The sequence below is a fragment of the Kribbella caucasensis genome (assembly GCF_004361855.1).
GTDB classification, from domain to species: Bacteria; Actinomycetota; Actinomycetes; order Propionibacteriales; family Kribbellaceae; genus Kribbella; species Kribbella caucasensis.
Map to the genome: position 1 here is coordinate 337204 of NZ_SNWQ01000005.1, position 57437 is coordinate 394640.

53 protein-coding genes and 2 riboswitches (2 of these 55 only partly in view) are annotated in these 57437 nt (G+C 69.3%); of the genes, 45 read left to right on the plus strand and 8 right to left on the minus strand.

Features of this window, described 5'->3' with window-relative positions; genetic code table 11:
- From EV643_RS13325 to EV643_RS13360, 8 genes are all read left to right on the plus strand, one after another.
- A protein-coding gene (locus tag EV643_RS13325) for a PrsW family glutamic-type intramembrane protease (protein ID WP_133800336.1) crosses the window boundary here: on the plus strand, positions 1–778 show its 3' portion. The gene continues 431 nt to the left of window position 1, outside the view; 778 of the gene's 1209 nt are visible here — the last part of the coding sequence; the start codon falls outside the window, past its left edge; the stop codon is at positions 776–778.
- Positions 775–1833, plus strand: coding sequence for a hypothetical protein (locus tag EV643_RS13330; protein WP_133800337.1), 1059 nt, complete (start codon positions 775–777; stop codon positions 1831–1833). Before EV643_RS13325 ends, EV643_RS13330 begins: the two co-directional genes overlap by 4 nt.
- Positions 1830–2810, plus strand: coding sequence for a hypothetical protein (locus EV643_RS13335; RefSeq protein WP_133800338.1), 981 nt, complete (start codon positions 1830–1832; stop codon positions 2808–2810). Before EV643_RS13330 ends, EV643_RS13335 begins: the two co-directional genes overlap by 4 nt.
- A gap of 42 nt (positions 2811–2852) precedes the next feature.
- On the plus strand, positions 2853–3620 hold the full coding sequence (locus EV643_RS13340; protein WP_133800339.1) for a hypothetical protein: 768 nt from the start codon (positions 2853–2855) through the stop codon (positions 3618–3620).
- 125 nt (positions 3621–3745) lie between these two features.
- Positions 3746–5851: an excinuclease ABC subunit UvrB gene (uvrB, locus tag EV643_RS13345; RefSeq protein ID WP_133800340.1), complete on the plus strand. Its 2106-nt coding sequence runs from the start codon at positions 3746–3748 to the stop codon at positions 5849–5851.
- A 34-nt stretch (positions 5852–5885) separates the two neighbouring features.
- The gene (locus EV643_RS13350) at positions 5886–6251 is read left to right on the plus strand and encodes a VOC family protein (RefSeq protein WP_133800341.1); all 366 of its coding nucleotides are present in this window, start codon (positions 5886–5888) and stop codon (positions 6249–6251) included.
- 42 nt (positions 6252–6293) lie between these two features.
- Positions 6294–6641 (plus strand): MmcQ/YjbR family DNA-binding protein, encoded by a 348-nt coding sequence (locus EV643_RS13355; RefSeq protein WP_202869538.1) that lies wholly within the window; start codon positions 6294–6296, stop codon positions 6639–6641.
- 289 nt (positions 6642–6930) lie between these two features.
- Positions 6931–8061, plus strand: a complete 1131-nt coding sequence (locus tag EV643_RS13360) for a TerC family protein (RefSeq protein WP_133800342.1) — start codon at positions 6931–6933, stop codon at positions 8059–8061.
- 63 nt (positions 8062–8124) lie between these two features.
- Here EV643_RS13360 and EV643_RS13365 read toward each other — a convergent pair whose 3' ends face one another.
- The 4 genes from EV643_RS13365 to EV643_RS13380 all read right to left on the minus strand — a co-directional run bounded on the left by EV643_RS13365 (position 8125) and on the right by EV643_RS13380 (position 13256).
- On the minus strand, positions 8125–10227 hold the full coding sequence (locus EV643_RS13365; RefSeq protein WP_133800343.1) for a hypothetical protein: 2103 nt from the start codon (positions 10225–10227) through the stop codon (positions 8125–8127).
- Between the two features lie 289 nt (positions 10228–10516).
- Positions 10517–11383, minus strand: coding sequence for a C40 family peptidase (locus tag EV643_RS13370; RefSeq protein WP_133800344.1), 867 nt, complete (start codon positions 11381–11383; stop codon positions 10517–10519).
- Complete coding sequence (locus EV643_RS13375) at positions 11380–12447, minus strand: mandelate racemase/muconate lactonizing enzyme family protein (RefSeq protein ID WP_133800345.1); 1068 nt, start codon at positions 12445–12447, stop codon at positions 11380–11382. Before EV643_RS13375 ends, EV643_RS13370 begins: the two co-directional genes overlap by 4 nt.
- The gene (locus EV643_RS13380; RefSeq protein WP_133800346.1) at positions 12444–13256 is read right to left on the minus strand and encodes a serine hydrolase; all 813 of its coding nucleotides are present in this window, start codon (positions 13254–13256) and stop codon (positions 12444–12446) included. The genes EV643_RS13375 and EV643_RS13380 overlap by 4 nt, the downstream gene beginning before the upstream one ends.
- 603 nt (positions 13257–13859) lie before the next feature.
- On the opposite strand from EV643_RS13380, the gene EV643_RS13385 reads away from it, so the two are divergent.
- The 22 genes from EV643_RS13385 (at position 13860) to EV643_RS13485 (ending at position 40000) form a co-directional block, all read left to right on the plus strand.
- Positions 13860–14831 (plus strand): cobalamin biosynthesis protein, encoded by a 972-nt coding sequence (locus EV643_RS13385; protein ID WP_133800347.1) that lies wholly within the window; start codon positions 13860–13862, stop codon positions 14829–14831.
- Positions 14828–15508, plus strand: a complete 681-nt coding sequence (locus EV643_RS13390) for a histidine phosphatase family protein (RefSeq protein WP_133800348.1) — start codon at positions 14828–14830, stop codon at positions 15506–15508. The genes EV643_RS13385 and EV643_RS13390 overlap by 4 nt, the downstream gene beginning before the upstream one ends.
- A gap of 22 nt (positions 15509–15530) precedes the next feature.
- Positions 15531–18266 (plus strand): helix-turn-helix transcriptional regulator, encoded by a 2736-nt coding sequence (locus EV643_RS13395; RefSeq protein ID WP_166665432.1) that lies wholly within the window; start codon positions 15531–15533, stop codon positions 18264–18266.
- Positions 18267–18358: 92 nt separating this feature from the next.
- A complete protein-coding gene (locus EV643_RS13400) occupies positions 18359–18685 on the plus strand; it encodes a hypothetical protein (protein ID WP_133800350.1) in 327 nt (108 codons plus the stop codon).
- A gap of 151 nt (positions 18686–18836) precedes the next feature.
- A complete protein-coding gene (locus tag EV643_RS44130; RefSeq protein WP_166665433.1) occupies positions 18837–19244 on the plus strand; it encodes a hypothetical protein in 408 nt (135 codons plus the stop codon).
- A 46-nt stretch (positions 19245–19290) separates the two neighbouring features.
- Positions 19291–19635 (plus strand): formylglycine-generating enzyme family protein, encoded by a 345-nt coding sequence (locus tag EV643_RS44135; protein WP_166665434.1) that lies wholly within the window; start codon positions 19291–19293, stop codon positions 19633–19635.
- 60 nt (positions 19636–19695) lie between these two features.
- Positions 19696–20670, plus strand: a complete 975-nt coding sequence (locus tag EV643_RS13410) for a DUF3500 domain-containing protein (protein ID WP_133800352.1) — start codon at positions 19696–19698, stop codon at positions 20668–20670.
- A gap of 377 nt (positions 20671–21047) precedes the next feature.
- Complete coding sequence (locus EV643_RS13415) at positions 21048–21662, plus strand: hypothetical protein (protein ID WP_133800353.1); 615 nt, start codon at positions 21048–21050, stop codon at positions 21660–21662.
- A gap of 183 nt (positions 21663–21845) precedes the next feature.
- Positions 21846–22283, plus strand: a complete 438-nt coding sequence (locus tag EV643_RS13420; protein ID WP_133800354.1) for a hypothetical protein — start codon at positions 21846–21848, stop codon at positions 22281–22283.
- Between the two features lie 92 nt (positions 22284–22375).
- Positions 22376–23839, plus strand: a complete 1464-nt coding sequence (locus EV643_RS13425) for a vanadium-dependent haloperoxidase (RefSeq protein WP_133800355.1) — start codon at positions 22376–22378, stop codon at positions 23837–23839.
- A gap of 53 nt (positions 23840–23892) precedes the next feature.
- A riboswitch (cobalamin riboswitch) is annotated at positions 23893–24021 on the plus strand.
- A 38-nt stretch (positions 24022–24059) separates the two neighbouring features.
- Positions 24060–27794, plus strand: coding sequence for a cobaltochelatase subunit CobN (cobN, locus tag EV643_RS13430; protein WP_133800356.1), 3735 nt, complete (start codon positions 24060–24062; stop codon positions 27792–27794).
- 108 nt (positions 27795–27902) lie between these two features.
- A complete protein-coding gene (locus EV643_RS13435; RefSeq protein ID WP_133800357.1) occupies positions 27903–28307 on the plus strand; it encodes a hypothetical protein in 405 nt (134 codons plus the stop codon).
- Between the two features lie 63 nt (positions 28308–28370).
- On the plus strand, positions 28371–29138 hold the full coding sequence (gene surE / locus EV643_RS13440) for a 5'/3'-nucleotidase SurE (protein WP_133800358.1): 768 nt from the start codon (positions 28371–28373) through the stop codon (positions 29136–29138).
- A 282-nt stretch (positions 29139–29420) separates the two neighbouring features.
- Positions 29421–29549, plus strand: a riboswitch (cobalamin riboswitch).
- 73 nt (positions 29550–29622) lie between these two features.
- Complete coding sequence (locus EV643_RS13445) at positions 29623–31659, plus strand: putative cobaltochelatase (RefSeq protein WP_133800359.1); 2037 nt, start codon at positions 29623–29625, stop codon at positions 31657–31659.
- Complete coding sequence (gene cobO / locus EV643_RS13450) at positions 31659–32273, plus strand: cob(I)yrinic acid a,c-diamide adenosyltransferase (protein WP_133800360.1); 615 nt, start codon at positions 31659–31661, stop codon at positions 32271–32273. The genes EV643_RS13445 and cobO overlap by 1 nt, the downstream gene beginning before the upstream one ends.
- A gap of 40 nt (positions 32274–32313) precedes the next feature.
- Positions 32314–33690: a cobyrinic acid a,c-diamide synthase CobB gene (locus EV643_RS13455; protein WP_133800361.1), complete on the plus strand. Its 1377-nt coding sequence runs from the start codon at positions 32314–32316 to the stop codon at positions 33688–33690.
- Positions 33690–35129, plus strand: a complete 1440-nt coding sequence (bluB, locus tag EV643_RS13460; protein ID WP_133800430.1) for a 5,6-dimethylbenzimidazole synthase — start codon at positions 33690–33692, stop codon at positions 35127–35129. The genes EV643_RS13455 and bluB overlap by 1 nt, the downstream gene beginning before the upstream one ends.
- 13 nt (positions 35130–35142) lie before the next feature.
- On the plus strand, positions 35143–35757 hold the full coding sequence (locus EV643_RS13465; protein ID WP_238165558.1) for an LURP-one-related family protein: 615 nt from the start codon (positions 35143–35145) through the stop codon (positions 35755–35757).
- A gap of 203 nt (positions 35758–35960) precedes the next feature.
- Positions 35961–37022, plus strand: coding sequence for a LolA family protein (locus EV643_RS13470; RefSeq protein WP_238165559.1), 1062 nt, complete (start codon positions 35961–35963; stop codon positions 37020–37022).
- Positions 37023–37281: 259 nt separating this feature from the next.
- Positions 37282–38202 carry an ABC transporter ATP-binding protein gene (locus EV643_RS13475; RefSeq protein ID WP_238165560.1) on the plus strand — a complete coding sequence of 307 codons (921 nt, stop codon included), beginning with the start codon at positions 37282–37284 and terminating at the stop codon, positions 38200–38202.
- Between the two features lie 11 nt (positions 38203–38213).
- Entirely contained in the window at positions 38214–39086 is an 873-nt protein-coding gene (locus EV643_RS13480; protein WP_238165561.1) for an ABC transporter permease, read from the plus strand.
- Positions 39087–39142: 56 nt separating this feature from the next.
- Positions 39143–40000 (plus strand): putative RNA methyltransferase, encoded by an 858-nt coding sequence (locus EV643_RS13485; protein WP_133800363.1) that lies wholly within the window; start codon positions 39143–39145, stop codon positions 39998–40000.
- Positions 40001–40110: 110 nt separating this feature from the next.
- Here the strand turns inward: EV643_RS13485 and EV643_RS13490 are convergent, their stop codons facing one another.
- Positions 40111–40776, minus strand: a complete 666-nt coding sequence (locus EV643_RS13490) for an FMN-dependent NADH-azoreductase (protein WP_133800364.1) — start codon at positions 40774–40776, stop codon at positions 40111–40113.
- Positions 40777–40900: 124 nt separating this feature from the next.
- Here EV643_RS13490 and EV643_RS13495 point away from each other — a divergent pair, with 124 nt between their 5' ends.
- Positions 40901–41419, plus strand: a complete 519-nt coding sequence (locus EV643_RS13495; protein ID WP_238165562.1) for a MarR family winged helix-turn-helix transcriptional regulator — start codon at positions 40901–40903, stop codon at positions 41417–41419.
- A gap of 10 nt (positions 41420–41429) precedes the next feature.
- Here the strand turns inward: EV643_RS13495 and EV643_RS13500 are convergent, their stop codons facing one another.
- A complete protein-coding gene (locus tag EV643_RS13500; protein ID WP_133800366.1) occupies positions 41430–42104 on the minus strand; it encodes a response regulator transcription factor in 675 nt (224 codons plus the stop codon).
- A 2-nt stretch (positions 42105–42106) separates the two neighbouring features.
- Positions 42107–43405 (minus strand): sensor histidine kinase, encoded by a 1299-nt coding sequence (locus EV643_RS13505; protein WP_133800367.1) that lies wholly within the window; start codon positions 43403–43405, stop codon positions 42107–42109.
- A 503-nt stretch (positions 43406–43908) separates the two neighbouring features.
- Between EV643_RS13505 and EV643_RS13510 the strand changes: the two genes are divergently transcribed.
- From EV643_RS13510 to EV643_RS13565, 12 genes are all read left to right on the plus strand, one after another.
- Positions 43909–44928, plus strand: a complete 1020-nt coding sequence (locus EV643_RS13510; protein ID WP_133800368.1) for an ABC transporter substrate-binding protein — start codon at positions 43909–43911, stop codon at positions 44926–44928.
- A 2-nt stretch (positions 44929–44930) separates the two neighbouring features.
- Complete coding sequence (locus tag EV643_RS13515; RefSeq protein WP_133800369.1) at positions 44931–45719, plus strand: ABC transporter ATP-binding protein; 789 nt, start codon at positions 44931–44933, stop codon at positions 45717–45719.
- Positions 45716–46495: an ABC transporter permease gene (locus EV643_RS13520; RefSeq protein ID WP_133800370.1), complete on the plus strand. Its 780-nt coding sequence runs from the start codon at positions 45716–45718 to the stop codon at positions 46493–46495. Before EV643_RS13515 ends, EV643_RS13520 begins: the two co-directional genes overlap by 4 nt.
- Complete coding sequence (locus EV643_RS13525; RefSeq protein ID WP_133800371.1) at positions 46492–47580, plus strand: Ldh family oxidoreductase; 1089 nt, start codon at positions 46492–46494, stop codon at positions 47578–47580. Before EV643_RS13520 ends, EV643_RS13525 begins: the two co-directional genes overlap by 4 nt.
- The gene (locus EV643_RS13530) at positions 47580–47975 is read left to right on the plus strand and encodes a RidA family protein (protein WP_133800372.1); all 396 of its coding nucleotides are present in this window, start codon (positions 47580–47582) and stop codon (positions 47973–47975) included. Before EV643_RS13525 ends, EV643_RS13530 begins: the two co-directional genes overlap by 1 nt.
- A 27-nt stretch (positions 47976–48002) precedes the next feature.
- Entirely contained in the window at positions 48003–48704 is a 702-nt protein-coding gene (locus tag EV643_RS13535) for a GntR family transcriptional regulator (RefSeq protein WP_133800373.1), read from the plus strand.
- Positions 48701–49429 carry an SDR family NAD(P)-dependent oxidoreductase gene (locus tag EV643_RS13540; protein ID WP_133800374.1) on the plus strand — a complete coding sequence of 243 codons (729 nt, stop codon included), beginning with the start codon at positions 48701–48703 and terminating at the stop codon, positions 49427–49429. Before EV643_RS13535 ends, EV643_RS13540 begins: the two co-directional genes overlap by 4 nt.
- A gap of 3 nt (positions 49430–49432) precedes the next feature.
- On the plus strand, positions 49433–51022 hold the full coding sequence (locus EV643_RS13545) for an FAD-dependent monooxygenase (RefSeq protein WP_133800375.1): 1590 nt from the start codon (positions 49433–49435) through the stop codon (positions 51020–51022).
- On the plus strand, positions 51022–51414 hold the full coding sequence (locus EV643_RS13550; protein WP_133800376.1) for a cupin domain-containing protein: 393 nt from the start codon (positions 51022–51024) through the stop codon (positions 51412–51414). Before EV643_RS13545 ends, EV643_RS13550 begins: the two co-directional genes overlap by 1 nt.
- Entirely contained in the window at positions 51414–52307 is an 894-nt protein-coding gene (locus EV643_RS13555; RefSeq protein ID WP_133800377.1) for an amidohydrolase family protein, read from the plus strand. The genes EV643_RS13550 and EV643_RS13555 overlap by 1 nt, the downstream gene beginning before the upstream one ends.
- 90 nt (positions 52308–52397) lie before the next feature.
- Positions 52398–53363: a quinone oxidoreductase family protein gene (locus EV643_RS13560; protein WP_133800378.1), complete on the plus strand. Its 966-nt coding sequence runs from the start codon at positions 52398–52400 to the stop codon at positions 53361–53363.
- A 120-nt stretch (positions 53364–53483) separates the two neighbouring features.
- Positions 53484–54176: a GntR family transcriptional regulator gene (locus tag EV643_RS13565; protein ID WP_133800379.1), complete on the plus strand. Its 693-nt coding sequence runs from the start codon at positions 53484–53486 to the stop codon at positions 54174–54176.
- A gap of 217 nt (positions 54177–54393) precedes the next feature.
- On the opposite strand, the gene EV643_RS13570 is transcribed toward EV643_RS13565, so the two are convergent.
- Positions 54394–54858, minus strand: a complete 465-nt coding sequence (locus EV643_RS13570) for a PPOX class F420-dependent oxidoreductase (protein WP_133800380.1) — start codon at positions 54856–54858, stop codon at positions 54394–54396.
- Between the two features lie 144 nt (positions 54859–55002).
- On the opposite strand from EV643_RS13570, the gene imuA' reads away from it, so the two are divergent.
- A complete protein-coding gene (gene imuA' / locus EV643_RS13575) occupies positions 55003–55923 on the plus strand; it encodes a DnaE2-dependent mutagenesis accessory factor ImuA' (RefSeq protein WP_238165563.1) in 921 nt (306 codons plus the stop codon).
- Positions 55923–57437 carry the 5' portion of a DNA polymerase Y family protein gene (locus EV643_RS13580; protein WP_133800381.1) on the plus strand. The gene runs 177 nt beyond the window's last position, so the window shows 1515 of its 1692 coding nt (coding positions 1–1515); the start codon lies at positions 55923–55925; the stop codon falls past the right edge of the window. Before imuA' ends, EV643_RS13580 begins: the two co-directional genes overlap by 1 nt.

Sequence of the window (57437 nt, forward strand, 5' to 3'; positions counted from 1 at the left end):
CACGATCGGTGGCAACGAGGCCGGCCCGTCCGGCCGCGACCTGCTGATCCTGGTGCTGCTGGTCCCGGTGGTGTCGGAGCTGATCCGGCAGGTCGGCCCGCTGTACCTCGCCTCCCGCGCACGGTACGACGACCTGATGGACGGGTTCACCTTCGGCGTGGTGGCCGGAGTCGGGTTCGCCTGCTTCGAGACGCTGGTACTGCACTGGGGCTGGATCAGCGGCGGGTTCGCCGGTCCGGGCAGCAGCGCGGGCACCTGGATCTCGGTGGTCGTGCTGCACGGATTCCTGAAGCCGCTGATCTACGGATCGGCAACCGGTCTCGCGGTCGCGGAGTTCTCCGGCCTGGGTGAGAAGTACGACGGATTCACGCCCCGCTGGGCGGCCGGCCTGCTCCAGGCGATGCTGGTGAACGCGCTGTTCCACGGCGGCGTCTACCTGCTCGGCTTCGTCGGCGGTCACGGCTCGACGGTCGGCGCGATCCTTGGCGTGGCCTGGGGCCTGGTGTTGCTCGGCGGGCTGATCGTCCTGGTCCGGACCGTGTTGCACAAAGGTCTGCTGGAGGCGGCGCTGGAGTCTGCCGCCCGCGGCGGGTCCAACCACGCGTCCGGTGAGCTGGCGTTCTGCTCGCGCTGCGAGATGCCGTTGCTCCCGCACTCGGACTTCTGCTCCGCCTGCGGCAACTCGGTGCGATCCGTGCCGAAGTCCGACCGTGGTGTGGCTGTGCAAGGGAGCGCGCCGGCAGCAGGCTACGAGGGAACTGGGGAGATGCAGGCATGAGCAACCAGCAACCGCCGTACGGTCCGGGTGGACAGCCGCCGTACCAGGGCCAGCCGCCCCAGCAAGCGCCGTACCAGGGGCAACCGCAGCAGGGGCAGCCGTCGTATCAGGGGCAGCCCCAGCAGGGTCAGCCTGGGTACGGCCGTCCGCCGCAGCAGCCGCCGTACCAGGGGCAACCGCCCCAACAGCCGCCGTACCAGGGGCAGCCACCGCAGCAACCGCCATATCAGGGGCAACCGCAGCAGGGGCAGCCGCCGTACCAGGGCCAGCCCCAGCAGCCGCAGTACCAGCAAGGGCAGCAGTACCCGGGACAGCAGCAGCCCGGTTACCCGACGCAGCAGCAGACCTTCCCGGGGCAGCAGCAGTACCCCGGACAGCAGCCGCCGCCGTGGGGTCCGCAGGGACAGCAGCAGTTCGACCGGCAGCGCGGCAAGGGCAACAACAAGATCCTGTTGCTCGCCGGTGGTGCGCTGGCCGTCGTGGTGGTGATCGGCATCGTGCTCGCGCTGATCTTCGGCCGCGGTGACGACAACAACGTCGAGCCGAACCCGACGCCGACCAGCGAGCCGACCGGGCAGCCCACGGCAGACGTGGACGAGGGCATCGAGGTCGCCGAGGGCGTCTACGTGAAGCCGGCCGCGGGCTACATCCGCAAGACCATGGACAAGTTCACCGGTGTGTTCCTGCTCAAGCAGGGCGAGGCGTACTTCATGGTGAACGCGATCAAGGCAGAGGGCCAAAACACGCAGACGGTCCTGCCGCAGCTGCTCGAGATCGAGAAGAAGGCGACGCCGGGCGGGTTCAAGGCGAAGGAGCCGCGCGAGCTCAAGCCGGGCGCCGACGACAAGACCGAGGTCAAGCTGGTCACCACGCAGGCCTTCGAGGCGACCGCGACCAGCCAGAGCGGCAGCTTCCCGGTGATCGGGTTCGTCGGCGTGATCGAGCGCAACGACGGCGTGATCACGATCATCCGGGTGTTCGGCCGCAAGGACAAGGCGAGTACGATCCAGCCCGACTCGACGGCGATGATGAAGTCGGTGATTGCGAGCCAGTGAACAACAAGCGCGACAAGGGCCAGCCCGCGAACCCATGGGTGAAGCAGACCGGGCCGACCGAGGAGGAGACGGCAGCAGCCGAACCGGAGCTGCCGCCGTCCCCCTGGTCGCTCGAGGTTCCGCCACGCCCATCTCCGTGGACCGAAGGCGGTTCAGCAGGCGCCGGTGACGCATGGGGCAACACCGGTACTGCGGACGCGGGCGCTGCCTGGGGCGACACCGGTACTGCGGGTTCGGGCAGTGGTGGCTGGGGTGACACCGGTGGCAGCGGAGGACCGGCGCCTGGTCCTGCGACGGAGACCAGTTCGGCGTGGGGCACCAACGTGGGGCCGCCGTCCTTGCGACGGCCCGAGCCGGTCAAGAAGAAGAAGTCGGGGCTCCCACCGCTGCTCATCCCGATCGTCGCCGGGGTCGCCGTCGTCGCACTGGTTGCTCTCGGGCTGGTCGTTCTGACCAGGGGTGGCGACAAGGCCACACCGCAGCCCAGTCCGACGGCGATCGTGACCACGCCCTCTCCGTCGACGTACAGTCCGCCGCCCAACGCGATCGCTGTGGAGCACGGCGTGTACGTCGTACCGGTGAACGGCTGGAGTGTGCTGGCCAGTGAGACGAAGGGCAAGCAACTCGTCACGTATGCGCCGAACCGCGAGCCGCGGGCGTTCCTGTGGGTCCGGCAGAAGCAGAACACGACCGCCCGGACGTTCCTGCTCGGCATCGTCGAGGGGGAGACCGAGAACGAGATCGCTCAGCTCGGCAACATCCGGAACCTGGCCTGCCCGAAGGACGTCTTGGTGGAGTGCGTCGCGATCACCTACACGTCCACGTCCAAGGGCATCAAGGTCCAGGGTTTCGTGGAGGCGTACCGGCGCAAGGACGGGGTCGTCACGGCGCTGGACTTCCGGACCCGGTCGGACTACGCGGCGAAGGCCGAGGCCGACGCGGCGCCGATGAAGCAGTCCGTGATCGACAGTCTCTGACCCCACACCGCTCAACCAGTTCAGTCATCGCGAGAGGCGCAGATGAGTCAGCAGTACGGACCTCCCCAGGGACCGCCCGGGCAGGGTGGCTGGGGTTCCCCGCCGCAGCAGTTCCGCAGTCCGCAGCGGTCCGGCAAGACGCAGTGGATCGTGATGGGTGGTGCGGTGCTGGCAGTGCTGCTGATCGCGACCGGCACGGTGCTGCTGGTGACCAGCGGCGGCAAGAAGGACGAGCCGGCCGCTGCGGCGCCGACGGAGACGGTGACACCGGAGCCGGTGGGGACGCTGTACACGCCGCCCACGCCGGCGCCGACTCAGCCGGTGATCACCAGGGGGCCGTACGACAAGGGTGTCGAGGTCGGCGGCGGGGTCTGGTTCACCCCGGCCAAGGGCTGGATCAAGGACCCGGACACGTCCCGCTCGGGGGTCAGCTACCTGCTGCCCGAGCCCGGCCGGCCGGGGGCGATCGACGGGTACTTCTGGATCCGGCAGACCAGGCTGATGGGCGCGAAGGCGTTCGCGGAACACCTGGTCGACGTGGAGTCGAACAACCTGCAGCACGTGGTGATCGGCAAGGGCAGCTTCCGGAAGTGCCCGAACAAGACGCTGAAGGTGTGCTACGCGACCAACTACTCGGCCGTCGTGCCTGTCAAGGGCAAGAAGCCGGTGGTGTTCTCCGGGTTCGTGCAGGCGTTCGAGGACCACAACGGGCAGACGACGGCGACGGATTCGGCGCTGCAGCGTGAGGTCTGGGCCAAGCGCAAACAGGAGATCCTGAACATGAACGGGACCCTGGTCCGCTCCTTCTGACCCCCTGTACTCCGGCAGCCTGACCCCCTGTACTCCGTCCGCCTGAGCCCCCGTACTCCGTCCGTGGCGGGCGCCGATGGGCTCGTATTCGAAAACTGTCGGCGGCTGGCCGTACGGTGGGGGGCATGAGACAGGTCTCGGATCTCCAGCGGATGGTCGCGCCGCTCAAGGTCGTGTCCGACTTCGACCCGGCGGGTGACCAGCCCGCCGCGATCGACGAGCTCGAGCGCAGGATCAACGCGGGCGAGCAGGACGTCGTGCTGCTCGGCGCGACCGGTACCGGCAAGACCGCGACGATGGCCTGGCTGGCCGAGCGGATCCAGCGGCCGATGCTCATCCTGCAGCCGAACAAGACCCTCGCCGCCCAGTTCGCGAACGAGTTGCGCCAGTTCTTCCCCGCCAACGCGGTCGAGTACTTCGTCTCGTACTACGACTACTACCAGCCAGAGGCGTACGTCCCACAGACGGACACCTACATCGAGAAGGACTCCTCGATCAACGAGGAGGTCGAGCGGCTCCGGCACTCGGCGACCTGGTCCCTGCTCACCCGGCGCGACGTGGTCGTGGTCGCGACGGTGTCGTGCATCTACGGCCTGGGGTCCGCCGACGAGTACCTGAACCGGATGATCCACGTCAAGGTCGGCACCGAGATGGACCGGGACGGCCTGCTCCGGAAGCTGGTCGGGGTGCAGTACGCCCGCAACGACCTGGCCGGGACGCGGGGCACCTTCCGGGTCCGGGGCGACACGCTCGAGGTGTTCCCGGTGTACCAGGAGCTCGCCGTCCGGGTGGAGTTCTTCGGCGACGAGATCGAGCGGGTGATGACGCTGCACCCGCTGACCGGCGAGGTGCTGAGCGAGGAGGACGAGGTCTACATCGGCGCCGCGACGCACTACGTGACCGCGCCCGAGCGGATGGAGCGCGCGATCACCTCGATCGAGGCCGAGCTGGAGGAGCGGCTGGCCGAGCTCGAGCGTGGTGGCCAGTTGCTGGAGGCCCAGCGGCTGCGGATGCGGACGACGTACGACATCGAGATGATGCGGCAGATCGGCACCTGCTCGGGGATCGAGAACTACTCCCGGCACACCGACGGCCGCGAGCCGGGGACGGCGCCGCACTGCCTGCTGGACTACTTCCCCGAGGACTTCCTGCTGGTGATCGACGAGTCGCACGTCACCGTGCCGCAGATCGGCGGGATGTACGAGGGCGACATGTCGCGCAAGCGGACGCTGGTGGAGCACGGGTTCCGGTTGCCGTCGGCGATGGACAACCGGCCGCTGCGCTGGGAGGAGTTCCTGGAGCGGATCGGGCAGACCGTCTACCTGTCCGCCACCCCGGGGCAGTACGAGCAGGACAAGTCCGACGGGTTCGTCGAGCAGCTGATCCGGCCGACCGGGCTGATCGATCCCGAGGTGCTCGTCAAGCCGACCAAGGGCCAGATCGACGACCTGATCCACGAGATCCGGATCCGGGTCGAGAAGGACGAGCGGATCCTGGTCACCACGCTGACGAAGAAGATGTCCGAGGACCTGACCGACTACCTGCTGGAGATGGGGATCCGGACCAGGTACCTGCACAGCGAGGTGGACACGCTCCGCCGGGTCGAGCTGCTCCGCGAGCTCCGGATGGGCGAGTACGACGTACTGGTCGGGATCAACCTGCTCCGCGAGGGGCTGGACCTGCCCGAGGTGTCGCTGGTCGCGATCCTGGACGCCGACAAGGAGGGCTTCCTGCGGTCGGGCCGGTCCCTGATCCAGACCATCGGCCGGGCCGCGCGAAACGTGTCCGGCCAGGTGTTCATGTACGCCGACAAGATCACCCCGTCGATGGAACAGGCGATCGACGAGACCAACCGCCGCCGGGCCAAGCAGGTCGCGTACAACGAGGCGAACGGTGTCGACCCGCAGCCGCTGCGGAAGAAGATCGCCGACATCACCGACATGCTGGCCCGCGAGGACGCCGACACCGCCGAACTGCTCGGCTCCGGCCGGACCCAGTCGCGCGGGAAGGCCCCGGTCCCGGGCGGCGGGAAGCAGAAGGCCGGCGAGAAGGCGAGGGAGCTGGCCGGTGGTCTGCCGTCCTCCGACCTGGCCGACCTGATCCAGCAGCTGACCGACCAGATGCACAACGCCGCCGCCGAGCTCCAGTTCGAGGTCGCCGCCCGCTACCGCGACGAGATCTCCGAACTCAAGAAAGAACTCCGCCAAATGGTCAACGCCGGCGCCAAGTAGTCAGAGGCCTGGCGTACGAAGGGGAGGGGGAGACATGCTCGACCACGTGTCGGTGCAGTGTGATGATCTGGCGGCGAGCAGGGCGTTCTACGAGCGCCTGCTCGCGCCGCTCGGTGTCACGGTCGCGATGGATTACGGCGACGCGCTAGGGCTGGCCGGACCGGACGGTTTTCCGCGATTCTGGCTCGGGAAGGCGCAGGGCGGCGTGCAGCGGGAGATCCACGTCGCGTTCGTGGCGCCGGATCGGGCCGCGGTGGACAAGGTCTTCGAGGCAGCCCAGGAGCTGGGGACCGAGATTCTGCACGAGCCGCGTGAGTGGCCGGAGTACCACCCGGGGTACTACGGCGTGTTCGTCCGCGACCCGGACGGCAACAACGTCGAGGCCGTCACCCACAGCTGACCTGGGGAGTTGTCCGGCGTGACGGGTGATAGGGAGTGACGGATGAGACTGGACGGGGCTGAGCTGCTGGAGCACTGCCTGACGAAGCCGGGGGCGTGGCAGGACGAGCCGTGGGAGGGGGACGTCGTCGCGAAGGTGGGGGACAAGATCTTCGCGTTCCTCGGCGGCGGCGACTCGGTCGGGATCAAGTGCGGCGCGAACCGGGATGAGGCCGACGAGCTGGTCGCGACCTATCCCGGTGATGTCGCCAAGTTGGCCTACATCGGCCGGTCCGGCTGGAACTCGGTCAAGCTCGGCGGCGCCGTACCGGACGACGAGATCCTCGAGCTGGTGGATACGTCGTACGAGATCATCGTGGCGAAGCTGCCGAGGAGCCGGCGGCCGTCGTAGGACAGCCGGCAGAGCCTTGACGGAGTACAACCCGATCACTCAGTGAGATTATTCCGCTGACGCGACGTGATCATTCCGACAGCTGGTACGCCCGTCCCCGATTTGGATACTCGGTCACCGACCCGACAGAATAGGGGTGGTTGAAGGGGAGTATTCCTTCGCGGCGGTATCGTCATCACGGTAGGGAGCTCGTCTCCGCGCCCGGTGCCGCCGGCCAGGCTGAGATTCGAGCCAGGCGGAAGAGACCTTCGGAGTCCGTCTTTCACGTCTGAGCTCCGGAGGTTTGCCTGTGCACGTTCACGACTACGTCTGGTACATCACGGTCGGGCTGATGCTCGCCGTGCTGGCATTCGATGTCTTCATCATCGGTCGGCGCCCGCACGAGCCGTCCACCCGGGAATCCGCGACCGCGATCGCGGTCTACGTTGGTCTCGCGATCGTCTTCGGGCTCGGGATCTGGGCCTTCTCCGGCGGGCAGTACGCGGGGGAGTTCTTCGCCGGCTGGCTGACCGAGTACAGCCTCAGTGTGGACAACCTGTTCATCTTCCTGATCATCATGTCCAGGTTCCAGGTGCCGAGGAAGTACCAGCAGACCGCACTGCTGATCGGCATCATCCTGGCGCTCGTCTTCCGCGGTATCTTCATCGCCGTCGGCGCGGCCGCGATCAACCAGTTCTCCTGGGTCTTCTACCTGTTCGGCGCTTTCCTGGTCTACACCGCGATCCACCTCGCGATGCAGGGTGAGAACGACGACGAGGACTACAAGGAGAACGCGGTCATCCGGTTCGCCAGAAGGCACCTGAACGCCTCCGACGAGTACAACGGCGTCAAACTGACCGTGATCAAGAACGGCAAGCGCCTCGTCACCCCGATGGCGATCGTGATCGTCGCACTCGGTACGACGGACCTGCTGTTCGCGCTCGACTCGATCCCGGCGATCTACGGGCTGACCCAGGAGCCGTTCCTGGTCTTCACCGCGAACGTGTTCGCGCTGATGGGTCTGCGCCAGCTGTACTTCCTGCTCGGTGACCTGCTGCGGCGGCTGATCTACCTGTCGCTCGGCCTGTCGGTTGTGCTCGCGTTCATCGGCGTCAAGCTGGTGCTGCACGCGATGCACGAGAACGAGCTGCCCTTCATCAACGGCGGTCACCACATCGAGTGGGCGCCGGAGATCCCGATCTGGGTGTCGCTCACCTTCATCATCATCACGCTGGGCATCACGACGGTCGCGAGCCTCTACAAGTCCCGCAACTTAGCCGCGGCCGAGGCGAAGGCGAACGGCCAGGAGTCGGCCGCCGCGGCCGCCGGCGGCGGCGAGCTGGACGAGGCCACCCCGATCGAGCTCGACCCGGCCACCCGCGCGGAGCTCGAAGATCTCCAAGAGCCCCAGCCCGAGCAGACGGACTCCAAGAAGGCCTGACGTAAGAAGACTGGCTCCTCATCGGTCAGGGTCGATGAGGAGCCAGTTGCCTTTTGCGAGGTACTACGGAGTGCCGCCGAAGCGGGCGAAGCCGGGTTGGGTCTTGCCGCCGACCTTGAGGAAGTCGCCGCCGATGGTGACCGTGGAACCGGTGACGCTGATGGCCCAGACGCCCATGATTCCGTCCGGCCCCGGATCCCAGGCCGTCGCCGTACCGGTGCTGACCGAGAAGGCGGCGGCGTGCATCCGGGCAAGGTGTTCGACCGGCAGGTTGGTGAAGTGGCCGCCGACGTAGATCTCCGTCGCCGAGGCGCCGATCGCCTGGACGTCGCCGCCGGTACGGATCGTGTGCACCGGGTTGTTCGGCGTAGCTCCGGCCGGGTCGTAGGCGTACGTGCGGTTGGACGTCGTACTGAAGTAGAAGCGCGAACCGTCGGGCGTCAGCGCCGCCGCGATCCCGGCGCCGCCGGCGCTCGGGGCGAACGACGTGAGGGCACCGGTGGCCGCGTCGAGCTGGGCGGCACCCGGTCGACTCGATGCACCGACCGCGTTGAACCCGCCCACGGCGTACAGCTTGGTGCCGTCGGGTGAGGTCAGGAGCGCCTTGACGGTGTTGTTCGGAGCCGCCGCCGTGAAGCCGGGCACTGGTGTGCCGTTGGCGACCGTGAGGGCTGCGATCCGGATGGCGTCACCGCCGCCGGCCCGGGTGAAGGAGCCGCCGGCGTAGACGACCTGTCCGGACACGGCCAGCGCGCGGACCGTGTTGTTCGCGGCCTTCGTCCAGTTCGGGTCGGTGGCTCCGGTGACGGCGTCGACGGCTGCGATGTACGTGCGAGCCGACGGGCCGACCGAGGTGAACGTGCCGCCAAGGAAGACGCGGGTGCCGTCGGCCGTCGCGGCCACGGCGTACACGGTGTTGTTCGGCGACGGGTTCCAGGACGGGTCTACGCTGCCGTCGCCACGGATGGCGGCGGCGTTGGTGCGCGGGTAGCCGTTCAGCATGCTGAAGTTGCCGCCGACCATCACCGCTCCGCCGGACAGCGCGACCGTGGTGACGGTCGCCTCGGCGCGCGGATCCCAGCCGGTCAGTGCACCAGCCGACGTGAAGGCCGCGGCCCGCAACCGGGTCTGCCCGGCAGCGGAAGTGAAGGTGCCACCCGCGTACACGGTGGTGGCGGTCGAGTTGACCGTCAACGAGGTGACCGAACCGTCCACCCCGCCAGCGAAGGACGTCACGGAGCCGGTGGCCATGTCCAGCGCGCCGAGGTTGGATCGCGCGAGCCCGCCTACCAGGCTGAACTGTCCGCCCAGGTAGAGGGTCGTCGAGGTGTTGGCGAGAGCGTTGACCGGTCCGTCGGTGTCGGCGCTCCACGGGAGCGCAGTACCGGCGGCGTCCAAGCCGGCCAGGTTCGTACGGGCCGCACCGCCGGCGCTGGTGAACGAACCACCTGCGTAGACAGCACTGCCCTGGACGGCCAGCGCGTTGACCGGACCGTTGACGCCCGGCGCCCAGGAGCTGACTGTGCCATCGGTGCCCACGGCACCGAGGTTGGCCCGGGACTGCCCACCCAGACCGCTGAACGATCCGCCGACGTACACGGTGGTGCCGTCAGCGCTGACCGCCAACGCGGAGACTGTTCCGGAGACGCCTGGGTTCCAGGGGAGTAGCGCGCCGGTGACCCGGTCGACCGCGGCCAGACCGCTCCTCGACGTACCGTCCATCGCGGTGAAGGACCCGCCGAGGTAGACGACGTTGCCCACGCTCGCGATGGCGCGGATCTGGCCGGTCGGCTGCGGGTTCCAGGACGTCACCACGCCCGCGGAGGTCACCCGGGCAGCGCCGTTGCGGACGAAACCGCCGGCGAACTCGAAGACCCCGCCCACATACCAGCCGCCGGACCCGTCGCGGGCGGCGGCATTTACCGTACCGTTCACCCGAGGCATCGAGGTCCGGACGCCGGTAGTGCCGTCGACCGGTACTGCGCCCGCGGTGGACGGTCCCGCCCACGTGAAGGAACCACCGATGATCGTGCGATCGCCGATATGGGTGCTGGCGTAGACGACGCCGTTCACCCCGTCCGTGACGGTCGCCGTCGAGCTCGCCGAAGCGGAGGCCGACGACATGGACACCGACACAGTCGCGACCGCCAAGGCCGGCGCCGCCACGGCTACGATCAGGCGCTTCCGGGCGCGACTCCGTCGCCCCGCGCGCGACTCACTGATTGACACCACAAACCTCCAGTTGGCCATGACTCGGCAACTGGGCAAGGCCGGTTTCGCTCTGGCTCCCCACCGCGTCAGCGACCAATTACGCAGGTGGATCGATGCCCCCCTCCCCAGCGCACCCCCCCGGGCGCTGGCCAGACGGTAGCAGTATTGCGCCGCTCACAACAGAGCGTGAGTCAAGAAACGGACGGTGATCACTGAGTGAAAGTCGCCCGTGTCTGAAGCGTGGTCAGAGCCGGGCGGCGGCGACCAGGGTGGCCCGGCGTTCGGGGGTGAGGGCCTCGTTCTCGAGGCGCTTGCCGGTCTCGGAGGCGTGCAGCATGCCCTGCGCCGAGACGAAGCCGACGTGGTGGATCTTCTGGTCCGGGCGGGCGAAGAAGTAGAGGTCACCGGGCTGCACCTCGTCCACTGGCAGCTGCTCCAGCGCGGCCGCCTGGTCGTGCGCGTCGCGCGGGATCCGCTGACCGAGCACGCGGCTGACGGCGTGGATCAACCCCGAGCAGTCCAGCCCGTACGCCGACGTACCGCCCCAGAGGTACTCGAGTCCCAGGAACAGCGATCCCAGCTGGATCCGGTCCTCGGCCTTGGCGGGCTCCTGGACCGCGCGGGTCGCGTCATCGTCCAGCCAGCCGAATCCGCCGTCGGGCAGTGCCACCTTGGTGAACCCATCCGCATGGTCGACCGACGCGAGGACGGTGCCGAAGGAGAGCTCGGCCACCGCGCCGGCACCGGGCTCGGCCATCAGCGCCGCGGTCGGAACGCGCACGGCGATCGGGTCGGTCGCGGCGACCGGGAGTTCGCCCAGGTGGGCCGACGGCACCCAGCCCGGGTAGCCGAGCTCATCGGCTGAAGACGGTTGCCACGGTGCGAGGATCTCGGACCAGCCGTCCCGTTCGGCGCGAACCATCACCGGTTCGCCGAGCAGCAACTGGGTCAGGGTCCGGCCGTGCAGGCCGAGGCGAGTCTCGGTGTCCATGGACTTGGCCCACGCGGCGACATCGGGCGCGGCGGCGACCGCGGGAGCATCGAGGTCACGGGGAGCGTCGGGCGAGGTCCAAACGGTGCTGACCGGGACCTTGGCGGCGGCTAGCTTCATACGGTCAAGCCTGTCACGCCGAGTCCAGGATCGGACGGCAAGTGGATGTCGGGCCCGTCGTACCGGATCCCGCCGGTGACCGGTGCCTCCTTCAGCCACCAGGCCGCGTCCAGGTCGTTCACCGCGGAAGTCGGGTACGCCGAGACGAGTGCGGCCGCCGCTCCGACTCCGACGTGGCTCTCCATCATCGAACCGACCATGGTGCCGAGTCCGTGTTCGCGGGCGAGGTCCAGCAGGGTCCGGGCCGGTCCCAGTCCGCCACACTTGGCCAGCTTGACGTTGACGAGATCGGCCGCGCCCAACCGGATCACGGCAACCAGATCTCGTACGCCGTACACGGACTCGTCGGCGAGGATCGGCGTACTGACTCGATCGGTGATCCAGGCCATGCCTTCCAGATCGGCGGCCGCGACCGGCTGCTCGACCAGTTCGACATCGCAGCCGGCGTCCTCCAGCGCGCGGATCGCGGTGACGGCGTCGCGCCGGGTCCAGCCCTGATTGGCGTCCAACCGCAGCCGCGGTGCCGGGCCGACCGCCTCGCGGATCCGGCGGATGCGCTCGAAGTCCGCGGTCGCGTCACCCGTTCCGACCTTGACCTTCAGTACGTCGAACCCGTCGCTCACCCGGTCGATCGCGGCCTGCGCCAACGCCGACGGATCGCCTGCGGACAAGGTCACGTCGGTCCGGATCACATCGACCGTCGATCCCAGGAATCCGTGCAGCGTCTTCCCGCAACGACGAGCCGCGAGATCATGCAGAGCGACGTCGACGGCGGCCTTCGCGCCGTGGTTGCCCTGGACCGCCCCTTGAACCCGGCGCAACGCCTCGGTCAGATCGTCGGGTCCCAAACCGTCCAAGGCGGAGGCGATCGGCCCCTCGACACACGCCTGCGCACCGGCCAGCGACTCGCCAGTCACCTTCCACACCTGAGGCGCTTCGCCCCAACCCGTCTGGTCGCCGTCGCTGATCGAGACCAGCAACGAATCGGCGTGGGTGGCGGTCCGCAGCGCGGTCACGAACGGCGTGTGCAGGGGAGCCGAGACGAGCTGGGTGCTGATCTTCATCGGATCGCCTCCAGGTTGTTCCGGTGGTTCCACGCCCCGGTCGCGATCGACGCGATCAGCCGTTGCGCCTCCGCGTCGGGCAGCTCCGACGTCGTACACACCGTCAGCACGAACGGTTCCGCGTCCGGCGGGTAGACGATGCCGCCGTCGTGCCGGATCCGCGTGTCCCAGCCGTTCTTGTGCTCGACCCGGGTCCCGGCAGGCACGCCGGCCGGGATCTCGCCGTTCCACTGGTTCCCGGCCAGCAGGTCGCGAACGTACTCCCCGCCCGCCGTCTTGTCATTGCCCACCGCAACCAGTACGGCGGCCAGGTCGGCCGGACTCATCTCGTTGCTGATCCCGGCGGCCTGCGCGACCCGATCGTCGATCCCACGCCGGATCGCGCTCCGCCCGGACCCGTACTCCGTGAGCACCGCATTCGCCGCGTCCACCCCGACGCATTCGAGCACCAGGTCGGTCGCCAGGTTGCTGGACAGCGTGATCATCTCGGTCGCGAGCCAGCCGAGCTCGACCGGCGTACCCAGCTTGGTCCAGGTGGCCGGCGCCTCGTCCTCGTCCTGGTTCACCCCGAACCGCCCGTCGGCCGCCGAGGCGAAGTCGTTGCGCACGATCACCGGCTGGTCCAGCGCCAGCTCACCGGCTGCCACCTTGCGCATCAACGCGATCGCCACCGGCAACTTCATCGTGCTGGCCGAGTAATGCGTCCGCTCAGCCTGATGCTCGAACACCGCCACCCCATCAAGCCGCCCCAGCCAAACCCCGAACTCCCCAGCCCCGGCAACCCCACCCAGCAGGTCCGCAATTCCCATGCCGATCACCCTTCCACACCCCACGTCCGCCCCACCCTCCCGGGCTGCCCAGCCCAACGTCCCCCGCCGCCAACCCCTCGACCCAGCGACCTTGGGCACCGGCCAGTCGTCTTCTCACCCGGAAGTCGACTGGCCGGTGCTCAAGGTCCTTGCCGGCGACCACTTTGAGCACGGGCCAGCCGTCTGCCCGCCCGGATCGTGCCTGGCCCGTGCCCAAGGTGTCCGCTGGACCACCTCCCCGGGGCTGCCCCGCTTCCCGAGCCCACCCGCCGATGCGCCTCGTCTCAGCGGCGGCTTTGGGCACCGGCCAGCCGTCATCCGGCCCGGAAGCCGACTGATGGGTGCTCAAGGTCCCTGCCGGCGACCACCTTGAGCACGGGCCAGCCGTCTGCCCGCCCGGATCGTGCCTGGCCCGTGCCCAAGGTGTCCGCTGGACCACCTCCCCGGGCTGCCCCGCTTCCCGAGCCCACCCGCCGATGCGCCTCGTCTCAGCGGCGGCTTTGGGCACCGGCCAGCCGTCATCCGGCGCGGAAGCTGACTGGTGGGTGCTCAAGGTGGGGTTTGGTGGGGAGGGAGTGGTGGGGAGCTGGCAGACTTCGGGGGGTGTCGAGAGCACTTGGGTTGATTCTGGGGTTTGCGGCTGATCGCCTTCTTGGTGATCCGCGGCGGTATCACCCAGTGGCGGGTTTCGGTCGGGTGGCCGGGCGGCTGGAGGCGCGGGTGTATGCCGACTCGCGGGGAGCTGGTACGGCGTACGCGGGGGTGCTGGTGGGGACGACGGTCGCGGCCGGTGTGGTTGCCGAGCGGCTCACCAAGGATCGGCCGGTCGCCCGGACGCTGCTGACCGCGATCGCCACGTGGGCCGTGCTCGGCGGACGGAGTCTGGAACGCGAGGCCGAGGTGATGGGCGGTCTGCTCGAGGACAAGGACATCCCGGCCGCCCGATCCAGGTTGAGCCACCTCTGCAGTCGCGACGCCACCGAGCTGGAGGCGGACGAATTGGCCCGCGCCACGGTGGAATCGGTCGCCGAGAACACATCCGACGCGACCGTGGCGCCGCTGATCTGGGGCGGGCTACTAGGGATCCCCGGCCTGATCGGCTACCGGGCGGCGAACACCCTGGACGCGATGGTCGGCTACAAGTCGGCCCGTTACCGGAACTTCGGGTGGGCGGCCGCCAGGTTCGATGATCTCGTCAACCTTGTTCCGGCACGTGTTTGCGCATTCCTCACCGGTCTGACGTCGGGCCGCATGGCGCACGTGTGGCGGATCTGGCAGCGGGATGCGGGCAAGCACCCGAGCCCGAACGCGGGACCGGTCGAGGCCTCCTTCGCGGCCGCGCTGGATCTCCGACTGGGCGGGACGAACACCTACGGCGACGAGGTCGAGGATCGCGGCACGCTCGGCGATGGACTCACGCCTGGGGTCACCGACGTACGCCGTACCGCGGCCCTCGCCCGGCGCGTCTCCTACGCCGCGGCTGCCTTCGCCGCAATCCTTGCCTTGCGTCCGAAGAACCGAGGGCTGGAGCGCTCGCGTCTTCGGACGCAACGAGAGGATCGCGAGCGCCGATGAACCTGAGTCAGCGGCCGATGCGGATCGCGTTGATCCGGCATGGGGAGTCCGAGGCGAACCTGGACAAGTCGATCTACGAACGGGTGCCCGACCATGCGGTCCTGCTCACCCCGCATGGTCACGAGCAGGCGGCCGAGGCGGGTAAGAGACTGCGCACGTTGTTCGAGGACGAGCCCGTCCGCGTCTACGTCTCGCCGTACCTGCGGGCCCTGCAGACGCTCGACGCTCTCGGCATCGACGACCTGATCGGGATCGCCCGCGAGGAACCGCGGTTGCGCGAGCAGGACTGGGCCAACTTCCAGGACACCGACGACATCGAGAAGCAGGAGAAGCTGCGCGACTCGTACGGGCACTTCTTCTACCGGTTCACCCACGGCGAGTCCGGCTCGGATGTGTACGACCGGGTGTCCAGCTTCCTGGAGACGATGCACCGGGACTTCGAGACGCCGGACTCGCCGCGGAACGTGCTGCTGGTGTCGCACGGGTTGACCATGCGGTTGTTCTGCATGCGCTGGTTCCACTGGTCGGTGAAGTTCTTCGAGACGCTGCGCAACCCGGACAACGCGGAGACGCGCGTCCTGCTGAGGCAGCCGAACTTCCGCTACAAGCTGGATCGCCCGTTCGAGCAGTGGACCGACTACAAACCGACCGAACGGGAGCGCTCGGCCTGGCTGTAAGCGAGTTGTACGGTGAGATGTGTTGCCGGGGAGGGACGCGGAGCGAGCCCGGATCGACCGCCTGCTGGCGAGTGCGCGGGCCGGATCCGGCGGCGGGTTGCTGGTGCTGGGCGAGCCCGGTATCGGCAAGACCGCGCTGCTCGATGACACCGCCGCCCGTGCGGACTCCTTCCGGGTTCTCCGCGCGACCGGTGTCGAACTCGAGACGGAGCTGGCCTACTCCGGGCTGTTCGAGCTGCTGCGGCCGGTGGCGGCAGGGGTCGCCGACCTGCCCCCGAGGCAGGAGGCTGCGCTGCGTACCGCGTTCGCTGAGACGCCGGTCAGGGAGCTAGACGGATTCGCTGTCGCCGCTGCCGTCCTGACCCTGCTCTCAGAAGCCGCGGCAGTGCGGCCCGTGCTCTGCCTGATCGATGACACGCAATGGATCGACGCCGCTTCGGTGGCTGCCCTCGCCTTTACGGTTCGCCGGGTCGAGTCCGAGCGGGTGGCCATGGTCTTCGCAGCGCGCGAGCAGGACGGCACCTCCGACCTGCCGCGCGGGATCCCGGCGCTACCGCTCCCGGGCCTCGACGGCGCTGCGGCCCGCGAGGTGCTCACTGCCCAGGCGGGACAGGAGCTTCCGGGGCCGGTGGCATCAGCACTCTTGCGAGCCGGCGGTGGCAACCCGCTCGCCCTCCGTGAGTTGGTCGGCTCCGTCGGACCCGAGGAGCTCAGGGGACGGGCGCCGTTGGCCGAGCCGTTGCCGGTCGGCGGCGAGATCGCCGGCATCTATCGCCGCAAGCTGGCCGCGTTGCCGGCGACTACCCGGGCCGCGCTGTTGGTGCTGGCCGTCAGCGAACGAGCCGGACCGGAGCAGTTGCTGCCGGCGATCACGGCTCTCACCGGGGATCCGTCAGCGCTCGATCCCGCCGAGCGGGACGGGCTGGTCCGCACCACCCCGTCCGCACTGACCTTCCGGCATCCCGTACTCCGTTCGGTGGTCCACCAGGAGGCGACACTGTCCGAACGGAAGTCCGCGCATCGGTGTGTGGCGGCGAACCTCCCGGCCGGGCAGGCGGAGATGCGTGCCTGGCATGCCGCGCTGGCCGCACCGGGCCCGGACGAGACGGTGGCCGCCGAACTGGCCCGTACGGCGGACCTCGCGCGGGCCCGCGGCGGGCGGTGGGCGGAGAGCCGTGCCTTCGAGCTCGCGGCGCGCCTCAGCACCGATGCCGAACCACGCGCCGAGCGGACGTATCTCGCGGCTGTGGCGGCGTTCCGCGCCGGGCGTCACTCGATCGCGGAGCAGTACCTGGAGGCCGTGCTCGCGCTCACCACGGATCCCCTGCTCCGCGCGGATGCGGAACACGAACGCGCCCGGATTTCGCTGTGGCGTGGCCGGCCCGAGCCACCGGAACGGTTACAGCGGGCGGCCGACCGGGTCGCGGCGTACGACGTCGAGCGGGCCGCCAAACTGCTGGCATACCCAGTCGTCGGTCTCGGTGCGTCGTGCCGGCCGGCCGCGGCGTTGCCTTACGCACGGCGGGCCTGGGAGCTGATCGGCCGCCGGGCTCAGCCGCTCGTGGTGAGCTTCAAAGTCGCCTACATCTTGGTCATGGCCGGCGAGACGGTCGACGGTGCGCAGCTGACGGCAGCGGCGACAGAGGTTGCCGAGGGCACTGATGACGTCACGGCGCTGGCGATGCTCGGTCCGGTGCTGGGCTGGCTGGACCGGTCCGCGGATGCCGAGCGGGTGCTCAGCCGGGCGGTCGAGCTGTGCCGCGCCGATGGTGATCTGTGGATGCTCACCAATGCCCTGACGAACGCGGCCGAGGCCTCGCGTCGCGCCGGTCGCCTCGATCAGGCTCTGGTCCAGGCGGACGAGGCCCGTGCTTTGGCCGAGCAGCTCGACGAGCCGGTTCAGCTCGCGACGGCCGTTGCCGGGCTTGCCAGAGTCGAGGCCGATCTCGGCCGGGGGATCGACTGCAGGGCGCACGCCGAGCAGGTCAGGCGGGCCGATCCACAACCGGCCGCGGAGCTCGAAGTCACCTGTGCAGCTGCCTTGGGCACCTTGGCGCTCGCTTCGGGCCGGTACCAGGACGCCGTCGACGAGTTGGCGCCGGCGGTGGATTCGCTGGCCGACGGCGGCGTGACGGAGCCCCGGACCTTCGCGGTCGAGGGTGATCTCGCCGAGGCCTTGGCGCGTTGCGGTCAGGTCGAGGAGGCGATGCGTCTCGTCGAACGTCTGGAGGCTTATGGTCGGCCCCGGAAGGCTGCGAGCGTGCTGGCCGTTGCCGCCCGCTGTCGCGGTCTACTTGCGTCGGACGGTGAGTTCGAGGCCTGCTTCGGCGACGCGCTCGCGGCGTACGGGAGCGTCGATGCGCCGCTCGAGCAGGCGCGCACATTGTTGTGCCTGGGGGAGCGGCTGCGCCGGCAGGGCAGACGATCGGCCGCACGTGATCACCTCCGCACCGCGTGGACGATGTTCGAGCAGCGGGGCGCGGCGTACTGGGCCGATCGCGCGCGCAGCGAGCTGCGGCTGACTGGTGAGACTCTGCAGCGGCGTACGGACGACCCGCGGCGCCAGTTGACGCCGCAGGAGCTGCAGATCGCCCTGTTGGTGGCCGACGGGGCACGCAACACCGATGTCGCGATCAGCCTTTTCGTCAGCCCGAAGACCGTCGAAGCTCACCTGACTCGCGTCTACCGCAAGCTCGGAGTCGCCTCCCGCACTCAACTCGCCGCTCAACTGGCGCACGCGGCGCAGCGACAGGCGTAGGGGTTTCCCCGACGCGAGCGGCGGGGTCGCGCTCCTAGCTTCGAAGGAGTCACCGGCCACCCGGGCCGATACAACTGAAGGAGTTCCCCATCATGCGCATCATCACCCGCGCGATCCTCACTACCGCGGCCGTCCTCGGTCTGGGGCTTGCCGCCCCGGTCATGGCTTCCGCGGACACCCCGGCGAACGACTTTGCCGTCAACTACTCCGGCTGTCTGGGCCCGCTGCGCAGCGCTATCGCCAGTGGTGCGCTGGACGGCGCGACCCTGCCGGACGGGGCCGCGCTGCCCGGCGGTTTCGGCGGCTCGTTCAACCCCGGCGGCCACCTCGGAACGGTCGCGGAAATGGAGTTCCTGATGAGCCACGGGTTCACCGAGGAGCAACTCGCCGCGTTCTGCGCCTCGCTCGCCACGCACTGACCGGCACCACCATCGACGCAGCGCCCGTGCGCAGGCAGGGGCGCTGCGTTCGGAGGAACCTCCCAGCCGGGACTTAGCCGGCGGACAGGCTGCCTCCGTAGCTTCATGGTCATCGGCTCCCAACCGGGGTCGCTGAGCAAGGAGGACGAACATGATCGGTCGGCGACGATTCATTGGCGGGGCTGTGGTGCTCGCCGCCGGCGCAGCGGTTGCCGTCGGCCCCGGTCGCGAGCTGCTCACGGGCGCCAACGGCAGCAGCGCGGAGACCGCCGCCGAAGCCGGCGCGACCGCCACGACACCCGCGACCTCCACGACTCCTTCAACCGGTGCAACCTCAGCGCTGGCAGCCGCCTCCATCGCCACGTCGATGGTCAAGTTTGGTGCCAACACCGAGCTCGCCTTCGCGACGGGGCTCCAGCAGAACAGCACCGGCGAGGCCGCACCGATCAAGGCCGAGTACGCCCTCGCCGCCAAGCTCGTCACCAACGCGCAGTGGGCCGAGTTCGCTGGCGAACCACCAGACAGCCACTTACACCGATCGTTCGACGCGAGCTGGTGAATCGGTCGAGCTGGCGTCGATCCTGTCCATCGGCGCGGACGGCTCAGTGTCGGGCTGGATCGACCACTCGGACAACACCGGATTCGTGTACACCGACGTCTACCAGACCATCGCGGACAAGGGCGGGCACACCACTGCCGTCGGCGCCTATCCCGCCGGGGCGACCACATCTGGGCTGTACGACCTGGCCGGAAACTGCTACGAGTGGACGAGCAGCACGATCATCGCGACCAATGGCGCGGAGGCCGGGCTCGACGTCAACGCAGTACGCGGCGGCTCGTGGTACGCGACCAGCCGCAGCTGCCGTACGACGTACCGCGGCGAGGGCCGTGATCCATCAGGCGGTTACGCCACCATCGGCCTCCGCGTCGCCGCCACCGCGAAAGCCTGAGCGTCGGCCGCGAGCGGCGGGTAGGGTCCTGAGGAAGGGCTACTCGACGGGAGCGATCGCATGGTGGTGGACCAGATCCGCGCGGCAACCCAGGACCTGCTGGCCGCGCTGACCCCGGAACAACTGAAGAAGATCTCAGCGCCCTTCGACACACCCGATCACCAGGTCTGGACCTACCTGCCCGGTGCCGTCCCGGGCCTGCCGCTGACCGAGTTGACCGCGGCGCAGGAGGCCCTCGTGGTGCGCCTGCTCGAACTCGTCTACAGCGAACGCGGCCTGGCCGATTTCCGCGCCGTGATGGCGGCCGAGATCATCGTGCGCGGCCTCGCCGATCCGATGGAGGTCGCCGAGATCGGGGGCTGGGCCGGTTCGACGGTTGGCGGTCGCTACTACCTTCGCGTGCTCGGCGACCCGGCCGGATTCGAGCCGTGGGCCTGGCGGCTCAACGGTCACCATCTCGCGCTGCACGTGACGCTGGTCGACGGCGCCATCTCGTTCACCCCGCAGTTCTTCGGCTCGAACCCGGCCGAGGTCCGCACCGGCCCGTACGCCGGCCGCCGGTTCCTCGCCCCCGAGCAGGATCTGGCCCGCGAACTGCTCGCCGCCCTCGAACCCGGCCAGCGGGAGCTCGCCATCGTCGCCGGCACCGCGCCCGACGACATCCTCACCCGGCACGACCCGGTCGCCGACGCGTCGCTGCTGCACCGTGGTCTCGCGTACGGCGACATGTCCGCGGACCAGCGCCAGCTCCTCAGCCTGCTGATCGGCCAGTACGTCGGACGCGCGGCCGGCCCGATCGGCCTGCAGACCTGGCAGGACATCACCGCCCACGGCATCGAGCGACTCACCTTCGCCTGGGCCGGCTCGACCGAACGCGGCGCCGCCCACTACTACTCGATCGCCGGCCCCACCTTCCTCGCGGAATACGACAACACCCAGGACAACGCCAACCACATCCACTCCGTCTGGCGAGACCTCCACAACGACTGGGCCACCGACCTCCTGGCGGCCCACTACGCGACAGGTCGCCACTAACGCCTCCCGATCGAGCCATTGCACCTGGTTTTCACGAGGTCTAGATTCTTTGCTGGGTTTCGTTCGGTTGACCGTCCGGTGGCGGATCTCCAGAGCGGGAACGAGGTGTACAACCGGCGAACGTCACTGGCGACTCAGCGATCCTGCGGCATGACGCTCTCGCACGTGAGCCGAGGAAGTCTCCGCCTCGGTAACGCCGACGCATTGACGACAAGTGGCAGAGCCACAATGGGCGGGTGTCGCGTCGGGTAGCCATCTGGTCACCATGGCCGGCCGTGTCGATTTTCGTCTGCCGTGAGCACGCCATCGACCTGGGGGGTCGCCATACGCTGCGTAGTCGCGTGCAGGCTTCCGTGTGGACAAGAAGGGGGTAAGCCATGAAGGGCACACGGCTGCTGGGCTTGATTGCCGCAGTCTCCGTCGCACTGGTGCTGCTCACCGGTGCATCCGGATCAGCCAAATCTGACGACAACGGGAAAATGCGTTGGGACATCGTCAACATCAACTTCACGACAGGGACGGTGTTCGCGGGCGGAGAGGCCTCGGCCCGGGCGAGTGATGGTTCCAAGATCACCTTGACCGGCTCCGGTCGGTTCGACGCCGACTCGCGGGTCGGAAAGCGCGCCACCGGCGGCGGGACTTGGACGACGTACGACAGTGCTGGCGTGGTCACCGGCACCGGCGACTACGACGTGACCCGGTTCGTGTCGTTCGCTTCGGCCCCTGGGACGCCGCCAGTCCCGAACGACGACATCGGATCGCCCGGTACGTCCCGCGCTGGGCTGCTCGTGGTGGCTGTCACGTACTCGTCCGGCGAGAAGGGCGTGCTGACCGTCAGCTGCCACTTGGTGGGCTCTCCCGACACGCTCTTCGAGGGCATCACCACGACCAAGGGAAACGCGGCGTACTGGAACCCGGAGCCACCTCCCGCGCCACCGGGCAACGGCAACCGCACGCTGTTCCACGTGCTGGACAACAACTCCGACGACTGATTTGAAGACTCAACTTCAACAAGACCGTAGAAAGCGGGTTTACCGATTTCATCCCTGAGTGATGGCAGAGTAGGCGGGCACGGGGCCGGCTGGGCTGGCCTGCTGACCCGGTGTCCGCCAGGGCTCTGACGTGCTCCTCGCGCTGGGGAGGCGCAGATGAGACGAGTGTTGGCTTTAACCGCCGTGGTCCTGGCCGCGGTGATGCTGGTGGCGGCGCCGGTGCAGGCAGCGGCGCCGGAAATGGTGAACGGGGGCGGGCGGGGCACCGTCGACGGTGTGACGCCGTTCTCGCAGTTCGGTTTCCAGGTGTCGCGTCACGCCGATGGGTCGGTGACCGGGCACTTCAACTGTCTGATGGCCGGCGCGTCGGAGTTTCCCGGCTTCGATCTGATGGCCGTGCGGGGTCGGGTGACGGACGCGACCTTCGCCGGCGACGAGGTCACCTTCGAAGGCACTGGCATGTTCCAGACTGGCAACCAGGGCAAGTCACCGGCGACCTTCCTCGTGGTCGTCACGGAGGGCGGGCCGGGCGAGGGCACGCTCCAACTCACGCTGCTTACGCCGTTTGAGTTCGTGCTGCCGACGGAGTCCGTTCTCAATGGCCGGATCGACGTCCACTGATCCGCCGGCGGTCCGACCAGGCTCGGAGGTCGGTGATGGTGAATCACAAGTCATGGCCCAGGCGATGCGCCTCGCTCCGCACCGCCGGGGTCATGGCGACGGTGTTGTTCGGCCTGACGACTACCGGCGACGCCGGCGCGTCGACGCCTGACAACGTCGTCCTGCTGTGGAATGAAGCGGCGCTGCAGGGTGTCCGCGACTCCCAGCTCGGGCCGCCGATGACTGCCCGAGCGCTGGCGATTGTGCACACGTGCATGTACGACGCGTGGGCGGCCTACGACCGGGTTGCGGTCGGCACACGCTACGGCGGCGGGTTACGTCGTCCAGCGGGCGAGCGGACGCTGAAACATCAGGTCGAGGCAAGCAGCTTCGCGGCCTACCGGGCGGCCGTTGATCTCTTCCCCGCGTCCCGCGTATCGGTGTTCGACCCGCTCATGGCGCGGCTCGGGCACGACCCGGCGAACATCACAACCGACCTTGGTTCGCCGGCCGGGGTAGGGAACGTGGCATGCGCCGCCGTTCTGTCTTTCCGCCATCGCGACGGCTCCAACCAGCTCGGCGACGACCCCGCCGGCACACCGGGCGTCCCCTACTCCGACATCACCGGCTACCGTGCCGCGAACGAGCCGATGGATCTGACCCAGCCCTTCGACGCGTCGACCGTACGCGATCCGAGCCGCTGGCAACCGCTGCGCTATGTCAACTCACGAGGCGATCTCGTCACTCCGGGCTTCGTTGCGCCGCACTGGGGACACGTGCTTCCGTTCGCTGTGCGATCGGGGTCGTCGATGCGGTCGCCGACCGGGCCTGCGGTCTACGGCACCGCGGCGTATCGGGAGCAGGCTCTCGAGCTACTCGACATCAATGCACACCTCACCGACGAGCAGAAGGTCATCGCGGAGTATTGGACTGATGGGCCGTCCAGCGCATTGCCCCCGGGCCACTGGAATCTCTTCGCGCAGAACGTGTCCCATCGAGACCACCACGGCATCGGCCGGCACGGCATCGCGGCCGACATCAAGATGTTCTTCGCTCTCAACAACGCCATGTTCGACGCGGGCATCGTTGCCTGGGACAACAAGCGTTTCTACGACTCGGTGCGTCCGATCACGGCGATCCGCTACCTCTTCCACGGGCAACGTGTGCGTGCCTGGGCCGGCCCCTTCCGAGGAGTCCAGCTCATCGACGGCGGTGACTGGTGGCCGTACCAGTTGCCGACATTTCCGACCCCTCCCTTCGGTGAGTACGCGTCGGGGCACAGCAACTTCAGTGCTGCCGGCGCGGGAGTCTTGCGGCTCTTCACCGGCAGCGACCGGTTCGGCTTCTCGGCCGTCATCCCGGCCGGCTCATCGACCGTGGAGCCGAACGCGGTCCCGGCGCGCGACGTAACCCTTCGGTGGGCGACGTTCACCGACGCCGCCAACCAAGCCGGGTTGTCGCGACGGTACGGCGGTATCCACTTCCAGCAGGGCGACCTTGACGCCCGCGACACCGGTCGGGCCTGTGCCGAGATTGCCTGGCACCTGGCGCAGCGCTACTTCGCAGGCGCGGCTTGACCAAGGTGAACGCCGCCAACCGTCGGGATCGCAGGCTCACCTGGCGCAGCCACACCACAGGTCCGCTAGCATCGGCTCGTCATCGACGGCGTACAGCAGGAACCCGGTGTGAGTCCGGGGCGGTCCCGCCACTGTGACCGCGTTCGCGCGGGAGTCAGGAACTGCTGCCGTCGTACTGCCCACCCGGGGCGTGGACACCCCGAGGAAGGACCGGCCGCGCATGCCCGCGAACTTGTTGCTGCTCTCCACCGCCGACACCGATCTGCTGGCCGCGTCGCAGGCCCGGTCCGGATGGAAGGTCGCGAACCCGGCCCGGCTCGACCTCGGTGACCTGCCCTCCCTGATCGACGGCGTCGAGGTCGTCGTGGTCCGCCTGCTCGGCGGCCGCCGCGCCTGGGAGGAGGGCCTCGACGCCGTCATCTCCACCGGTATCCCGACGGTGGTGCTCAGTGGTGAGGCCGCCCCCGACGCCGAGCTGATGTCGCTGTCGACGGTCGCCGCCGGTGCCGTGACCGAGGCGCTCGCGTACCTACGCGAAGGCGGCTCGGAGAACCTCCGGAACCTGGCCGGCTTCCTGCGCGACACCCTGCTGCTCACCGGTGACGCGTTCGACCCGCCACAGACCCTCCCGTCGTACGGCATCCGCGCGGGCCGCGAAACCAGCGCAGCCAGCGAAGAACACGGACGCCCAGTGGTCGGCATCGTCTACTACCGCGCGCACGAGATCTCCGGCAACACCGCCTTCGTCGACGTCCTGGCCGACGCCGTCGAGTCCGCCGGCGCTCGCGCGCTGCCCGTGTACTGCGGGACGTTGCGCGGCCTCGATCCGTCGAGCGAGGAGAATGCCGGGCTGTTCGACCTGCTCCGCCAGTGCGACGTGCTCGTCACCACCCTGCTCGCGGCCGGTGGCACCGTCGCTGCCAACGCGAGCGCGGGCGGTGCGGACGACGCCTGGGACGCGGGCGCGCTGGCCTCCCTCGACATCCCGCTGATCCAGGGCCTCGCGCTCACCTCGACGCGCGAGCAGTGGCTGGAGAGCGATGCGGCGATCAGTCCACTGGACGCCGCGACGCAGGTGGCGATCCCGGAGTTCGACGGCCGGCTGATCACCGTCCCGTTCTCCTTCAAGGCCTACGACGCGGAGGGGATCGCGAGCTACCAGCCGGACCCCGAGCGGTGCGCCCGGCTGGCGGGCATCGCGGTCGCGCAGGCCCGGCTGCGACACGTTCCCACCGCGGAGAAAAAGCTCGCCCTGGTCCTCTCGTCGTACCCGACCAAGCACGCCCGGATCGGGAACGCGGTCGGCCTGGACACACCCGCCTCGGCGGTCGTCCTGCTGGGCAAGCTGAAGGAGGCCGGGTACGACCTCGGCCCGGACCTCGACCTCGACGAACTGCAGGGCGCCGAAGGAGCCGACGGGCTGATCCACCGGCTGATCGCGACCGGTGGACACGACGTCGACTGGCTGACCGACGAGCAGTTGGCGGGTGCGGTCGCGAAGATCCCGCTGTCCATCTACCAGCAGTGGTTCGGCCGGACACCGGAATCGTTGCAGGAGGCAATGACCGAGGCGTGGGGTGAGGCGCCTGGTTCGCTCTATGTGGACACGTCCGGCCCGGAGCCGGCGATCGCGTTGGCCGCCTTGCGGTTCGGCAACGTAGTACTGATGATCCAGCCGCCGCGGGGGTTCGGGGAGAACCCGGTGGCAATCTACCACGACCCGGACATGGCGCCGTCGCACCACTACCTCGCGGCGTACCGGTGGCTGGAGGCATCGCCGGAGGAGGGCGGGTTCGGGGCGCACGCGGTGGTGCACCTCGGCAAGCACGGCACGCTGGAGTGGTTGCCGGGCAAGGGCATCGGGATGGCCGCGGACTGCGCGCCGGATGCCGTACTGGGGAACCTGCCGCTGGTGTACCCGTTCATCGTCAACGACCCGGGCGAGGGGACTCAGGCGAAGCGGCGGGGCCATGCCGTAATCGTCGACCACCTCGTACCGCCGATGGCGCGCGCCGAGACGTACGGCGACATGGCGAAGCTGGAGTACCTGCTTGACGAGTACGCGACCGTGCAGGCGCTCGACCCGGACAAGGTGCCGACGCTGCGGGCGCAGATCTGGACGCTGATCCAGGCTGCCCAACTGCACCATGACTTGCACACGGACGAGAAGCCGGACGACGAGGAGTTCGACGAGTTCGTCCTGCACCTGGACGGGTATCTGTGCGAGATCAAGGACGTGCAGATCCGCGACGGGCTGCACATTCTCGGTGGTGGCCCCGACGGTGAGGCGCGCGTCAACCTCGTGCTCGCCGTACTGCGGGCCGCGCAGATGTGGGGCGGCAAGGCGGGCGCAGTACCGGGTTTGCGGAAGGCGCTCGGCGAGACGTTCGGTGTCGACGAGGCTGCGATGCTGGCCGATCCGGGCAAGCCGGTGCCGGAGTTGGCCGAGCTCGCGACGCTGGCCGACCTCCCGGCCGTGTCCGGCGCCGATGGGGTCGATCTGCTGGAGGCGGTCGCTCGCAAGCTCGTTCTCGGCATGGAGACGCTGAGCTGGGATGCCACCAAGGTGCTTGTCGTGATCGCCGAGGTGCTCGGCCGGGAGTCCGAGGCTGTCGCCGCGTCGCTGACCTTCGCCGCGACGGAGGTCGTGCCGCGGTTGGCGCGGACCGGTGACGAGCTGACCAACGTACTGCGTGCGCTGGACGGGCGGTTCGTCGAGGCGGGCCCGTCGGGGTCGCCCACGCGCGGTCTGGTGAACGTGCTGCCGACCGGACGGAACTTCTACGCCGTCGACCCGAAGGCGATCCCGAGCCGCAACGCGTGGGACGTCGGGGTCGCGTTGGCCGACTCGCTGCTGGCCCGTCACAAGGCCGAGACAGGGGAGTGGCCGCGATCGGTCGGCCTGACGGTCTGGGGCACGTCGGCGATGCGGACTCAGGGCGATGACTTGGCTGAGGTCCTCTGGTTGCTCGGTTGCCGCCCGGTGTGGGACGAGGCGTCCCGGCGGGTGACCGGGTTCGAGGTCGTACCGATCGCCGAGCTCGGCCGGCCGCGGGTCGACGTGACCGTGCGCATCTCCGGCTTCTTCCGGGACGCGTTCCCGCATGTGGTCTCGCTGCTCGACGAGGCGGTCCGCACAGTGGCCGGGCTGGATGAGGATGCGGCCGACAACTACCTGCACGCCCACGTACAGGCTGACGTTGCGGAGGGCAACAACCTGCGATCGGCCACCGCCCGCGTCTTCGGCTCGAAGCCCGGCTCGTACGGCGCCGGCCTGCTCCCGCTGGTCGACGCGCGGAACTGGCGGACCGACGCCGAGCTCGCCGAGGTGTACGCCGTCTGGGGCGGCTTCGCCTACGGCAAGGACCTGGACGGCGCGGAGGCACGCGGCTCGATGGAACGCGCCTACGCCCGGATCCAGGTCGCCGCCAAGAACGCGGACACCCGCGAGCACGACATCATGGATTCCGACGACTACTTCCAGTACCACGGCGGCATGGTCGCGATGGTCCGGCACCTGACCGGGTCCAACCCGAAGGCCTACATCGGCGACTCCGCCGTCCCGGCCCAGGTGAAGACCCGGTCGCTGGAGGAGGAGACCAAGCGCGTGTTCCGGGCCCGGGTGGTCAACCCGCGCTGGATGACCGCGATGCAGCGGCACGGGTACAAGGGCGCCTTCGAGATGGCCGCGACGGTCGACTACCTCTTCGGGTACGACGCGACCGCGGGCGTGGTGGACGACTGGATGTACGAGACCCTCACCACCGAGTACGTCGCCAACGCCGAGGTCGCCGAGTTCTTCCGCAAGTCCAACCCCTGGGCCCGGCACGGAATCGCCGAACGCCTCCTCGAAGCGGCCCAACGCGGACTCTGGTCATCACCCAGCGAGGAAGCCCTGAACACTCTCCGCACCGCAGTCCTGGAAACCGAAGGCGACATCGAAGACCGCGGCTGAAAGAACGGCCGGCAACTGCACCGCGCTGTTGGCTCCCGGCCCGTTGTCTCGCGGGGGTCGCGGTGCAATGGTGATGGGGTTGGCGTACTGCCCGAAGGGAGGGCGGAGATGCGCAGAATCATCGCTGTGGGGGCGGCCTTCATGCTGCTGCTCGCCGGGCTCGTGACGGTGGGTCCGGCTGCAGCTGTCGCTTCGCGGGTGAATGTGGATGTGGCCAAGGTCGGCAGGTTGACCGACGGCGGCAGGACGGTGACCTTCCGTGCCACCGCCCGGTGTGAGCCGGGTCTCGAGGTACTCGAAGCGTTCGTCACGGTTTCGCAGGGCAGCTTCGTCCAGGTGGGCCTGCCGCTCACCTGCGACGGCCGGAACCAGGTCTTCAACCTCGCGGGAACGCTGGTCGACGGCTTGTTCCAGCCCGGCGCAGCCCAGGCCAGCGCCTTCGTGCTGGTGCTGGATCCGGCAACCGGCCAGACCACCCAAGCTCAGGACTCGGAGCAAATGCGCCTCCGCTGACCGTTCCGGAAACAGAAGGTGACATCGCGGACGGTGGTTGATCCGGTGTGATTGGGTGGGGGTATGGCCCCTCTGCGAGTCCTGATCACCAACGACGACGGTTACCAGGCCCCGGGGATCCGGGCGCTCGCGCCGGCGATCGCCGAGCTCGGCCACGAGGTGCTCGTGGTGGCGCCGATGGACGACCAGAGTGGCGTCGGATCGGCCCGGGCCGGGATGGTCGGGCGGCCGATCCGCACAGCCCTGGAGGAAGAGGGCGGCATCACCTACCACGGCATCGACGGTACGCCGGCGCTCGCGGTGACACTGGCATCCGTCGGGGCGTTCGGGGCGGCGCCGGACCTGGTCGTGTCGGGGATCAACCGTGGCCACAACATCGGCGTACCGATCTTCCACTCCGGCACCGTGGCCGCGGGCCTGACCGCGGCCGGCCAGGGTACGTCGGCGGTTGCCATCAGCATCGACTCCGACGACCCGGACCACTGGGCGACCTCGGCAGCGGTTGCGGCCGAGGCGTTGACCTGGATCGTGCCGGAGCCGGCCGGGACCGTTCTGACCATCAACGTGCCTGACCGTCCGCTCGACCAGTTGGCCGGTGTACGGCACGCTTCGCTGGCCCCGATCAAGCGGTCCCGGATCAGCGGCGCCACAGCCCCGACCGGCGAGCCGATGATCGTGCTCGAGCCCCGCCGCCCGGACCCCGTCCCGGACTCGGACGAAGCCCTCCTGGCCGCGGGCTTCGTCACGGTCACGCCGATCATCGGCATCCGCGAGGTCAAAGACGACGCCGCCGCCACCGCCCTGGCCAAACGTCTCTCCAGCTACCGGTGATCCCTTCCTGACCGCAGGGGTCGCCGGCAAGGTGACGCGGCGCCGGGTCACGTCGTTGGCCAACTCACCGGGACCTTGGCCAACTCGTCGGGACCTTGGCTCACCGTGACCTTGAACAACTAGCCGGGAGCTTGAACAAGAAGCCGGGAGCTTGAACTAGCTGTGCCTTGTTCAAGGTCACCGCTTGTTGTTCAAGCTCCCCCGATCCGTCCCCGCTCCGCCGGCCCGACCGCGGGTGGGGGGCTGGATGGAGGCGGCGGTGGGGATTGGGGAGTGGTGTGCCATGATCGGGCGGACGGTTGTGGAGGAACACCGGTGACCGGCTTCGGCCGGGAGTCCGGGGCGGTCCCGCCACTGTGACCGGGGTACGACCCCGGAAGCCAGGACATCCGCTGCCGTCCGCCGGGGAGCGCGGTCTGCGTGCCCGGCGTACCAGGTGCCGTTGCGGGCGTGGACACCCGCTGGACGAAGGGATACGCCGCTGATGCGGTCTGCTCCGGCCAATGGGTTTCCGTTCACCGCCGTCGTCGGGATGGCGGACCTGCAGCTGGCTCTCGTGCTCGCGGCGGTCTCACCGGCGATCGGTGGCGTGCTGATCCGCGGCGAGAAAGGCACGGCGAAGTCGACCGCCGTCCGGGCGCTGACGGAGATCCTTCCCCCGGTCGACGTGGTGGCCGGCTGCCGCTTCTCCTGCGATCCAGCTCACCCAGACGCGACTTGTCCAGACGGTCCGCATGACTCGTTGAATGCTGTGGTGCGGGCGGCTCGGTTGGTGGAGTTGCCGGTGGGGGCGACCGAGGATCGGGTGCTCGGTTCGCTGCATCTCGAACGTGCGCTGGCCGAAGGCGTCACGGCGTACGAGCCGGGGTTGCTGGCGGCGGCGCATCGCGGTCTGCTCTACGTCGACGAGGTGAACCTGCTGCACGACCATCTGGTCGACGTACTGCTGGACGCCGCAGCGATGGGCCGCGCGACCGTCGAGCGCGACGGCGTCTCGGTCACCCACCCCGCCCGATTCGTCCTCGTCGGCACGATGAACCCGGAGGAGGGTGAACTCCGGCCGCAGTTGCTCGACCGGTTCGGCCTGACCGTCGACGTGGTCGCGAGCCGGGACCCGGCCGTCCGGGTCGAGGTGATGCGCGCGCGACTCGCGTACGAGGCCGACCCGGTCGCCTTCGTCAGCCGGTACGACGCCGCGCAGCGGGAGCTGGCCGAGCGGATCGTCAAGGCGCAGAACCTGCTGTCCGAGGTGATCCTCACCGACGCGGCGCTCCGGCAGATCGCGGAGATCTGCGCGGCGTTCGACGTCGACGGCATGCGCGCCGACCTGGTCACCGCCCGTACTGCGGTCGCCCACGCCGCCTGGTCCGGCCGGACGGTCGTCGAGGTGGACGACGTCCGCGCGGCGGCGAAGTTGGCCCTCCCGCACCGCAAACGCCGCAACCCGTTCGACGCCCCCGGCCTGGACGAAGACCAGCTGGAGCAGGCAATCAACGACAGCATGCCCCCCGAAGACCCAGACGACGATCCAGACCCAGACGGAGGACCGGACGGCGGTGAGTCGCCGGACGACAGCGCATCCGAGCCCAGCCGGGCCGACGATCGCGCCGACGCCGATCCGGCCGATCGGGCAGCCAACGGCGCCCCCGACGACCAGGCGGACCGCCCCGATGCGCCCGGTTCTGCGCTGGCTGGGCAGGTTGCGGGGAGCTCCGAGCCGTACAAAGCTCGCCTGCTGAGCGTCCAGTCCACCGGGTCGGGCGTCGCGGGACGGCGCTCTCGGGCGATCACCGACGTCGGGCGGGTCGTTGGGGCCCGGGCTCGGGTCGGCCGCGAGTCGGGCCGTCCGCACCTGCTCGCGACGATCCGCACCGCCGCGCCCCACCAGCACAGCCGTGGTCGCTCCGGCCCGGGCCTCGCGGTCCGCCCGGACGACGTACGGCTGGCCGTCCGCGAAGGCCGCGAGGGCAACCTCGTCCTCTTCTGTGTCGACGCGTCCGGCTCGATGGGCACGAAGAAGCGGATGGGCGAGGTCAAGACCGCGATCGTCTCCCTCCTCCTCGACGCCTACCAGCGCCGCGACACCGTCGGCCTGGTCACCTTCGCCGGCGCCACCGCCACGGTCGCGCTCCCGCCGACCGGCAGCGTGGAGACCGCGGTACGCTGCCTCGAGACCCTCCCGACCGGCGGCCGCACCCCCTTGGCCGAAGGCCTCCTGCAAGCAGCCGACGTACTGCGAATCGCCGCGATCCGCGATCCCCGCAGACGTCCGCTGCTCGTGCTCGTCACCGACGGCCGCGCCACCCACGGAGAGAGCGCCTTCTCCCGCGCGAAGCTGGTCGCCGCCCGGTTCGGCCATCAAGGGATCGCATCGGTCGTGGTGGACTGCGAACCACGCCGGGGGGTCCGGCTCGGCCTGGCCGCGGAACTCGCCGCCGACCTCGGCGCGGAGTACCTGGATCTCGGTGAAGTTGCCGCAGGCAACCTGGTCCGCGCGGTCACCGAACGGAGGGCGGCCTGATGCCGAAGGGGCAGCCGAACGTCGTACCGCAGGACGGTCTGACCACCCGGCAGCGGCGCAATCGCCCGCTGCTGATGGTGCACACCGGTGAAATGAAGGGGAAGTCGACGGCGGCGTTCGGGATGGCGCTGCGCGGCTGGAACCAGGGCTGGAACGTCGGCGTCTTCCAGTTCGTCAAGAGCGCGAAGTGGAAGGTCGGCGAGGAGAGCGCCTTCCGTGCTCTCGGGAAGTTGCACGAGGCAACGGGTGAGGGCGGCCCGGTCGAGTGGCACAAGATGGGCGAGGGCTGGAGCTGGTCGCGCAAGGCCGGTTCCGAGGAGGATCACGCCGCCGACGCGTTGGAGGGCTGGCGGGAGATCCAGCGCCGGATCGCCGCGGAGACGCATGATCTCTATGTGCTCGACGAGTTCACCTATCCGATGAAGTGGGGCTGGGTGGACGTCGACGAGGTCGTTGCCACGCTCACCGATCGCCCGGGTCACCAGTACGTCGTGATCACCGGCCGGAACGCTGACCCGCGACTGCTCGAAGCGGCCGACCTGGTCACCGAGATGACCAAGGTCAAGCACCCGATGGACGCAGGTCAGAAAGGCCAGAAGGGAATCGAGTGGTGATCCCGCGGACGGTTGTTGGCGCCTTGCGGAGGGGGATCGCATGCTGATCCCGCGGATCGTTGTCGCCGCGCCCGCTTCGGGGGCCGGCAAGACGACTGTCGCCGTCGGGCTGATGGCGGCGCTGCGCCGGTCCGGGCACACCGTGGCCGGTTTCAAGGTCGGCCCCGACTACATCGACCCCGGCTTCCACGCCGTCGCGACCGGCCGCCCGGGCCGCAACCTGGACCCGATGCTGTCCGGCGAGGAACGCGTCGCACCCCTGTTCGCACACGGTCTCGCCGCCTATGGGTCCGCACCCGCTGCCGACATCGCCGTCGTCGAAGGTGTGATGGGCCTGTACGACGGAGCGCTCGGGACCGAGGGGTTCGCCTCGACCGCGCACGTCGCAAAGTTGCTGCAGGCACCGGTCGTGCTGGTCGTCGACGCATCCGCCGCCGGTCGAAGTGTTGGCGCCGTCGTCCAAGGTTTCGTTGCCTTCGACACCGAAATGCGGATCGTCGGAGTGATCCTGAACAAGGTCGGCTCGGATCGGCACGAGGCGGAGGTCCGAGCCGGGGTCGCGCCGACCGGAGTACCTGTCCTCGGTGTGCTCCGCCGCGATCCCCGCTTGACCGTGCCGAGCCGGCATCTCGGGCTCGTACCGGCCGACGAGCAACGCGCGCAGGCCTCGACTGCGGTCGACGCGGCAGCCGAGTTGGTCAAGGCCGGGGTGGACCTGGAAGCGTTCGTCGCCGCTGCGCGTTCGGCCGTCGACCTGGACGTCGAGGCGTGGGACCCCGCCGCGGAGGTGACGCCTGCCGAGGAGAGGCGGCCGGTGATCGCGGTGGCCGGCGGTCCGGTGTTCTCGTTCCGGTACGCGGAGACGGCCGAGCTGCTCACCGCTGCGGGCGCCGACGTGGCGACCTTCGACCCGCTGCAGGACTCGTTGCCGGAGGCCACCGCCGCGCTCTACCTCGGTGGTGGCTTCCCCGAGATGCACGCGGAGGCGCTGTCCTCGAACACCCGCCTGCGGAAACAGGTCGCCGATGCCGTCGCCGGTGGGTTACCGGTGATAGCGGAGTGCGCCGGACTGCTTTATCTATGCCGTGAACTCGACGGCCACCCGATGACCGGAGTACTGCCTGCCACTGCGCGGATGACAGACAAGTTGACCCTTGGGTATCGGACTGCAGTCGCGGCGTCCACGACCGCGTTCTTCGACGAGGGACGACGGGTCCGCGGGCACGAGTTCCACCGCACTGCTGTCGAGTACGACTCGGACGACTCCCCGGCCTGGTACCTGCCGGGCGGCGTGCTCGAAGGTATCACCCGGCCGTCCGTGCACGCGTCGTACCTGCATCTGCACTGGACGGCGACCCCCGACGTCCCCGCGCGACTGGTCGCGGCCGCCCGGATCCACGCCGGACTAGAAAAGTGATGCTGGTCATCGGGATCGGCCTGCGCTCCGGTACGTCGTACCGGGAGCTGCGGGACCTTGTCGACACCGCGCTGGACGGGCTGGATCGTGGTGCGGTCGGGCGGGTGGTCACGGTCGACGGCAAGGAATCCGAGACGGGACTGCAGCGGTTGGTCGCGTCCCTGGGAGCGGAGCTGTTCACTGCGTCCGCGCTGGACTTGTCGCGGCAACCAGTGCCCTCACCGAGCGACCAGGTCGGCCACCTGATCGGTACTGCGAGTGTGGCTGAGGCAGCGGTCATCCTGAGCGGTGCGGAGCTCGTAGTACCGAAGCAGCGGTCGGCGCGGGCCACGGTGGCGGTTGGGAGGCTGCCGTTCGTCGACGGGACTGCGGCTGCGCCGGGATATGCGCTGCGGGACCGGGACGTCGTACATCGGGTGATCGCCGAGCGGAGGGACGTACGGCGTGGGTTCCTGGACCAGCCGATCGCGGACGATGTGCTCACCAGAGTGCTGGAGTCGGCGCACCGGGCGCCCAGCGTCGGTCTGAGTCAGCCGTGGGACTTCGTGCTCATCCGGGACGTCGCCACGCGGCGGAAGATCCGGGACCTCGCCGTGGCACAGCGGGATGCGTTCGCGGCGTCGCTGCCGGTGGACCGGCGGGCTGCGTTCGACGGGTTGAAGGTAGAGGCGATTCTGGATACCCCGCTGAACATCGCGGTCACCTGTGATCCCGGGCGAGGTGGACGGCACGTACTGGGGCGTCATGCGGATCCGCGGACTACCTGGTTCTCTGCTGCGATCGCGGTGCAGAACCTCTGGCTTGCGGCTCGTGCTGAGGGTTTGGGCGTGGGCTGGGTGTCGTTCTTCGAACCTGGCGAGGTTGCGGCCGTGTTGGACCTGCCTGCACACGTCGAGCTGCTGGGGTACCTCTGTGTGGGGCAGGTGGACGAGTTCGCGGCCGCGCCCGAGCTGGTGCGTTCTGGGTGGGCTGCACGGCGACCGTTGGCTTGGGCTGTTCACCATGAGGCTTGGGGTCAGCGGGGCTTGCCGGGGGAGACGGCGAGCCGTGCGACCGCGGTACAGGCTGCTGTTAACGCAGCGGTAGATGCAGTGGGTGAGGCTGTGGCGACTGACAGTCGGCGGGTTGCGCGGGTGGTTGTGGTTGAGGGCGGGGCTGTTGAGGATTACCTGACTTCTGCCGAGGTGCTCGTTGTGCAGGTGGGAGCTGAGCGGCCTGCGGCGGACTTCGGGGTGCTTTGGCGGCCGGCGCGTCAGCCGGATGAGGCCGTGGAGCTCGGGGTCGAGGTCGCTCGGGACCTGGTCCTGCAGGGTGCCGGGGAGCTACTTGTGGATTGCCCGGGCGAGTCGGAGTTGGCCGAAAGTCTTGCGCAGGGGCTCCGTTGGGGTGGACTTGCGTGTGGAGTGGCCGTCAGGCGTGTGGATGAGCCGGGCCGGTGACACACTCCTCGGCATGACGGTTCCTCCTCAAGGCCCAGCGCCGATGTACGTGCCCGCGTTCTCGATGAAGCAGCGGATCACGATGATGGCGAACAAGTACGAGCTCATCGCCACCAACCCGGACGGCACGGACGGGCCGCTGCTGGCGTTCGCGCAGCAGAAGCGAATGGCGTTCAAGGAAGAGGTCACCTTCTACACCGACGACCGCAAGGCGCAGGTGGTGTTCTCCTTCAAGGCGCGCAAGCGGCTCGACCTGGGCTCCGGGTACGACGTGTTCGACGCCACCGGCCAGCCGATCGGCTGGTTCAAGAAGGAGTTCGGCAAGAGCCTGCTGCGGTCGAGCTGGCAGCTGTCCGCGGCCGGGATCGAGTCCGACGGCACCGAGCGGAACCCAACGATCGCGATCGTCCGGCGGGTCTGGCAGTTCGTCCCGTTCGTGGGCGAGATCCCGCTGCCGTTCATCTTCCACTTCGACTTCACCGACCGGACCACCGGGCAGCCGGTGCTGTCGGTGGAGCGGAAGGTCTCGGTGCGTGACCGGTACCGGGCCACGGTGCACGACAACCGGCTGGACTTCCGCGTCGCCGCGGCGATGACGGTCGCCCTGGACGCCTTGCAAAGCCGCTGATCCTGGCTCAGTTTGTGCTGCGGTGGGAGTACACGTGACGGGCTGTGTACTACCACCGCAGTACGGCGCGTGGCGGTAGGCTCACTCTTTTGGGTGAACGGACCCTGAGGCACTTGGTTCGGCGCGGCGGCGGTGCGAGTCTTGAGGACATGGGCACAACGAGGCGGGGTCGACGGTGGTTGGTACCGGTCACGACAGTTGCGGTGGTCGCAGGCGTGGGGGCGTTCGGGCCAGTGGTCGCCGACGCGTCGCCCGACCTGCCAGGGATCACCGCACAGGACTTGCTCGCCAAGGTGCAGACCGCCAAGGTCGACGGCCTGAGCGGCACGGTCCGCTCGGCGGCTGATCTCGGCCTCCCTGCCCTCCCTGGGATGGAGGGCAGCCAGTTCCCCGACCTGCTGAGCGGTGAGCACACCGCGCGGGTCGCCTTCGCCGGCCCGGACAAGGCCCGCGTCTCCGTCCTGGACAACATGGCCGAGCGCGTCCTGACCACCGATGGCAAGACCGCCTGGGCGTATGACTCGTCCGAGCGCGAGGCCGTGAAGTACGTGCTGCCGGCCCGCTCCACCAAGCCTGCCCAGCCCCGACCGGAGAAGGACGCCTACGACCCGCAGGCGGTGGCGAAGCAGTTCCTCGACGCGATCGACCCGACCACCAAGGTCGAGGTCACCGGCACCGAGCGAGTCGCCGGCCGGGACGCCTACAAGTTGCGCCTGGTCCCGCGCACCGACAAGACCACGGTCGGCTCCGTGACGCTGTCGATCGACTCGAAGACCTGGGTCCCGCTCGACGTCACCGTGATGCCCCGCACCGGCGATGATCCGGCCATCCAGGTGGGCTTCTCGTCCGTCTCGTTCGACGTACCGGCGGCGAGCACCTTCGCCTTCACCCCACCCCAGGGCGTCAAGGTCACGGAGGAGACCGTCCCGGCCTTCAAGCCCCACTCGGTCACCCCGCCGAAGTCGGTCACTCCCAAGACGACGCCGCAGACCCCACGGTCCGGCTCGGCAGACGACCGGCCCGACGTGGTCGGCCAAGGCTGGGAGAGCGTCGTCGTCCTGCACAACGCCGACCTCACCCCCGGTACCAACGGCCCTCTCGACCAGTTGCTGGCGAACGCCCGCACCGTCCAGGGCGCGTGGGGCTCGGGCAAGATCCTGACCAGCAAGATGGTCAGCGCCTTGATCACCGACGACGACCGAATCCTGATCGGCCTGGTCACCCCCGACACGCTGGTCGCCGCCGCCCCCAAGGCCCCCCGCTAACGTGCCCACCCCGGACCCCCACGCCGCGGCTGGGCCCACCCCCGCGGCGGGGCCCACCACCCCCCAAGCAGGGCCCCCCGTTCCCGCGGCCGGGCCCACCAACTCCACACCGCCCCGCACCACCCTCGCCGGCCCCCCGGTGTACCCCACTGCCGACAGCGCTCGGCCCGCCACCGCCGAAGTACCTGCGGGTGGGTCAAATGCGTACATTGCTCAATCTGTTGGGCCTACGTATGTGCCTCACGGTGGGGTGGCGCCGGTGGTCACGCGGGGGTTGACGAAGCGGTTCCGGGGTGGGCAGGTGGCGGTGAACCAGGTTGATCTGGAGGTGCCGGCCGGGAGCATCTTCGGGTTCCTGGGTCCCAACGGGTCGGGGAAGACGACAACGATCCGGATGCTGCTCGGGTTGATCGCGCCGACGGCCGGTACGGTCGAACTGCTCGGCCAGCCGATGCCCAAGGCGCAACTGTCGGTCTTGCCGCGAGTAGGCGCCCTGGTGGAAGGCCCCGCGTTCTACCCGTTCTGGACCGGGCTCGCGAATCTCCTCCGGTTCGATGCCGCCGACGCCATGGCCGATCCATGGACCAGGAAGCTCCGCGCCGGCGAGGCCCTCGAACGCGTCGGGCTGTCGAACGCCGCGGGCAAGAAGGTGCGCGCGTATTCGCTCGGCATGCGGCAGCGCCTCGCGATCGCGGTCGCGTTGATGCAGCGCCGCGAACTGCTCGTCCTCGACGAACCGACCAACGGCCTGGACCCGCAGGGCACCCGCGAGGTCCGGCTGCTGATCCGCGAACTGGCCGGTGACGGCACCACGGTGTTCACCTCGACCCACCTGCTGGCCGAGGTCGAGCAGGTCTGCACCCACGCCGCCGTGATGAGCCAGGGCCGCCTGGTCCGCCAGTCCACGGTGGCCGACCTCCGCGCCGAACTCCGCCCCCGCCTGATCGTCCGTACGCCGGACCTCGGGCTGGCCGCGCAGACCTTGAGCGGCCTGGGTGTCACCGATCTCAAACAGTCCGCCGACACGGTCGACGGCGACCCCGGCGAACTGCCCATCGACAAACTCGCCGCCGCCCTCGTCACCGCGGACGTCCGTCTGCACGGCTTCACCCTCGAACGACCCAGCCTCGAAGAAGCCTTCGTCGCCCTGACCGGGGAGGGCTTCGATGTCGCCGAATGAGGAGGTGTGCGGTGAGTGCTGAGGTGATGGAGGTCGGCGGAGGGTCAAGCCCATCGACGGCTGTGGCGCGGGGTCGGCATGGGACCGCGTTGTTCTGGTCGGAGTTGCATCTGGTGTTCGGGCGGGCCCGGACGTGGGTGTTGCTCGGCGTGCTGGCCGTCGTGCCGGTGATTGTCGGCGTGGCGATCCGGTTGTCGGGATCGGAGGGGGACGCCCAGGGGTTCCTCGGACAGGTCGCCGGGAACGGGTTCTTCCTGATCGTCGCGAGCCTGGCGTTGTCGTTGCCGTTCTTCCTGCCGACGGCCGTGACGGTGATCTCGGGGGAGTCGCTGGCCGGCGAGGCGAGCCTCGGGACGTTGCGGAACCTGCTGACCGCGCCGGCCGGACGGTCGCGACTGCTCGCGGCGAAGATGGTCGCGCTGGCGGTGTTCTGCCTGGCCGCGACGCTGACGGTCTGGTTGGCGGGGTTGATCGCCGGATTCGTGCTGTTCCCGGTCGGCGATGTCGTGCTGCTGTCCGGCTCGACGGTTTCACTGGCCGACGGGTTGGTCCGCGCGCTCGGGATCGCTGTACTGATCGCCGCATCGCTGATCGGTCTGGCGGCGATCGGCCTGTTCGTGAGTTCACTGACCTCGACCCCGCTAGCGGCGATGGCGGCCACGTTCAGCGCGTTCATCGTGTCCGGCATCCTCGGCGCGATCCCGCAGATCGACGTGATCCACCCGTGGTTGCTGATGTACGGCTGGACGTCGTTCGCCGACCTGCTCCGCGACCCGCCGTACTGGGACGAGATCGTCCGCAACCTGCTCATGCAGGGCGCGTACCTGGCCGTCTTCTACGCCGCCGCCTGGGCCCGCCTCACCAGCCGCGACATCAACGGCTGAGCGCCGCAGCGGCACCCAGCGGCAGAAGTCCGGCTGGCGCGGGGGAGAATGACGCCGTGCGCCCAGACCTGGTTTCCGTACTGCGCTGTCCGGTGTGCGGCGAGGACCTCGGACTGCACGGGCGTACGGCGAAGTGTGAGCGTGGGCACTCGTACGACCTGGCCAAACAGGGCTATCTCAATCTGTTGCCGTCGGCATCGACCGGTATCGAGGGCGACACCGCCGAGATGATCGAAGCCCGCAGCACGTTCCTCGCGGCCGGCTCCTACAGCCCCATCCGCGACGCCCTGATCGCCAACACCCCTGAAGAACTGGATCTTGCCCAACTCGATCGCGGTGATGGTGAGTTGGTGGTGGAGGTGGGAGCCGGTACGGCGTACTACCTGGCCGGCGTCGTCGCGGCGCGCACGGGGTGGCGGGGGATCGCGTTGGACGTGTCGCGGTATGCGGCGCGGCGGGCGGCGAAGGTGGATCCGCGGATCGGGGCCGTCGTGTGCGACGCGTGGCGGGAGCTGCCGCTGCGGGACGAGGTGGCGCAGGTAATTCTCAACGTGTTCGCCCCGCGCAACGCCCAGGAGATGGCGCGGATCCTGGCCCCCGGCGGCACCTTGCTCGTGGTGACGCCGAACCAAACCCACTTGGGGGAACTGGTCGACGTTCTCGGTCTGGTCCGGGTCGACCAGGAGAAGGAACGCCGGTTGACGGAGTCGCTCAGCGGGTTCCAACGGACGACCGACGAGGCCGTCGAGGTGACGATGCGGCTGGATCACCGGTCGATCGAGCGGCTGGTCGCGATGACGCCGAGCGCGCGGCACCTGGATCAGACCGAGCGGGCGGAGCGCATCGCAGTACTGGCTGATCCGGCCGAGGTGACGCTGTCGGTCACCGTGTCGGCCTGGCAGGTCGTCGCCTGATCCCTGGGCGCCGGCTCGAGCTCGGCACCCGCGGGAATCTCAATTTCAGGCAAACACCTTCAGACGGCCAACTTCAGGCAGCCGACTTCAACGCGGCCGGCTTCAGGCGGTCAGGCGGCCGCGTTGGTGAGGCGGCGGGCGATGACGGTGGCGTGCTGCTCGGCGTGGACGTGGGCTTCCTTCTCGGAGGCCTTGGACGCGTCGATCAGGCCCTCCATGCCCGGGGTGATCGGAGCCAGCGTGAGCTCGGCCTCGGCCTTGCGGAGTTCCATCTTGAAGAGGTCGCCGAAGATCCGCTCCAGGTACGGCGTGGCGTGGTCCCAGCCCTCCTTCGGCGTCCCGGGGCCGTAGCCGCCGCCGCGCGCGAGGGTCAAGATGATCGGACGGCCCGCGGCGGCCTCGCCGGACAGCAGTTCCTGGTCGGTCAGCAGCAGGTCCATCCAGATCTTGACATGACTGGCGAGACCGTAGTTGTAGAGCGGTACGGCGAGCAGGACGGCGTCGGCCGACTTGAACTCGTTGACGACCTCGGCGGTCAGGTCCTTGGCCTGCTCCACCTCGGTGAACTCGGCGCCGTCCGGAGTCGGCCAGCCGAACTTGTCGGTGGCCAGGGCCGGCCAGATCGCGGGGGACAGCGGGTGACGACCAAGGTCGCGCCGGACCACGACGCCATCCGGGTGTTCCGCCCGCCAGGCCGCCTCGGCGCTGTCGGCGAGTGCGCGGCTGACGGAGCCGTCGACCCGGATGCTGGCGTCGACGCGTAGCAGGGTGGTCATGTCGTTCCTTTCAGAAACGTGAGGGGTGCGCTCGGTTATGAGCTGTCACGAAGATAATCTGTCGAGCAGAACATATTCAAGGCAGATCGTATTCCGAGTGGCATACACCACGTACGATGGGGAGGTGACCAGTTCTTCGCCCGAGGTGCGCCACCGTGGCGCCGCTGGTACGTCCGTCGAGGCGGATCTCGGCTGGGCGCTGGGTGTGGTGTTCAAGCGGTACGCGAAACAGGCGGCCGCGGCGCTGGATGACGTTCCGGGTGGACCGCGGGGGTACCAGGTGCTCGCGACGACCATCGCCGAGGGCCCGAAGCGTCAGCTCGATCTGGCGGCGCAACTCGGCATCGACCGCACGGTGATGACGTACCTGCTGGACGATCTGGAGAAGGCCGGCCTGGTCCAGCGGCACCCAGATCCGGCCGACCGCCGGGCCCGGCTGATCGATCCGACCGAGCTGGGCCGGAAGACCCTCTGCGATCTCGAGGCCCGGCTGGCCGAGGCCGAGAGCGACGTCCTCGGCAACCTCGACGAAGGCGAACGCCTGGTCTTCCGGACCCTCCTCCAACGCGTCGCACTCCGCGCCAACTCCGTCGACCCGCTCCACAACGCCTGCGACGTCGCCGAAGACGAGGAACTGTTGTAGTGCGGTCGGATCAGTGCAGGGGGACGAAGCCGGATTCGTAGGCGAGGATCACTGCTTGGGTACGGTCCCGGGCGCCTAGTTTGGCCAGCAGGTTGGCCACGTGGGTCTTGATCGTCTGGACGCCCAGGAAGAGTTCGCCGGCGATCTCCGCGTTCGACAGGCCCTTGGCCATCAGGCGGAGGACCTCCTGCTCGCGATCGGTGAGCTGGTACCGCTCCAGGCCCGTGAGTCGCGGTTGTTCGGCGACGTGGGCCAGCGCGAGTGCACGGATCGCCTCGGGGAAGAGGAGCGACTCGCTGCCCGCGACGGTCCGGATCGCGGCGATGATGTCGTCCGGGGGAGTGCGCTTCAGCAGGAACCCGGACGCGCCGGCGCGCAGCGCGTCGTACACGTAGTCGTCGTTCTCGAACGTGGTGACGACGAGTACGCGCGGTGCGGGGTCTACGCCGTCGAGCAGGAGGCGGGTCGCCTGGATGCCGTCGACCGCGGGCATCCTTACGTCCATCAGTACGACGTCGGGTCCGGTGCGCCGTACCAGCGGGAGCACCTCGGCGCCGTCGCCTGCTTCGCCGACCACGGTCAGGTCCGGTTCCGCGTCGATGATGGCTCGCAGACCGCTGCGGATCAGTGGTTCGTCGTCGACCACGACCACCGAGATGGTGCTGGACGGGATGGTGCCGGACATGTTCAGTGTGATCCTTTCGTCGTCACTGCGACCGGGAGCGTCACCGCAAGCCGCCAGCGGTCCGCGGCTGCACCAGACGAGGGCCCAGACAAGGGGCCGCCGTCGGACAGCGGTCCGGCCTCGACCGTGCCGCGCAGTACGGCGACTCTTTCACGGATCCCGGCCAGGCCCCGGCCGCCACCGGAGTTGTCCGACGTACCGGCGATCGGGTTCACGAGTTCGAGCAGCAGGCCGGCCGAATCCAGGCTGATGGAGAGGTCGACCTCGACCTGGTCCGCCGGACGGCCGGCGTGCCGGATCGCGTTGGTGAGGCCCTCCTGGACGATCCGGTACGCCTCGCGGGAGATGGCCGCCGGGAGCTGCGCGAGGTCGCCGGATCGGTGTACCTCGACCGTGATCCCGCCAGCCCGGGTCGCCTCGACCAGGCGGGTCACATCGCCGAGGGTCGCCTGCGGCGCGGTCTTCGAACCCGGACCACGGTCGTCGCGGAGCAGTCCGAGTACGTGGTCGAGGTCGGCCAGCGCGGCCCGGGCGGACGTCTCCATCGCGGCCAACGCCGTCGCGGCGAACTCGGGGTCGGTGGCCAGCACCCTTCGAGCAGCCGCGGCCTGGATCGTGACCAGGCTCAGCGCGTGGCCGACGCTGTCGTGCAGTTCCCGGGCGAGACGGTTGCGTTCGGCAAGTGTCGCCGTACGGCGCTCGAGCAGCTCGATGCGCTCGGCCGCGGTCGGGCCGAGGACGCGCGGAGCGGAGTACGCGAGCAGGGCGCCGATCGCGGCGGAGAGAAGGAAGAGGAGGGCAACCCCGGCGATTGCGGCCACGGGCATCCACAGGTCTTGCCAGTTGCCGGTGACGCGGTAGTGGAGCTCGGGGAGCAGTTCGTACGAGTCCGGCGCCCGGAAAGGGGCCGCGAGCAACACCGCGCCGAAACCGAAGACCGCGGTCGTGATGATGCCGACGAATCCGCCGGCGGTCAGGTGCAGGCAGAACCAGGCGGCGGTACGGCGGCGCTGGGCCCAGGTCCGCGCGGGGCCGAGCGGGCGTTCCTCGAACCGGACCCCGAGCAGCGACTCCACCGCGATGCCCTCGACCTCGCGCACCGCGGGCAGGATGCCGAGCAGCACGGGCGGGCCGACCACGACGAGGGTGACGATGATGCCGGTCGGGATGCTCGGCAGGTTGAGATCGTCGATCAGGGCGACCAGGCCGCTGTCGACCAGGATGAACGCCAGCACCAGGGCAGCACCCAGCAGCAGGTAGACCCACCGCAGATACGTCGACCCCCGAACCAGCACCCTCACCCACCCATCCTGTCAAACCCCACCCGCCACCCACCTCCCTCCACCGGGTGACCCCCAACCCTCACCCGAGGGAATGGCAAGGCCCACCTTGAGCACCGGCCGGTCGCCTCAACCCGTCGCGGCCGCCTGGCTGGTGCTCAAGGCCGCCGAGGTGGGGCGAAGTACGGGAGCCGACCGGGGTGGGGGCGGGGTGGGGTGGGGGCGGGGGGTGGGGTCATGACGTGGATCACAGGTTTGGGGGGTTTACACAAATTTGTCCTGGAGGGGACAGGTTCGGCACGGCCGGACGTCGCGATCTGCTGTCCGGACAGGTACGGTCTGTGGTCGGGGCGGGATGCCCGTCCGGTCGGACTGGCATGGGGAACGGCTCCAGGACGGGCGGTGAATGGGCTCCATGGGACCCGGCGCAGTGCCATGTAAGAACACTGTGAAGTCCCCAGGGCCCGATTGACCGGCCTTCCATATTTGATGTTTGATCAAATATCGGAGAGGAGATATCCGGCATGAAGTTCAGACGTACGGCCGTCGCTGGGGTGGCGGTCCTCGCACTCGCTCTACTGAGTGGGTGCAACGACGGCCAGGCGGGCGGCCAGGGCGGAGACGGCGCCGCTCTGGAGAAAGTCAACTATCTGACCTCGTTCAACACCTTCGGCCGCGAGGCCTATGCCTATGTCGCCCTGGAGAAGGGCTATTTCAAGGACGCCGGATTCGACGTCACGATCACGCCGGGCTCCGGCACGGTCGACGTCCTCAAGCTTGTCGCCGGCGGTCAGGCGGATTACGGAATCGGTGACTTCACCGCGACCGTGATCACGCTGGGCAAGCAGAAGCTCCCGGTCACCACGGTCGGGATGATCCACCAGCGATCGCTGGCCGCGATCGTGGCACTCGAGGGCGGCAAGATCAGCAAGCCCGAGGACCTGCCCGGCAAGAAGATCGGCGACCAGCCGGGCTCGACCAACACGCTGATGTTCCCGCTCTACGCGAAGGCGGCGGGCATCCCGTCCGACCAGACCAAGTTCGTGCCGAACCCGCCGCCCGCGCTGCCGCAGTTGCTTGCTGCCGGCACCGTTGACGGTATCGGCCAGTTCGTGGTCGGGGTGCCGCTGGTGGAGAAGGCGGCGAAGAAGAAGGCGATCGTGCTGCCGTACGGCAAGCTGCTGCCGGACCTTTACGGCAACGCGATCATCACCCGGGCCGACCTGGCCAAGGATCACCCGGATCAGGTCAAGCGGTTCACGGGTGCGCTGCTCAAGGGTCTGCAGGACACCATCGACGACCCCGAAGCGGCCGCGCAGACGCTGAAGAAGTACGTGCCGAACACCGACGTCGCGGTGGCGACCGAGGAGCTCAAGCTGATGAAGCCGTACGTCAAGCCGGACGACTTCAGCGGCCCGCTCGGCGACGTGGACACCGCCCGGGTGCAGAAGGTGATCGACGCGGTCAAGGGCGCCGACAAGGAAGTGAATCCCGCTCTGACGCCCGCGGACGTGGTCGACGGCGCGTTGGCACCGAAGGGCTGAGCATGATCAAGCTGGACGGTGTGGGTCAGGTCTTCGAGGGACGCGCTGGCCGGGTCCAGGCGCTCGACGGGATCGACCTGCACGTCCAGGAGAACGAGTTCGTCACGTTGATCGGCCGGTCCGGTTGTGGCAAGTCCACACTGCTCCGGCTGATCGCCGGCCTGCTGCCGCCGACGTACGGCGGGGTCGCGGTGGCGGGGGAACCCGTCACCGCGCCGCGGCGGGACGTCTCGTTCATGTTCCAGCGCCCGGCCCTGCTGCCGTGGCGGTCGGTGCTGTCGAACGTGATGCTGCCGGTGGAGATCTCCGGCGGCGACCTGGACCGCAAGAAGTACGTCGAGCGGGCGCACGAACTGCTCGAGCTGGTCGGCCTGGACGGGTTCGAGCGACGGCTCCCGCATGAGTTGTCCGGCGGGATGCAGCAACGCGTCTCGCTCTGCCGGTCGCTGATCCGGCGGCCCAAGGTGATGCTGATGGACGAACCGTTCTCGGCGCTGGACGCGCTGACCCGGACGGAGCTGTCCGAGGAGCTGCAGCGGATTCAGATGGAACTGGCCACCACCATCGTCTTCGTCACCCACTCGATCGAGGAGGCCGTCGTGCTCGCCGACCGGGTGGTGGTGCTGACGCCGCGGCCGGGCCGGCTCCGCGAGGTGGTCGAGATCGACATCCCGCGGCCGCGCAGCCTCGGCCAGAACGCACACCTCACCGAGGTGGCCCAGATCAGCGCGCACCTACACGCCCTGCTTGCCGAGAAGCAGGCCGAGATCCGCCCGGTGGACGCCAGATGACGAACCGTTCCTGGCTGACCACCTCCCGATCGGCCGCGGTGCTGCTGCCGATCCTCGGTCTGGTCGCGGCGATCGCGCTCTGGTGGCTCGCGATCGTGGCCTTCAGCATCGAATCGTTCCTGCTGCCCACGCCGGGCGCGGTGGCGGCCAAGTTCCTGGAGCAGCCCGGTTACCTGCTGCAGCAGACCTGGGTGTCGTTCCTGGAGACGATCCTCGGCTTCGGGCTGGCGATCGTCGCGGGCGTGCCGATCGCGCTGCTGATCGTCCGCTCGGTCATCCTCGAGCGGCTGGTCTACCCGCTGCTGCTGGCGGTGAACGCGATCCCGAAGATCGCGATCGCGCCGCTGCTGGTGGTCTGGTGGGGGTTCGGCCAGCTGCCGAAGGTGCTGATGGTGCTGCTGGTCTGCTTCTTCCCGATCGTCATCTCGACCGCGCAGGGGATGAAGTCGACCCCGGCTGAGCTGGTCGAGCTGCTCCGCTCGCTCAAGGCCGGCAAGGCCCAGGAGTTCTTCAAGCTGCGGCTGATCTACGCGCTGCCACAGGTCTTCACCGGGCTCAAGGTGGCCATCTCGCTGGCCGTGATCGGTTCGGTGATCGGCGAGTTCGCCGGCGCCACCGAGGGACTGGGGTACGTGATCACGTCATCCGGTGCGACCGCGGACGTGGCGCTCGCGTTCGCCGCGATCGCGCTGCTCAGCGTGATGAGCATCATCCTGTTCTACGGCCTGGTCCTGCTGGAGCACCTGTTGTTGCCCTGGGCACAGGAGACGCGGTGACGACCCAGGCCTCGGACGCCGACCGGCGCGTGCTCGTCCGGCCGGCCTGGCTGGAGGCGACCGTCTCGGCCGTGTTCACCGCCCTCGGCTTCGAGCCCGACGACGCCGGCCGGATCGCGACCGCGCTGGTCGAGGCCGAGCTGCGCGGCGTCAGCTCGCACGGCATCCTGCTCGTCCCCATGTACGTCGAACGGCTGAACGCCGGCGGGGTCACCCGGGAGCGGGAGCTGGACATCCTGCACGACGCGGGTGCGGCCGTCGTCGCCGACGCACGCGGCGGGATGGGCCAGCTGTCCAGCCCCCAGTCGATGGGCCTGGCGATCGAGCGCGCCGGCCGGTACGGGATCGGTATGGTCTCGGTCCGCAACGCGCACCACTTCGGCGCCGCGAGCCGATGGGCCATGCAGGCGGCCGACGCGGGCTGCCTCGGGATCGCGATGTCGAACACCACTCCGCTGATGCCCGCGCCAGGTGGTGCCGAGCGGCTCGTCGGCAACAACCCGCTCGCGATCGCCGTGCCGACCGAGGCCGGCCCGGAGATCGTGCTGGACATGGCCCTGTCGGCCGTTGCCCTGGGCAAGATCCGGCTGGCGGCGTCGGCGGGGCGGCCGATCCCGGAGACCTGGGCGACCGACCGGTCCGGCGTACCGACGACGGATGCCGAGGAGGCGGTGCTCGGCATGCTGTTGCCGGCCGCCGGTCACAAGGGGTTCGGGCTGGCGTTGATGATCGACGTGCTCACCGGGGTGCTGAGCGGCGGCGGCTGGGGCGACCAGGTGCGTCCGCTCTACCGGGAGCCGGACCGGCCGAACGACTGCGCGCACCTGTTCCTCGCGATCGACCCGGAGTTGCTGGGTGGCGTCACCCGGTTCCGGCGCCGGTCGTCCGAGCTGGCTGCGCGGGTGCGGGAGAGTGCGACCGCTCCAGGGGTGGATCGGTTGTACCTGCCGGGTGAGATCGAAGCGGATCGCGCCCGCCAGCAGCGGCATACCGGCGTACTGATCGAGCGGTCGGCGCTGGACGGGTTGCTGACCGCGGCGCGGACGGTCGGTGCGGTGGTTCCGACGGGAGGGGTGCAGGACTGATGCCGAAGACACAGCTGACCAGTACGGCGTTACGAAACCCGAACGGGGTGTTCTCGCAGGCGACCGCCATCGAGGCGACCGGGCGGCTCGTGTTCGTGTCCGGGATGACCGCGCGCAAACCGGACGGCACGATCGCCGGTGTCGGCGACATCTCCGAGCAGACCCGGCAGGTGTGCGAGAACGTGCAGGCCGCGGTCCGCGAGGCCGGCGGCACCCTGGACGACGTGTGCCGGGTGGACGTGTACGTGCGCAACATGGAGGACTTCGCCAAGATCCACGCGGTCCGCGCGCAGTACTTCGCCGAACCGTTGCCCGCCTCCACCATGGTCGAGGTCAGCAAACTGGCGCACCCGGACTACCTGATCGAGATCTCGGCGATCGCGGTGATCCCGTGATCAACCGTGGCGTCGAGTGGGTATGACATGACCAGCCGGCTGGAGTTGTTGCCGGGTGGCGGTCGCGGTGGGCGCCGGACGCTCGCGGAGACGGCCGCGGCCGAGTTGCACCAGCTGATCCTGTCCGGTGAGCTGCCGAGCGGTACGCCGCTGCGGCTGGTCGAGCTGGCCAATCGGCTGGACATGAGCCAGATGCCGGTTCGCGAGGGCCTCCGCCGGTTGGAGGCGCTCGGGCTGGTCGACATCATCCCGCACAAGGGTGCGTGGGTCCGTGAGCTGTCGCTGGACGATCTACGCGACACCCACGAGACCAGGCTCGCGCTGGAGAGTCTCGCAGTACGGGCGGCCGCGGAGCACTTCGATCAGGAGGACGAGCAGACGGCTGTCTCGGCACTGGCCGAGCACATGCGGCTGTCTCTCGCCGACGACTCGATCGGTGCCCGGCAGGCGCATGCGGATTTCCACTTCGCCCTGTACCGCGCGGGCGGGTCGCAGTGGCTCGCCCGGGCGATCGAGCCGGTCTGGCAGAACAGTGAGCGGTACCGGTTCGGCAGCCGGCAGACCGCGATCCAGATCGAGCGGAACCGGCAGGAGCACCAGGCGATCCTGGATGCCTGTGTGGCTCGCGACCCGGACGCCGCCGAACAGGCGTTGCGCAACCACTTGGCTGGCGCTGTGCAGCGAATCACCGAGACGATGACCTCGAAGCAGCAGAGGGAGACGTCATGAAGGTGAGCTTCGACGCAACCGGCGAGGTTGTCGTCATCACAGGTGGTGCCCGCGGGATCGGCGCCGCGCTGGCCGCCGCTGTCGTGGCCCAGGGCGGTACTGCGGTCGTCTTCGACGTAACCAAACCAGAGGTGCCCGATGTCGAGTACGTCGAGGTCGATGTCTCCGACCGGGACGCCGTACGGGCCGCTGTCGGTGATGTGGTCGCGCGGCACGGGCGGATCGACGGACTGGTCGCGGGAGCCGCAGTACAGCCCCGGGGCGCAGTGGTCGACCTGGACCCGGCCGAGTGGACCCACACGCTCAAGGTGAACCTGGACGGCGTGGTGTGGGTGTGCCAGGCCGTCGTACCGCACATGGTCGAGCGGGGGAGCGGTTCGGTCGTTGTGTTCACCTCGGGGATGGCGGCAACCGGGTTCCCGCACGCGGCGGCGTACGCGTCGAGCAAAGCGGCCCTGACCGCCTTCGCCCGGACCCTGGCCGCCGAGGTGGCCGAGCACCGGGTCCGGGTGAACATCATCGCGCCGGGGGTGATCGACACGGACCAGTTCCGGTCGGCGAACCTGGGTGCGGACCTAGAGCACTGGCGGGAGACCACCGGGGTTGGCGAGCCGGACGACGTGGTCGGGCCGTTGCTGTTCCTGCTGTCCGACGCAGCCGCGATGACCGGGTCCCTGCTGACCCGGGAACGCGCCTTCGCCAAGCTAGCGACCTACACGGGGTGACGCGTGCCTCCTACTGACCAGCAGCTGCCCGTCGCCGTCGTCGGTGCCGGTCCGATCGGGCTGACGACAGCCCTCGGCCTGGCGCACTATGGCATCCCGTTCGTCCTGCTCGAAGAGGACGCGGTGCTCTCCTCGGACACCAAGGCCGGTACGACGCTGACCCGGACGCTGGAGATCTGGAACCGCTACGGCTGCGTCGACGAGATCCTCGACGCCGCGTTGCGGATCGACGAGATCGGTGACATCGACCGGGCGACGAACACGCCGCGCGCCTCGGTCCAGCTGGCCGAGCTGGTGAACGACACGCAGTTCCCGTTCGTGGTGAACCTGCCGCAGCAGCGGATGGAACCGATCCTCGCGGCCGCGCTGGAGCGCTCCGGGAACACCGTGCAGACCAGGCACCAGGTGGAGTCCTTCGAGATCCTCGACGACCGGGTCGTGCTGCAGGTGTCGACACCGGACGGTCCGCGGCAGCTGGAGGCGTCACATCTGCTCGCCTGTGACGGCGGCCGGAGCAAGATCCGGGACGGGCTCGGCGTGGTGGTGACCGGGGAGACGCTGCCCGAGCGGTACATGCTGATCGACGTCGTGGTCGACCTGGACGTCAACAACGCCCGCGACTACCCGTACCTGGCCTACTTCGCGGACCGGTCCGAGTGGATGGTGCTGATCCGTCAGCCGGACAACTGGCGGTTCCTGTTCCCGCTCGCGGCCGGGGCCGAGCCGCCGGGTGACGAGGACCTGCTGGTGAAGGTGAAGCAGTTCATCGGCGAGGTCGACCGGATCGAGTTGCTGGGCTCGGTCGTCTACAACGTGCACCACCGGGTCGCGGACGAGTGGTCCCGGGACCGCAGGGTGTTCCTGATGGGCGACGCGGCCCACCTGATCACGCCGATGTGGGCGCTGGGTCTCAACACCGGGGCCCTGGACGCGTCGAACCTCCCATGGCGTCTGGCCTGGGTACTGCGGGGCTGGGCCGAACCGTCACTGCTCGACGGGTATGAGCAGGAGCAACGGCCGGTCGCGATCAACGGGTCCGGCGAGATGGCCGAGGCGGCCCGCAAGTACATGTCGCACCAGCGTGGTGCGGTGACATCCGCCGGGAGCGACTGGGCGACGGCGTACACCCGCACGCTGCTCGGCGTACGGCTGGATGTGGACGGTGAAGGTGACTGGTCGATGGTGATGACCAGTGCGGAGCCGCCGGCTGTCCGGGCGGGTGACCGAGCTCCCGACCTCGCCCTGCACGGACCACTGGGCCGCGAGACGATCCACGGGCTGTGCAGGCACTCGTTCGTCGCGCTGTACTTCACGGATGTCCGGCGGCGGCCCGAGATCCCGGTGAACGACTCGCCTGCGTTGAAGCACTACGCGATCTCCCGGTGGGACGCGCCGCACGACTCGGGACTGCGGGACCGGTCGCTGTTCGATCCGGGCAGCATCGCGACCAACCGGTACGGCGTACCGCCCGAGACCGTCGTACTGGTTCGTCCGGATGGGCACATCGCTGCGGTGGCCCCTCTGCGTCCCGGTGTGGCCGAGGAGTTGTACGCCGGGATCACCGGCCGGCCCGTACCGCGGGAGGAGGGGTGATGGCGTCCTTCGACGAACCGCTGCGCGAGGTGCTGCTGCAGACGGACGATCTGGAGTGGGTGGAGAAGTCGCTCGCCGGGTTGACGCACAAGATGCTCTGGCGTGATCCGTCGACCGAGGCGTCCATCGCGCTGGTCCGCTTCGAGAAGGGCTCGGGGATCCCGTCGGAGCACCAGCACGCGTCGAACCAGTTCATGTTCTGCCTGTCCGGGCGGTACGTGTACCTGCCGACCGGGACCACCCTGACCAAGGGCAGCTTCTACTGGAACCCCAAGGGCTGCGTGCACGGTCCGACGCTCGCCGAGGAGACCTCCATCCTGCTGGAGGTGTACGACGGGCCGCACTATCCGGAGCGGCCGGCGTTCTACGACAACGACGAGGACGCGCGCTGATGGCCGGCTGGGACGTCCACACGCACCTGATCCCACCCACTGTGCTCGCCGCGGCACAGCGCGGGGACTATGGCCTGTCGGTGGACGAGGGCTTCCTCGTGGTCGATGGTGTCGAGCGTCTGCCGTTGCAGAAGCTCGGTGATCCGTCTGCGTTGGTGCAGTGGGTCGAGGAGCAGGAACTGGACGGCGCTGTCGTTTCGGTGCCGCCGGCGCTGTTCCGGTACGACCAGGGGATCGAGTGGGCCACCCTGGTCAACCAGGGACTCCGCGAACTGGTCACACCTCAGCTGCGCGTGCTCGGTCATGTTCCGCTTCGCAGTGCGACCGCTGCGGCGGTTGCCGCGGCTCTGGCGGAGGAGGGCGTCTTCAGCGGCTACGCACTCGGTACGCCGGGCTACGGCGGACTGGATGCGGTGTGGAAGGTGCTCGACTCGGCGGAGGCGTTCACCCTGGTTCATCCGGGCCACAGCACGGACCGGCGGCTGGACGCGTTCTACCTGTCGAACCTGCTCGGAAACCCTTATGAGACAGGGCTTGCGGCGGCCGAGCTGGTGTTCAACGACGTACCAGCGCGGTTCCCGGGGATCCGGTTCTGCCTCTGCCACGGCGGGGGAGTGACCGGGATCCTGGCCGGGCGCTGGCAGCGGGGGATCGACACCGCGCGACCGGGGATCGAACCGCCTTCGCTGCCGGTGCTGGAGACTCTGCAGCGGTTCGCGGTGGACGACCTGGTGCACGATCCCGCGGTGGTTGAGTTGCTGGAGGCAACGTTCGGGCAGGTCCTGGCCGGCAGCGACTGGCCGTTCCCGATGGGCAGTGACCGGCTCGATCGGGGCCGAGCGGTTGCGGCCGAAGTACTGACCCGGCCGCTCGGGAAGGGGGCGAACCTGTGATGAGACAGGCTTTTCCGCAGCCCGAAGATGTGATCAGATATCAAACCTGGGGCCGGGCGTGAGTGAGACAGGCATAAGTGGGGTGGCGGGATGAACGCGCGACTGGGCACGGTGCTGCGATGTCACGGACCAGGGGAGGAGTTGAAGGCGGAGGACGTCGAACTGGTCGCCGGTCCGGGGGAGACGCTGGTCGAGATGCGGGTCGCTCCGGTCACCCAGCTCGACCGGACCGTGCTGGCGGGCAAGCTCGCGCAGCAGGTGCGGCCCCCGTTCGTCCCGGGCTCCGAGGGAGCCGGTGTGGTGATCAGTTCGGAGACGTTCGCGGCCGGTTCGCAGGTGGTGATCCGTGGCGCCGGAGTCGGGGTCTCCCGGTCGGGGACGTGGGGCACGCTGGCCGTAGTACCGGATGCTTCGGTGCACCCGTTGCCCGAGGAACTGGATGCCGCTGCAGCCGTGGCGCTGCTTGCGTCCGCCCTGACCGCCCACACCGCAGTACGGCGGGTCGCGCAGGTTGTGGCAGGCGAGACGGTCGTGATTACGGGGGCGACCAGTCTCGTCGGTCGGTTGTGTGCGGCTGTGGCTCGTTCCGCCGGTGCGTCGAAGGTGATCGGTCTGGCGCGGTCCGTGGAGCCGGTGGAGGCTCTGTCGGCGCTGGTCGACCAGGTGGTCCGGGTGGATGAACTGGGGCAGGTCGGGCGGGAACTTCCGTGGTGTGACGCTGTCATCGACACAGTGGGCGGCCCGGTGATCAGTGGGGTGATGAGTCACATCACACCGGGCGGACGGGTCGCAGTACTGGGCTACACGGCCGGGGAGTTCGCCACGCTCGACCTGCACCAGTTGATCGGCCGGGACCTGCGGGTGCTGCCGGTGAACATGCAGCGCACCACGATCGAGCCGGGGGCGGTGTCACAGGTGCTCGTGGACATCGCGCCGGCCCGCATCGCACCGGAGTACGAGCTGGTCCCGGGCGCGCGGGTGGAGGAGGCGCTGGACCTGTTGGCGCGACATACTGCAGACCGCCGGGTGTTACTGGATCTGACCCGGTTGCGGTGACCGGTCCATTGGGGGGACGCGTACGTTGCAATCCATTGTCGGAACGCCCGTGAGCGCCGTCTCCCCGCTACGGTTCTCCCAGACGTGTGTGCAGTGAAGCAGAGAGGCAGCCCACACCAGATGACCCGACGACTCGAGCTCACGCCCGGGGGGCCCAGCGGCCGGCGTACCCTCGCCGAGGAGGCTGCCGCGGAGTTGCACGAGCTCATCCTGTCCGGCGAACTGCCGAGCGGGACCGCCCTGCGGCTGGAGGAACTGGCCAAGCGGCTCGACATGAGCCAGATGCCGATCCGCGAAGGGCTGCGCCGGATGCAGGCGCTCGGGCTGGTCGAGATCGTCCCGCACAAGGGCGCCTGGGTGCGAGAGCTGTCGCTGGAGGATCTACGCGACACCCACGAGACCCGGCTCGCGCTGGAGACGCTCGCGGTCCGGGCCGCGGCGACCCGGTTCGCTGAGACGGACGCGACGGTGGCGCGGGCGGCGCTGGCCGAACACGTCCGGCTGTCGAAGGTGGGCGACATCATCGCCTCCCGGCAGGCGCACACCGAGTTCCACTTCGCGATCTACCGGGCCGGTGGGTCCCGCTGGTTGCCGCGCGCGATCGAGCCGGTCTGGCAGAACAGCGAGCGGTACCGGTTCGGATCCCGGCAGACCAAGGCGCGGATCGAGCAGACCCGGCGCGAGCACCAGGCGATTCTGGACGCATGCGTCGCCCACGACGAGGCGGGCGCCGAGGCCGCACTCCGCGAACACCTCGAAGGTGCCATGCAACGCATCACCCAGACGATGGAACGCCGCTACAACAAGGCCTGATCCACTTCCACCCGGCCTGTCCTGGCCCACGTGGTGCGCGAGTGGGGGCCGTGAACATGATGTCAGGGGTTCGGACAAGCGATGCGGTGTTCACGGTGCCGCGATGTTGGTCAAGATCGCTGTGTCCGGCCCGCGTCTGGATCGTGCGATCCACTTTGAGCACCAACCCGGACCCCGGAGCGCACCGGGCGCGCGGCTGCGGGCCAACGGTGCTTGATCAGTCGGCGAGGCGGGCCGGGAAGCCGCCGGTGGCGATCGGGCTCCAGCGGGTTGGGGTGATCCGGACCAGGCACTTGGCCTGCTTCACCATCGCCTCGCGGTACTCGTCCCAGTCCGGGTGCTCGCCGGAGATCGACCGGTAGTAGTCCACCAGCGGCTCGACCGCGTCGGGTAGCTCGATCACCTCGCCGGTGCCGTCCACCTGGACCCAGGCGCCGTTCCAGTCGTCGGACAGCACCAGCACGCTGGTCCGCGGGTCCCGCTTCACGTTGGTGCTCTTGGCGCGCTCCGGGTACGAGGAGATGACGATCCGGCCCTCGGGGTCGACCCCACCGGACACCGGCGACGCCTGCGGCGAACCGTCCTGCCGGTGGGTGATCAGCAGCATGTGGTGACGCGGACGGATGAACTCCAGCAACCCGTCGAGGTCGACGCGGGTGTTGGTGGCAATCGTTCTCGGCATACCTCCACCCTATGTGGTCGCGGTCAGAGCACCGGCGTCTCGTGCACGCTCAGCCACCGCACGCCGTACTGGTTCTGACCGCTTTCCGGGTGGGTTGTGGACGGCCGGATTGACATGTTCGAACAGGTGTTCGAACATGGTTCTGTGACGGGGACTCCAGCAGTTGACGACGCGCGACCGGTTCGCCCGAACCGGGTCACCGCGCTGGACCAGGCACGCACCCTACTGGCCCAAGCCAAAGCCCAGAAGGCCACGCGGGAAGTCCAGAAGGCCACGCGGGAAGTGCCGGCGCCGCGGACGACGGAGACGCGGGTGCAGCAGGCGCTCGATACCGCGACCGTCGACCGGGCTCTCCCCACCCTGCCGGCCATCGCCGAGCTCCTCTCCGGCGCCGCACTCCGCACCGGCGCGGTGTACTCCGTCCGTGGCTCCACCGCCCTGGTGATGGCGATGATGGCCGGCCCTTCCGCCGAGGGTGCCTGGTGCGGTGTGGTCGGGGTGCCGTCGTTCGGTGCCGAGGCGGCTCGCGGGCTGGGTGTCGACCTCGAGCGGCTGGTCCTCGTTCCAGATCCGGACCGTGACTGGCTCAGCGTCGTCGCCGCCCTGGTGGACGCCCTGACCGTGGTCGTCGTCCGTCCGCCCGGCGAGGTGACCCCGGGCGAGGCCTCCCGGCTGGCGGCCCGGCTGCGCACCCGCGGCGCCATGCTGATCACGGTCGGCTCCGAAGAAAACAGACACTGGCCCGGGAGTGAAGCTCGACTGGAGGTTCAGGGCAACACCTGGTTCGGACTGGGAGCAGGCGAGGGCTACCTCACCGCCCGTCAGGCGACCATCACCGTCACCGGCCGCGGCGCCGCCCGCCCCCACCGGCACCACCTCTGGCTCCCGGCCCTCGACGGCGAAATCCGCCCCGCCACCCCGCTGACCAGCCAGCTCACCAACCCATTCGCCGACACCCTGTCCACCCCGCTCAACCCGTTCACCGACCCGCCGACCAGCCCGGTCACCCCGTTCGGCGACCCGTTGGTGGAGGAGCCGGAGTGGCAACGCGAGGCGGCCGGCTGATGACCACCCCAACCTCCACCTCACCTCGCCCACCTGCTTCTCGCCCACCCGCTTCGGGGCGCGGGCTGATCCGGACGATGGTGGTGTGGGTGCCGGACTGGCCGGTGACGGCGGCGGCGGTCACCGCGGGGCATCCCCCGAACGCCCCCGTCGCAGTGCTGGCGAAGGGCCGGGTGCTCGCCAGTTCGGCCGCCGCCCGGGCCGAGGGAGTGCGCCGCGGGTTGAGAGCACGGGACGCCCAGGCACGCTGCCCGGAGTTGGTGGTGCTCAAGTACGACCCGGTGATCGACGCGCGCGCCTTCGATCCGGTGGTCGGTTGTCTGGAGGCGCTCATCCCGGGCATCCAGGTGATCCGCCCCGGCATGTGCGCGCTGAAGGCCCGCGGCCCGAGCCGGTTCTACGGGAGCGAACCCGCCGCCGCGGAGAAACTCCTCGACCGGCTGGAGACGTACGACGTACCAGGGGGCCGGGTCGGGATCGCCGACGGCCCGTTCGCCGCCGAACAAGCAGCGCGGGCGGCGCCGGACCACACCCGGGTGCACGTGGTCCCACCGGGCGGTTCGGCCGAGTTCCTCGCGCCGATCACGGTCGACGCGCTCGAACAACCCGAGCTCACCGACCTGCTCCGGCGGCTCGGGTTGCGCTCGCTCGGCGCCTTCGCGCGGCTGCCGGCGACCGAGGTGCTGGCCCGGTTCGGCCCGGACGGCGCGTTCGCGCACCGGCTCGCCCGCGGCGCCGACGACAGACAGGTGGTCGCCCGGCAGGCGCCACCCGAGCTCGCCCGCCAGCTCGACTTCGAACCAGCGGTGGACCGGGTCGACCAGGTCGCGTTCGCCGTCCGGGCGGTCGCGGACGAACTGGTCGGCCGGCTGGCCACCCTCGGCCTGGTCTGCACCACGTTCCGGATCGAGGTCGGCACGGAGGCCGGCCGGATCCACGAGCGGGAGTGGTTGCATCCACGCTGGTTCAGCGCCGCGGACGTGGTCGACCGGGTCCGCTGGCAGTTGCAGGGCAACGGTACGGCGACCAGCGAACTCGCCTCGCCGGTGGTGAAGCTCCGGCTGATTCCCGAACAGGTCGACCCGGTCGGCGCGCACGTCGACGGCCTGTGGGGCGGCGGCCCCGACGAACGGATCCACCGGGCCCTGTCCCGAGTCCAGAGCATGCTCGGCCACGGTGCCGTCGTATCCCCGGTGATCGGCGGCGGCCGAGGCTACGCCGACCGCCAAACCCTGATCCCCTGGGGCAACCCACCAACCCCCGCCCGCCCCTCCGACGCCCCCTGGCCAGGTTCCCTACCAGCGACCTTCGGTACGTCGGCTGGCTCGGGTATGTCGGCCGGATCCGGTGCGCCGAACCAGTGGCCTACTCCGGTGCCGACCACGGTTTACCCGGTTCCGTTCCCGGCTCGGGTCCTGGCCGCGGACGGGCGCCCGGTTTCGGTGAGCGCCCGCAGCGTGCTGTCCGGCGAGCCGGCCGGCTTCCGCCTCGATCCCGCCCCTCAAGTTGCCGAC

What these genes read in the sequence shown, in the direction of transcription:
- EV643_RS13355 (WP_202869538.1), top strand. Translation starts at nt 6,294, where the DNA reads ATGAGACTGGACGGGGCTGAGCTGCTGGAGCACTGCCTGACGAAGCCG.
- EV643_RS13565 (WP_133800379.1), top strand. Translation starts at nt 53,484, where the DNA reads ATGACCCGACGACTCGAGCTCACGCCCGGGGGGCCCAGCGGCCGGCGT.
- EV643_RS13370 (WP_133800344.1), bottom strand. Translation starts at nt 11,383, where the DNA reads ATGAAGCTAGCCGCCGCCAAGGTCCCGGTCAGCACCGTTTGGACCTCG.
- EV643_RS13340 (WP_133800339.1), top strand. Translation starts at nt 2,853, where the DNA reads ATGAGTCAGCAGTACGGACCTCCCCAGGGACCGCCCGGGCAGGGTGGC.
- uvrB (WP_133800340.1), top strand. Translation starts at nt 3,746, where the DNA reads ATGAGACAGGTCTCGGATCTCCAGCGGATGGTCGCGCCGCTCAAGGTC.
- EV643_RS13410 (WP_133800352.1), top strand. Translation starts at nt 19,696, where the DNA reads ATGGTGGTGGACCAGATCCGCGCGGCAACCCAGGACCTGCTGGCCGCG.
- EV643_RS13550 (WP_133800376.1), top strand. Translation starts at nt 51,022, where the DNA reads ATGGCGTCCTTCGACGAACCGCTGCGCGAGGTGCTGCTGCAGACGGAC.
- EV643_RS13380 (WP_133800346.1), bottom strand. Translation starts at nt 13,256, where the DNA reads ATGGGAATTGCGGACCTGCTGGGTGGGGTTGCCGGGGCTGGGGAGTTC.
- EV643_RS13540 (WP_133800374.1), top strand. Translation starts at nt 48,701, where the DNA reads ATGAAGGTGAGCTTCGACGCAACCGGCGAGGTTGTCGTCATCACAGGT.
- EV643_RS13400 (WP_133800350.1), top strand. Translation starts at nt 18,359, where the DNA reads ATGCGCATCATCACCCGCGCGATCCTCACTACCGCGGCCGTCCTCGGT.
- EV643_RS13445 (WP_133800359.1), top strand. Translation starts at nt 29,623, where the DNA reads ATGCGGTCTGCTCCGGCCAATGGGTTTCCGTTCACCGCCGTCGTCGGG.
- EV643_RS13530 (WP_133800372.1), top strand. Translation starts at nt 47,580, where the DNA reads ATGCCGAAGACACAGCTGACCAGTACGGCGTTACGAAACCCGAACGGG.
- EV643_RS13570 (WP_133800380.1), bottom strand. Translation starts at nt 54,858, where the DNA reads ATGCCGAGAACGATTGCCACCAACACCCGCGTCGACCTCGACGGGTTG.
- EV643_RS13425 (WP_133800355.1), top strand. Translation starts at nt 22,376, where the DNA reads ATGGCGACGGTGTTGTTCGGCCTGACGACTACCGGCGACGCCGGCGCG.
- EV643_RS13455 (WP_133800361.1), top strand. Translation starts at nt 32,314, where the DNA reads ATGCTGATCCCGCGGATCGTTGTCGCCGCGCCCGCTTCGGGGGCCGGC.
- EV643_RS13515 (WP_133800369.1), top strand. Translation starts at nt 44,931, where the DNA reads ATGATCAAGCTGGACGGTGTGGGTCAGGTCTTCGAGGGACGCGCTGGC.
- EV643_RS13350 (WP_133800341.1), top strand. Translation starts at nt 5,886, where the DNA reads ATGCTCGACCACGTGTCGGTGCAGTGTGATGATCTGGCGGCGAGCAGG.
- EV643_RS13500 (WP_133800366.1), bottom strand. Translation starts at nt 42,104, where the DNA reads ATGTCCGGCACCATCCCGTCCAGCACCATCTCGGTGGTCGTGGTCGAC.
- EV643_RS13535 (WP_133800373.1), top strand. Translation starts at nt 48,003, where the DNA reads ATGACCAGCCGGCTGGAGTTGTTGCCGGGTGGCGGTCGCGGTGGGCGC.
- EV643_RS13330 (WP_133800337.1), top strand. Translation starts at nt 775, where the DNA reads ATGAGCAACCAGCAACCGCCGTACGGTCCGGGTGGACAGCCGCCGTAC.
- EV643_RS13520 (WP_133800370.1), top strand. Translation starts at nt 45,716, where the DNA reads ATGACGAACCGTTCCTGGCTGACCACCTCCCGATCGGCCGCGGTGCTG.
- EV643_RS13465 (WP_238165558.1), top strand. Translation starts at nt 35,143, where the DNA reads ATGACGGTTCCTCCTCAAGGCCCAGCGCCGATGTACGTGCCCGCGTTC.
- EV643_RS13560 (WP_133800378.1), top strand. Translation starts at nt 52,398, where the DNA reads ATGAACGCGCGACTGGGCACGGTGCTGCGATGTCACGGACCAGGGGAG.
- EV643_RS13555 (WP_133800377.1), top strand. Translation starts at nt 51,414, where the DNA reads ATGGCCGGCTGGGACGTCCACACGCACCTGATCCCACCCACTGTGCTC.
- EV643_RS13490 (WP_133800364.1), bottom strand. Translation starts at nt 40,776, where the DNA reads ATGACCACCCTGCTACGCGTCGACGCCAGCATCCGGGTCGACGGCTCC.
- EV643_RS13390 (WP_133800348.1), top strand. Translation starts at nt 14,828, where the DNA reads ATGAACCTGAGTCAGCGGCCGATGCGGATCGCGTTGATCCGGCATGGG.
- EV643_RS44130 (WP_166665433.1), top strand. Translation starts at nt 18,837, where the DNA reads ATGATCGGTCGGCGACGATTCATTGGCGGGGCTGTGGTGCTCGCCGCC.
- EV643_RS13510 (WP_133800368.1), top strand. Translation starts at nt 43,909, where the DNA reads ATGAAGTTCAGACGTACGGCCGTCGCTGGGGTGGCGGTCCTCGCACTC.
- cobN (WP_133800356.1), top strand. Translation starts at nt 24,060, where the DNA reads ATGCCCGCGAACTTGTTGCTGCTCTCCACCGCCGACACCGATCTGCTG.
- bluB (WP_133800430.1), top strand. Translation starts at nt 33,690, where the DNA reads ATGCTGGTCATCGGGATCGGCCTGCGCTCCGGTACGTCGTACCGGGAG.
- surE (WP_133800358.1), top strand. Translation starts at nt 28,371, where the DNA reads ATGGCCCCTCTGCGAGTCCTGATCACCAACGACGACGGTTACCAGGCC.
- EV643_RS13415 (WP_133800353.1), top strand. Translation starts at nt 21,048, where the DNA reads ATGAAGGGCACACGGCTGCTGGGCTTGATTGCCGCAGTCTCCGTCGCA.
- EV643_RS13375 (WP_133800345.1), bottom strand. Translation starts at nt 12,447, where the DNA reads ATGAAGATCAGCACCCAGCTCGTCTCGGCTCCCCTGCACACGCCGTTC.
- EV643_RS13435 (WP_133800357.1), top strand. Translation starts at nt 27,903, where the DNA reads ATGCGCAGAATCATCGCTGTGGGGGCGGCCTTCATGCTGCTGCTCGCC.
- cobO (WP_133800360.1), top strand. Translation starts at nt 31,659, where the DNA reads ATGCCGAAGGGGCAGCCGAACGTCGTACCGCAGGACGGTCTGACCACC.